The 57,671-nt window shown below is 39.2% G+C and carries 49 protein-coding genes and 2 tRNA genes (2 of these 51 running past the window's edge); 32 read left to right on the top strand and 19 right to left on the bottom strand.

What is annotated here, in order from left to right; all coding sequences use genetic code 11:
• From H7U17_RS13095 to H7U17_RS13080, 4 genes are all read left to right on the top strand, one after another.
• Positions 1-112, top strand: the final stretch of a protein-coding gene (locus H7U17_RS13095; protein ID WP_186757186.1) for a GNAT family N-acetyltransferase. 368 nt of this gene lie to the left of the window's left edge; the window shows 112 of its 480 coding nt (coding positions 369-480); its start codon lies off the left edge, out of view; the stop codon is at positions 110-112.
• A 389-nt stretch (positions 113-501) separates the two neighbouring features.
• A complete protein-coding gene (locus tag H7U17_RS13090; protein WP_186757185.1) occupies positions 502-1,905 on the top strand; it encodes a PQQ-dependent sugar dehydrogenase in 1,404 nt (467 codons plus the stop codon).
• 87 nt (positions 1,906-1,992) lie between these two features.
• Positions 1,993-2,724 (top strand): 23S rRNA pseudouridine(2604) synthase RluF, encoded by a 732-nt coding sequence (gene rluF, locus H7U17_RS13085; RefSeq protein ID WP_186757184.1) that lies wholly within the window; start codon positions 1,993-1,995, stop codon positions 2,722-2,724.
• A 28-nt stretch (positions 2,725-2,752) separates the two neighbouring features.
• Positions 2,753-3,319, top strand: coding sequence for a Crp/Fnr family transcriptional regulator (locus H7U17_RS13080; protein WP_186757183.1), 567 nt, complete (start codon positions 2,753-2,755; stop codon positions 3,317-3,319).
• A 19-nt stretch (positions 3,320-3,338) separates the two neighbouring features.
• Here H7U17_RS13080 and H7U17_RS13075 read toward each other — a convergent pair whose 3' ends face one another.
• Positions 3,339-3,719 (bottom strand): hypothetical protein, encoded by a 381-nt coding sequence (locus H7U17_RS13075; RefSeq protein ID WP_186757182.1) that lies wholly within the window; start codon positions 3,717-3,719, stop codon positions 3,339-3,341.
• 220 nt (positions 3,720-3,939) lie between these two features.
• On the opposite strand from H7U17_RS13075, the gene H7U17_RS13070 reads away from it, so the two are divergent.
• Positions 3,940-4,338: a DoxX family protein gene (locus H7U17_RS13070; protein ID WP_230981411.1), complete on the top strand. Its 399-nt coding sequence runs from the start codon at positions 3,940-3,942 to the stop codon at positions 4,336-4,338.
• Positions 4,339-4,370: 32 nt separating this feature from the next.
• Here H7U17_RS13070 and H7U17_RS13065 read toward each other — a convergent pair whose 3' ends face one another.
• Positions 4,371-5,450, bottom strand: coding sequence for a BamA/TamA family outer membrane protein (locus H7U17_RS13065; protein WP_186757180.1), 1,080 nt, complete (start codon positions 5,448-5,450; stop codon positions 4,371-4,373).
• Positions 5,451-5,678: 228 nt separating this feature from the next.
• Here H7U17_RS13065 and H7U17_RS13060 point away from each other — a divergent pair, with 228 nt between their 5' ends.
• Both H7U17_RS13060 and H7U17_RS13055 read left to right on the top strand, forming a co-directional pair.
• Positions 5,679-6,344, top strand: a complete 666-nt coding sequence (locus H7U17_RS13060) for a class I SAM-dependent methyltransferase (protein WP_186757179.1) — start codon at positions 5,679-5,681, stop codon at positions 6,342-6,344.
• A gap of 41 nt (positions 6,345-6,385) precedes the next feature.
• The gene (locus H7U17_RS13055; protein WP_186757178.1) at positions 6,386-7,156 is read left to right on the top strand and encodes a hypothetical protein; all 771 of its coding nucleotides are present in this window, start codon (positions 6,386-6,388) and stop codon (positions 7,154-7,156) included.
• A 36-nt stretch (positions 7,157-7,192) separates the two neighbouring features.
• Here the strand turns inward: H7U17_RS13055 and H7U17_RS13050 are convergent, their stop codons facing one another.
• Positions 7,193-7,675: a helix-turn-helix domain-containing protein gene (locus H7U17_RS13050; RefSeq protein WP_186757177.1), complete on the bottom strand. Its 483-nt coding sequence runs from the start codon at positions 7,673-7,675 to the stop codon at positions 7,193-7,195.
• A gap of 446 nt (positions 7,676-8,121) precedes the next feature.
• Here H7U17_RS13050 and nrfH point away from each other — a divergent pair, with 446 nt between their 5' ends.
• The 3 genes from nrfH (at position 8,122) to ccsA (ending at position 13,445) form a co-directional block, all read left to right on the top strand.
• Positions 8,122-8,772 carry a cytochrome c nitrite reductase small subunit gene (nrfH, locus tag H7U17_RS13045; RefSeq protein ID WP_186757176.1) on the top strand — a complete coding sequence of 217 codons (651 nt, stop codon included), beginning with the start codon at positions 8,122-8,124 and terminating at the stop codon, positions 8,770-8,772.
• Positions 8,773-8,776: 4 nt separating this feature from the next.
• A complete protein-coding gene (nrfA, locus tag H7U17_RS13040; RefSeq protein ID WP_186757175.1) occupies positions 8,777-10,270 on the top strand; it encodes an ammonia-forming cytochrome c nitrite reductase in 1,494 nt (497 codons plus the stop codon).
• Positions 10,271-10,334: 64 nt separating this feature from the next.
• Positions 10,335-13,445: a cytochrome c biogenesis protein gene (ccsA, locus tag H7U17_RS13035; protein WP_186757174.1), complete on the top strand. Its 3,111-nt coding sequence runs from the start codon at positions 10,335-10,337 to the stop codon at positions 13,443-13,445.
• Positions 13,446-13,504: 59 nt separating this feature from the next.
• On the opposite strand, the gene H7U17_RS13030 is transcribed toward ccsA, so the two are convergent.
• Positions 13,505-14,965, bottom strand: coding sequence for an amidohydrolase family protein (locus H7U17_RS13030; RefSeq protein ID WP_186757173.1), 1,461 nt, complete (start codon positions 14,963-14,965; stop codon positions 13,505-13,507).
• Positions 14,966-15,184: 219 nt separating this feature from the next.
• Between H7U17_RS13030 and H7U17_RS13025 the strand changes: the two genes are divergently transcribed.
• Entirely contained in the window at positions 15,185-15,625 is a 441-nt protein-coding gene (locus H7U17_RS13025) for a DM13 domain-containing protein (protein ID WP_186757172.1), read from the top strand.
• Positions 15,626-15,635: 10 nt separating this feature from the next.
• On the opposite strand, the gene H7U17_RS13020 is transcribed toward H7U17_RS13025, so the two are convergent.
• Positions 15,636-16,475, bottom strand: coding sequence for an alpha/beta hydrolase (locus H7U17_RS13020; protein ID WP_222439206.1), 840 nt, complete (start codon positions 16,473-16,475; stop codon positions 15,636-15,638).
• A 46-nt stretch (positions 16,476-16,521) separates the two neighbouring features.
• Positions 16,522-18,045, bottom strand: coding sequence for a M14 family metallopeptidase (locus H7U17_RS13015; protein ID WP_230981410.1), 1,524 nt, complete (start codon positions 18,043-18,045; stop codon positions 16,522-16,524).
• A gap of 189 nt (positions 18,046-18,234) precedes the next feature.
• Between H7U17_RS13015 and H7U17_RS13010 the strand changes: the two genes are divergently transcribed.
• The 4 genes from H7U17_RS13010 (at position 18,235) to H7U17_RS12995 (ending at position 25,439) form a co-directional block, all read left to right on the top strand.
• On the top strand, positions 18,235-19,248 hold the full coding sequence (locus H7U17_RS13010) for a dipeptide epimerase (RefSeq protein WP_186757171.1): 1,014 nt from the start codon (positions 18,235-18,237) through the stop codon (positions 19,246-19,248).
• A 35-nt stretch (positions 19,249-19,283) separates the two neighbouring features.
• Positions 19,284-20,342 carry an aminotransferase class I/II-fold pyridoxal phosphate-dependent enzyme gene (locus H7U17_RS13005; RefSeq protein WP_186757170.1) on the top strand — a complete coding sequence of 353 codons (1,059 nt, stop codon included), beginning with the start codon at positions 19,284-19,286 and terminating at the stop codon, positions 20,340-20,342.
• 427 nt (positions 20,343-20,769) lie between these two features.
• A complete protein-coding gene (locus tag H7U17_RS13000; protein ID WP_186757169.1) occupies positions 20,770-23,835 on the top strand; it encodes a SusC/RagA family TonB-linked outer membrane protein in 3,066 nt (1,021 codons plus the stop codon).
• Positions 23,836-23,837: 2 nt separating this feature from the next.
• Positions 23,838-25,439 (top strand): SusD/RagB family nutrient-binding outer membrane lipoprotein, encoded by a 1,602-nt coding sequence (locus H7U17_RS12995; RefSeq protein ID WP_186757168.1) that lies wholly within the window; start codon positions 23,838-23,840, stop codon positions 25,437-25,439.
• Positions 25,440-25,514: 75 nt separating this feature from the next.
• Here the strand turns inward: H7U17_RS12995 and H7U17_RS12990 are convergent, their stop codons facing one another.
• The gene (locus H7U17_RS12990) at positions 25,515-26,645 is read right to left on the bottom strand and encodes a DUF4221 family protein (RefSeq protein WP_186757167.1); all 1,131 of its coding nucleotides are present in this window, start codon (positions 26,643-26,645) and stop codon (positions 25,515-25,517) included.
• Between the two features lie 361 nt (positions 26,646-27,006).
• Entirely contained in the window at positions 27,007-27,549 is a 543-nt protein-coding gene (locus H7U17_RS12985; RefSeq protein ID WP_230981409.1) for an RNA methyltransferase, read from the bottom strand.
• 88 nt (positions 27,550-27,637) lie between these two features.
• Here H7U17_RS12985 and mutS point away from each other — a divergent pair, with 88 nt between their 5' ends.
• The 4 genes from mutS to H7U17_RS12965 all read left to right on the top strand — a co-directional run bounded on the left by mutS (position 27,638) and on the right by H7U17_RS12965 (position 31,980).
• Positions 27,638-30,247, top strand: coding sequence for a DNA mismatch repair protein MutS (mutS, locus tag H7U17_RS12980; RefSeq protein ID WP_186757166.1), 2,610 nt, complete (start codon positions 27,638-27,640; stop codon positions 30,245-30,247).
• A 148-nt stretch (positions 30,248-30,395) separates the two neighbouring features.
• Positions 30,396-30,468, top strand: a tRNA-Gly gene (locus H7U17_RS12975).
• 93 nt (positions 30,469-30,561) lie between these two features.
• A tRNA-Leu gene (locus H7U17_RS12970) sits at positions 30,562-30,645 on the top strand.
• Positions 30,646-31,176: 531 nt separating this feature from the next.
• Positions 31,177-31,980, top strand: a complete 804-nt coding sequence (locus H7U17_RS12965) for a hypothetical protein (protein WP_230981407.1) — start codon at positions 31,177-31,179, stop codon at positions 31,978-31,980.
• Positions 31,981-32,051: 71 nt separating this feature from the next.
• Here H7U17_RS12965 and H7U17_RS12960 read toward each other — a convergent pair whose 3' ends face one another.
• Entirely contained in the window at positions 32,052-32,381 is a 330-nt protein-coding gene (locus tag H7U17_RS12960; RefSeq protein ID WP_186757165.1) for an ExbD/TolR family protein, read from the bottom strand.
• Positions 32,382-32,747: 366 nt separating this feature from the next.
• Between H7U17_RS12960 and H7U17_RS12955 the strand changes: the two genes are divergently transcribed.
• From H7U17_RS12955 to H7U17_RS12935, 5 genes are all read left to right on the top strand, one after another.
• Positions 32,748-33,950, top strand: coding sequence for a CehA/McbA family metallohydrolase domain-containing protein (locus tag H7U17_RS12955; RefSeq protein WP_186757164.1), 1,203 nt, complete (start codon positions 32,748-32,750; stop codon positions 33,948-33,950).
• Between the two features lie 278 nt (positions 33,951-34,228).
• Positions 34,229-35,827, top strand: coding sequence for a sodium:solute symporter family transporter (locus H7U17_RS12950; RefSeq protein WP_186757163.1), 1,599 nt, complete (start codon positions 34,229-34,231; stop codon positions 35,825-35,827).
• Positions 35,828-35,829: 2 nt separating this feature from the next.
• Positions 35,830-36,891, top strand: coding sequence for a Gfo/Idh/MocA family protein (locus H7U17_RS12945; protein ID WP_186757162.1), 1,062 nt, complete (start codon positions 35,830-35,832; stop codon positions 36,889-36,891).
• A 26-nt stretch (positions 36,892-36,917) separates the two neighbouring features.
• Entirely contained in the window at positions 36,918-38,153 is a 1,236-nt protein-coding gene (locus H7U17_RS12940) for an enolase C-terminal domain-like protein (RefSeq protein WP_186757161.1), read from the top strand.
• A 17-nt stretch (positions 38,154-38,170) separates the two neighbouring features.
• Complete coding sequence (locus H7U17_RS12935) at positions 38,171-39,244, top strand: glycoside hydrolase family protein (RefSeq protein ID WP_186757160.1); 1,074 nt, start codon at positions 38,171-38,173, stop codon at positions 39,242-39,244.
• A gap of 71 nt (positions 39,245-39,315) precedes the next feature.
• On the opposite strand, the gene H7U17_RS12930 is transcribed toward H7U17_RS12935, so the two are convergent.
• The 9 genes from H7U17_RS12930 to H7U17_RS12890 form a co-directional block, all read right to left on the bottom strand.
• Positions 39,316-39,987: a DNA alkylation repair protein gene (locus H7U17_RS12930; protein ID WP_186757159.1), complete on the bottom strand. Its 672-nt coding sequence runs from the start codon at positions 39,985-39,987 to the stop codon at positions 39,316-39,318.
• Between the two features lie 19 nt (positions 39,988-40,006).
• The gene (locus H7U17_RS12925; RefSeq protein ID WP_186757158.1) at positions 40,007-40,507 is read right to left on the bottom strand and encodes an SRPBCC family protein; all 501 of its coding nucleotides are present in this window, start codon (positions 40,505-40,507) and stop codon (positions 40,007-40,009) included.
• A gap of 21 nt (positions 40,508-40,528) precedes the next feature.
• Positions 40,529-41,089, bottom strand: a complete 561-nt coding sequence (locus tag H7U17_RS12920; protein ID WP_186757157.1) for a YfiT family bacillithiol transferase — start codon at positions 41,087-41,089, stop codon at positions 40,529-40,531.
• A 128-nt stretch (positions 41,090-41,217) separates the two neighbouring features.
• Complete coding sequence (locus H7U17_RS12915; protein ID WP_186757156.1) at positions 41,218-41,730, bottom strand: hypothetical protein; 513 nt, start codon at positions 41,728-41,730, stop codon at positions 41,218-41,220.
• A 68-nt stretch (positions 41,731-41,798) separates the two neighbouring features.
• The gene (locus H7U17_RS12910) at positions 41,799-43,397 is read right to left on the bottom strand and encodes an arylsulfatase (protein WP_186757155.1); all 1,599 of its coding nucleotides are present in this window, start codon (positions 43,395-43,397) and stop codon (positions 41,799-41,801) included.
• Positions 43,398-43,472: 75 nt separating this feature from the next.
• A complete protein-coding gene (locus H7U17_RS12905) occupies positions 43,473-43,919 on the bottom strand; it encodes a hypothetical protein (protein WP_186757154.1) in 447 nt (148 codons plus the stop codon).
• Positions 43,920-44,173: 254 nt separating this feature from the next.
• Positions 44,174-44,482 (bottom strand): hypothetical protein, encoded by a 309-nt coding sequence (locus H7U17_RS12900; protein ID WP_186757153.1) that lies wholly within the window; start codon positions 44,480-44,482, stop codon positions 44,174-44,176.
• A complete protein-coding gene (locus H7U17_RS12895; protein WP_186757152.1) occupies positions 44,479-45,786 on the bottom strand; it encodes a PepSY-associated TM helix domain-containing protein in 1,308 nt (435 codons plus the stop codon). Before H7U17_RS12895 ends, H7U17_RS12900 begins: the two co-directional genes overlap by 4 nt.
• Positions 45,787-45,857: 71 nt before the next feature.
• Positions 45,858-48,266 (bottom strand): TonB-dependent receptor, encoded by a 2,409-nt coding sequence (locus H7U17_RS12890; RefSeq protein ID WP_230981406.1) that lies wholly within the window; start codon positions 48,264-48,266, stop codon positions 45,858-45,860.
• Positions 48,267-48,719: 453 nt separating this feature from the next.
• On the opposite strand from H7U17_RS12890, the gene H7U17_RS12885 reads away from it, so the two are divergent.
• Positions 48,720-50,099, top strand: coding sequence for a sulfatase-like hydrolase/transferase (locus H7U17_RS12885; RefSeq protein ID WP_230981404.1), 1,380 nt, complete (start codon positions 48,720-48,722; stop codon positions 50,097-50,099).
• Between the two features lie 48 nt (positions 50,100-50,147).
• Here H7U17_RS12885 and H7U17_RS12880 read toward each other — a convergent pair whose 3' ends face one another.
• Positions 50,148-50,915, bottom strand: coding sequence for an META domain-containing protein (locus tag H7U17_RS12880; protein WP_186757149.1), 768 nt, complete (start codon positions 50,913-50,915; stop codon positions 50,148-50,150).
• A gap of 143 nt (positions 50,916-51,058) precedes the next feature.
• On the opposite strand from H7U17_RS12880, the gene H7U17_RS12875 reads away from it, so the two are divergent.
• The 7 genes from H7U17_RS12875 to H7U17_RS12845 all read left to right on the top strand — a co-directional run.
• Positions 51,059-51,628 (top strand): Crp/Fnr family transcriptional regulator, encoded by a 570-nt coding sequence (locus tag H7U17_RS12875; RefSeq protein ID WP_186757148.1) that lies wholly within the window; start codon positions 51,059-51,061, stop codon positions 51,626-51,628.
• 61 nt (positions 51,629-51,689) lie between these two features.
• Complete coding sequence (locus H7U17_RS12870) at positions 51,690-52,115, top strand: SRPBCC domain-containing protein (protein WP_186757147.1); 426 nt, start codon at positions 51,690-51,692, stop codon at positions 52,113-52,115.
• Between the two features lie 31 nt (positions 52,116-52,146).
• Positions 52,147-52,611, top strand: a complete 465-nt coding sequence (locus H7U17_RS12865) for a YdeI/OmpD-associated family protein (RefSeq protein WP_186757146.1) — start codon at positions 52,147-52,149, stop codon at positions 52,609-52,611.
• A gap of 165 nt (positions 52,612-52,776) precedes the next feature.
• Positions 52,777-54,141: a TrpB-like pyridoxal phosphate-dependent enzyme gene (locus H7U17_RS12860; protein WP_186757145.1), complete on the top strand. Its 1,365-nt coding sequence runs from the start codon at positions 52,777-52,779 to the stop codon at positions 54,139-54,141.
• A 65-nt stretch (positions 54,142-54,206) separates the two neighbouring features.
• Positions 54,207-56,054 (top strand): sulfatase family protein, encoded by a 1,848-nt coding sequence (locus tag H7U17_RS12855; RefSeq protein WP_186757144.1) that lies wholly within the window; start codon positions 54,207-54,209, stop codon positions 56,052-56,054.
• A gap of 19 nt (positions 56,055-56,073) precedes the next feature.
• Positions 56,074-56,967 (top strand): LysR family transcriptional regulator, encoded by an 894-nt coding sequence (locus tag H7U17_RS12850; RefSeq protein WP_186757143.1) that lies wholly within the window; start codon positions 56,074-56,076, stop codon positions 56,965-56,967.
• 78 nt (positions 56,968-57,045) lie between these two features.
• Positions 57,046-57,671 carry the 5' portion of a YeiH family protein gene (locus H7U17_RS12845; protein ID WP_230981403.1) on the top strand. 358 nt of this gene lie beyond the right edge of the window, so only the first 626 of its 984 coding nucleotides appear in the window; the start codon lies at positions 57,046-57,048; its stop codon lies off the right edge, out of view.

Below are 57,671 nucleotides of genomic sequence, written 5' to 3'. Positions count from 1 at the left end.
GACATCCATTCCATTTTTTGAGAAAAAGGGATTTCACTATGTTAAGGAAAATAAAAAACATGTGAATGGATTGGAAATAGTTAATTACAGGATGAGTAAAGGTATTCATTGAGCTTCTTTATTAATTAGATTAATAAGTATTGTCAATTACTATTTTTAATCCTAAGTATAAAATTTTTATATGAAATTCTGTAATCGTGCCAGTTAAGATTAAATGAGGTTCTAAACGATTGTTTAAATTAAAACAACACCTGCTTCGGTCTTCAATCTTCAGTTCTACATTGCAGGTAGACAGGCTTCCGACCACTTCATCAAAGGATTTCAGGTTACTGGCATCATAGCGGATAATCAGAATTTATTATCATTGTCTGATGCTTTTTAGTCTTCAAGCATGATATAATTTTATGATCTTTCAGGAGGAATATGGGGAGTTAATTATCAGGAGGGGATTGATTTTCTAAATTATTTTTTATTTTACTAATAAACCCAATCCACCCTCAGATGAAATATTTAATAATTATTGCCATTTTTTCTTTTCAGTATGTAAGCTTTGGGCAATCTGGAAAGGAGAATTATTTAATTTATTGTTCTGGCTGTCACGGAGCCAGCATGAAGGGGACTAGTTCTACAACGAGTCTTTTGAAAGAAAATTGGACTGATGAATCTTCCAAAGAAAAACTTATAAAAACTATCAAAGAAGGAGTTCCTAATACGAAGATGCTTGCCTGGAATAATCAACTTAGCCCTTCAGATGTCAATGCTATTGCTGATTATATTATTGATTTTCAGGAAAATGAACATTTAAAATTAGAAGATCCAACTATTGAATACCTAAATTCAAGTGAATATAAATTGGAAGTAGTGGAATGGTGTTCTGAGGGGTTGGAAGTTCCTTGGGCGATAGAGTTTATAGATAGCCATAAAGCCTTGGTTTCTGAAAGAAATGGTAAACTGAAGTGGCTGATCGATGGGAAAGAAGATCCTTTGCCGATAGTAGGTCTTCCTAAACCTCATATAGGCAGTAGTACAGGTGGTTTTATGGATATCGCATTAGATCCTAATTATGATAAGAATGGTTGGGTTTATTTGGCATACAGTCAAACCAATGAGGATAATGAAGCAAAGGATGCCCTGGCATTGACTAAAATTATCCGTGGAAAAATCAAAGACCATCAATGGCAAAATGAAGAAACCTTATTTGAGGTAAGTGATGATTTAAAAGTAAGGAATGGCAATCGTTGGGGTTGTAGGTTTTTATTTGATAAAGAGGGTTATTTATTTTTTTCTATAGGAGATATGGCTAGGGCAGAGGATTCCCAAGACCCAAGTAAAGCCACCGGAAAAGTTTTTCGAATTTACCCTGATGGCAGCATTCCAGAAGATAACCCTTTTATAAATAAAGGGGGGGCACTTGCTGCTGTATATTCTTTGGGAAATAGAAATGTACAAGGTATAAGCATGCACCCAGAAACTGGTGAAATTTGGATGACCGAGCATGGACCAAAAGGGGGAGATGAATTGAATATACTAAAAAAAGGAGCTAATTATGGCTGGCCGGTAATTACTTATGGGGTAGATTATGACGGTTCCATTATTTCAGAGAAAACTCATCAAGAAGGCATGGAGCAGCCAATCACCTATTGGACTCCTTCCATAGCAGTGTGTCCAGCAGAATTTGTAGAGGGAGAATTATTTCCGGCTTGGAAAAACAATTTATTGGTGGGTGCCTTGGCATTCCAGGAAGTTAGAAGAATTGTAATTGACCAACATAATATAGTAAAGCAAGAATTACTCATTAAAGGAAAAGGAAGGGTGCGTGATCTTAAATTTGGTCCTGATGGGGCGCTTTATATTGTTACCAATGGACCGGATAAAATCCTCAGAGTGGTTCCGGTGCAAAATTAGTACTTGATAGCTTGTTTTTCCATTCAGCGCTTTATTTACCAATTCAATAGAAAGGTATAACTTTGAGTATTGCAAAGAGATTAATTGATGGAAAACCAAACGGTAAGGATAAATAAGTATTTAAGTGAGATAGGATATTGTTCCAGGAGGGCAGCGGATAAGCTATTGGAGCAGGGGAGGATTACCATTAATGGGAAGGTGCCGGAACTGGGGACCAAGATTACCCCTGGAGATGATGTGCGAGTGGATGGAGAATTGGTTTCCCCTCCCAAGGAAGATTTTATCTATTTAGCTTTTAATAAGCCTGTTGGCATTGTTTGCACCACGGATACCAAAAGGGAAAAGGATAATATCATTGATTATATCAATCATCCCAAAAGAATTTTTCCCATAGGTAGGTTGGACAAGCCCAGTGAGGGTTTGATTTTTTTGACCAATGATGGAGATATTGTCAATAAAATCCTGCGGGCAAAAAATAACCATGAAAAGGAATATGTTGTGACAGTGGATAAGCCGATTACGCCACGTTTTATCCAAAGAATGTCCAACGGCATCCCAATTTTGGGGACCATGACCAAAAAGTGCAAGGTGGAGCAAATTGGTAGGCACAAATTCAAGATTGTACTTACTCAAGGGCTTAACAGGCAAATCCGTAGGATGTGTGCATATCTGGATTATGAGGTAACCAAACTGAAGCGCATCAGGATCATGAATATAGGATTGGATGTCCCCGTGGGCAAGTGGCGGTATCTTACTGCAGAGGAATTGGCAGAAATCAATCAGTTGACAGCGGATTCTAGTAAGACTTTTGACGGATGATTTTTTCAGTCAATGAGGAATAAAAAATATGGAAAAAATCCGGACACTTTTTGAGCAACAGGTATCCATGAGCGATCATGATTGGGAATCCTTTTCATCCAAACTTGTTAAAGCAACATATACCTCAAAGGGGAAAATCCTAAACTTGGGCGAGGTGGAAAATTATTTATCCTTTATTGTTTCAGGAATCATTCGTTATTATGTCCCCGGAGAAGAGCAAGATCTTACTTTTGGCTTTTCATTCGAAAATGAATTTGCCAGTGCCTATGACTCCTTTTTGACGAGAAATCCAAGTAGTTATGTCTTGGAAGCTTTGGGGTCCGTGCAGCTTTGGAGGATATCCTATGAGGACCTTCAAACCGTGTATCAAGAATCAACTGTTGGTAATATTATTGGCAGGAATGCAGCTGAGGGGCTTTTCCTAAAAAAATCTAAAAGAGAACTGTCGTTATTGAAGGATAGTGCAGAAGAAAGATATTTGAAAATTTTTTCTGAAAGGCCAGAGGTGATTCGGGAAATTCCACTAAAATATATCGCGAGTTATATAGGGATTACTCCGCAAGCATTAAGCAGGATAAGAAAACGTATAAGTTGAATTTTGCTAATCTATAAAATTAGTCTTTCACTAAATTAAGACTTAGGGTACCATATTGACCGTTTGGTTCATTGGCGTTGATTTGGTATGTATATTGACCATTACTAAGTGGTGTCTCACCGACATAATCAATGGGCTGAATGGTGTAAGTATTACCCTCTATTTCAAGTTCGACAAATGCATATCGGTAAGCTTGTTCAAACACTTTGTATTCTGAAGTAGTCTGGGCATCCAGATCGTCAAACATTACTCCTCCTGTGGAGGTATTCACGTTGATGTTTTTATAATCATAGTTACTGATATTGGACAGTCTGATATAGACGGCATTGGGATTCATATCATCCCCAGAGCAAGCAATAGCAGTCAATAAAACTAAGAGAAAGAGCAATAACTTTTTCATTTCTTAAGCAATGTGATGATAGATTATAAACAATTTAGCCAGAATGGATAATTCCTACAAACCGTTTGAATTCCAAAATGCTATTATCAATTTTTATTAACCTAGGTTCATTGTGCTTTAATGGAAAAGGTTGAAAATTTGCCATGAATCAGTTTATAAGACTATGCTTCCATTTTATGTTTTATTAATCAGTTTTTTGTTGAGTGCTGGAATAATGTTTATGAAAAGAAAAAGCATTAACGGGGCTTTTGCAGGAAGAATAGCCCTATCTATTATGCTTGTCTTTACCGCAATGGGGCATTTTATGTTTTCTGTGGGGATGAGTAAAATGCTACCTGGATTTATTCCTGCTAAGGAAGCGGTAATTTACTTCACCGGTCTGATAGAAATTGCAACTGCTGTAGGTATTCATTTCAACCGGTTCCGAAAACTTACGGGAATACTATTGATTGTATTTTTTATAATGATCCTGCCAGCCAATATAAAAGCAAGTTTAGAAAACCTCAATTACCAAACAGGCAATTATGATGGTCCGGGATTATCTTATTTGTGGTTCAGAATTCCTTTCCAACTGTTACTGATAGCTTGGACTTTTTGGTTTGTAGTTAGAGGGAAATGAAAGTTTTTAGGATGGGATCTTTCAGCAAAGCATTAAAAAGCCTCGCCAATTCTAAAATAAATTCCCCAGTCATCCTTACCTACAGCTGCATCCAAACCAATATTGAATTTAACGTCCTTGAAGGCCCTGTATCGGTAACCTATGCCCCCTCCTGGATAGATATTCCAGTCAAAATCAGGATTGTCAGAACCATAAATGGTGGCCAGTCCTGCAAAGCCTACTAGGCCCATTTTCGGATGAAAATTATAGCGATATTCGCCCTGAAAGGCAATCAATCCATCGCCGCGATATTTGCCTTCGGAATAGCCCCTGATGTCTTTTCCTCCTAGGACTTCCTGCTGTTCAAAGACAATATCTCCCAAGCCGAAATTTCCAGCATACCTGGCCGCGAACACGTCTTCACCCTCTCTTGCCGAAAAATATTGGTTATATTCTGTTTTAATTTTGTTAGATGTGAAGTCATTGCCAAACCATTCAGGTAAGTTGACCCATTTTACCCTAACTTGATTTCCTTTATTGGGATAATAAACATCATTTCTGGTATCAATGGATATATTGTATTCCAGTGCATTGGTAGAGGTGGTTTCATTGGGTAGAACTTCATCTTCATACACGGTATAATAATGAGAGTAAGTATAGTTAAGTCCGAAAAAAATATTGTTAAGCAATCTGCGCTTTATCCCTGCAGTAACAATGGTGGTATTGGAATTATAATCATAAAAACTACCATTTTGAAAATCATCCATAAAGAACTGTGAAGTATGGTTGCCTGTCAAGCCAAAAAATATGATTCTCCATTTATCTTCTTTTAAGAAAAGCCTGTTGAATACAGAAACAAAATGGGATCCATTGGTGGTATACACGCCTGCAGCGCCTGAAAGAGATTTTGGCGAGATACTATCCTGCTTGTCCAGTTTGTACATCAGCATGGGAATAGCGCCAAACATAAATTTCAAATTTCTATTATAGCTAAAAAAAGGCATCACCTTGAATTGAGTTGCGTTTTCTTCCTTTAATAAGGATTTATTGAGGCTGTCTTTTTTTACTTCTTGGGCAAATAGTAGACTTGATGAAAAAATGAGTATCGTAATTATTAGTAAAGTTCTCTTCATTTGATGGACCATTAAGAATAATGAAATTGCTTCAATAATATATATAATTGTTTATATAAATAATAATTAAAGAGAGGGCTATTATCTGTAATATAAATTATAAGAGATTTCTTATGGTAATATTTTAACCCTTGACGGTAATCCTCAGACAAGCCTATTGCCTAATTCAGGTTTAAACTTAACGGTCCTTATGGGAGGCTTTTGTCTGGAATGCTTAATTTTAAGCCTATGAATCAAAATCTAACAGAAGACGAATGGAGGGCTATTGGTCAGCAGCTTGCCCATCCTAAAGGAGAAGAAGGACTGACTGTAGCTGAAAATATGCAAGCCTCTAATATCTTGATGGTTGAAAAAGCTGTGGAGATGCTTCATTTGGCTGGAGATGAAAAAGTATTGGAAATTGGACATGGGCCAGCTCAGCATGTTTATGAGTTGTTAGAAGTCATTGAAGGTTTGGAATATCATGGATTGGAGATTTCAGATTTGATGCATAAGCTGGCAAAAAAAGTGAATGAGCCTGAGGTAAAATCCGGAAAGGCGAAATTTCATTTGTATGAGGGAAGAAAACTACCTTTTGTTACGGCCAGCTTTGATAAGGTGATGACGGTAAATACAATTTACTTTTGGGAGGATCCCAAGGAAATGGCAAATGAGGTTTTTAGGGTACTGAGAGAAGGAGGTAATTTCAGTTTGGCCTTCGCGCAGAGAAGTTTTTTGGAAAAGCTACCTTTTACCAAATTCAACTTTAAGTTTTATGATGATGAAATGGTTGAGGAGCTGATGTATGATGCTGGATTTAAGATAATCGAACAGGTAGATGTAAGAGAGAAGTTAAAAAGTGACCCATTGGGAGAATTGGAAAGAGAATTTACGGTCATGCGCTTCATTAAGTGAGGATATTTAGCGAAATTAGGTAGAGCTAAAAAGGCTAGACTATGAAGCGGATGCATCTTTTTGAGTTTGAGGATTTGAGCTGGTTTCCGGACCTGATCAGAAACTATATGACAGATTTTTTAGCTTTTCTGGCCAATGTTACCAAAATGTACCATCCTATTTTACCAATTCTAGAAAAGGGCATTCATGCTAGTGGAGCTGGTCATTTTATAGATTTAGGATCAGGAAGTGGAGGAGGCTTGCTTTCTCTCAATAAGGAATTATTGAAAAAGATGCCTCATTTGAAAATTTGGATCAGCGATTATTATCCAAATTGGGAAGCCTTTGAGCGGGTAAAACAGCAAGCAACGAATATTGATTATGTCAAAAATCCTGTTGATGCCCGAAATGTGCCTGATGAGCTTAATGGATTACGGACCATGTTTTTAAGCTTTCACCATTTCAAGCCAACAGATGCCAAGGAGATTTTACAGGATGCCATTCATGCAAAAAGTCCGATTGCCATTTTCGAAGCGCAAGATAGGACATTAGTAAGTCTATTAGCGATGTTTTTTTCCCCTATTACGGTACTATTGACGGCACCATTTATTAAGCCATTTAGTTTGGGGCGCTTGTTTTTTACCTATTTGGTACCTATCATTCCATTAGCTGCTTGGTGGGATGGGATCGTATCCTCTCTTAGGACCTATTCCATACCTGAATTGATGGAACTAATCAATGATTTGGAAGGAGCAGATAAAATGACTTGGGAGATGGGTAAAGAGAAATCAGGCCCTGGTTTTGTTATTTACCTTTTGGGTATACCGAAATAGCCTTTTTAAAATTATGTAGATCTAATTGCTGCTTGCTCAAACAATGAGTGAGCTACTAGTTGTTTGGTGATTGGAGGAACCTAAATGAAAGAAGATTTTATTGGTTTTTAAAGCGGCTTTTATGCAATCATTTTTATAGAAATCATAAATATTGGTTTGATTGAAATTGTAAAATGACATATTCCTTTTAATCTTTCCTGGAACCATTCCGAAGGAGTCCTTAAAGCATTTACTGAAGTATGCAGGACTGTTGAACCCTACTAGATAAGCTACTTCTGAGATAATATATTTCTTCTCAGAAAGGTATTTATAGGCTTGAAGCAGTCTGATATAGCGAATAAACTTTCCAGCAGAAACATTCAGGTCATGTTTTAGCTTACGGTGGGTATGTTCCCTGCTATAGTGGAGATTTTCAGAAAGCTGACTTACAGAAAAATTAAATTCACCTAAGTTTTTTAAAACAACTTTGGCTGCTTCTTGAACAAATCGTTCATCTATTTTGGTTGAAGTGTCTTCCATTTTAAAAGTATTTTTGGAGCTATATCCATCAAAAATTAAACCTAATCTAAAGCTCTAAATAATATAGATATTTTATGGGTGAATAAAAAGGTATTAACTGTTCACTTTGAGTGCTTTATAAGCAGATTTATGCCTTGCATGACCTTTTAGAAACATGAACGACAAAATATCATCAATACATAGTCAGAATTTGTAAATAAATAGTTTAATTCATTTTAGAAATTCACTGGGGTTTGAGAATGTTCACTTAGTAATTAGTTAGATGTCCAGGTTTAGGGGTATTTATTTGAACAAGCATGTTTATTTATTATTAAATATTAAGGATCAGACTAAGATTTAATTATTTCGATAAATGATTGTGAAAAATATTTTTTAAATTGAATGTGTTGTTAATCAATAGATTATATTTTTCAATAAAAATCTTGAACCAATCGAAATGCTGACATATGGGAATTTGGCAGAGCACAAAAAGAATATTGTTTCGTTGGCACTTGATTCCGCCCCATAAATGGAGAAAACCAGCAATAGTCCTTGTGGCAGCTATTTTGGGGCTTGGAATATATTTGATAAAATTGAGCAATGCAGCTTCTTATTTATCTGATGATCCCCAAGCTTGTGTTAATTGCCATCTGATGACCCCGCAATACATCACTTGGGCAAATAGTTCTCATCGTGAAGTGGCACATTGTAATGACTGCCATGTACCTCATGATAATGTATTTAATAAGTATTTCTTTAAGGCTAAGGATGGACTATACCATGCCTCCATATTTACACTACGCAAAGAACCAGAAGTGATCAGGGCTTTGGCACCCTCCCAAGCAGTAATACAAAGTAATTGTATAAGGTGTCATGAAACACAGGTTACAGATATCAAGACAATGACGTTTGTAGCCCATCATAAAGAAAACCGTACTGACAGGACCTGCTGGGAATGTCACAGAGATGTACCACATGGAAAGGTTAAAAGTCTTTCATCGGTGGGCTATCAAATAGAGCCAATCAAAGCACATGCTCCAAGCGATCCGGAAATAATTCCCGCTTGGCTGAAGGCCTCCATGGAAGCGAAAAAAAATCAAGACGATCAAAATCAATAGGGCTATGAAAAATTGGATTCTTTTTACGTTGACCGCTGTCATTGTTTTTTTATTGGCAATGTTGGCTTACTCCATCATGGACAGGAAGACTGAAGCTAGATTTGCTTATGTCCCTAAGGTAGATATAAATGATATAGAACCGAGGGATTCTGTCTGGGGACTTAATTTTCCAAGGCAATATCAGTCTTATATGAAGACCAAGGACACCTCCTTTCATAGCATGTATAATACCAGTGGCCATATAGCAGTTCTTGAAGAGGATCCTGAGTTGGTAATTCTTTGGGCAGGCTATGGTTTCAGCAAGGAGTACAACCAACCGAAAGGACATGCACATGCAGTTGATGATATCAGGAAAATCCTGAGAACAGGAGCACCTATGGAGGCTGGAGAAGGTCCAATGCCCAGTACCTGTTGGACTTGTAAAAGTCCTGATGTACCCAGATTGATGAAAGAGCTTGGTGTAACCGAATATTATAGTGAAAAATGGTCTGATTTTGGTTCTGAGGTGATCAATCCAATTGGTTGTGCAGACTGTCATAATCCGGATAATATGAATCTCACCATAACTCGCCCCGCTTTGATAGAGGCATTTGAATCAATGGGAAAAGACATCGATGCTGCAAGTCACCAAGAAATGCGAAGTTTGGTCTGTGCCCAGTGTCATGTGGAATATTATTTTGTGAAAGATGCCCCTGGAAAAGAAGGAGCTCAATACCTGACTTTCCCATGGAGAGATGGTATGGATGAAAAGTCCGTGGAGGCTTATTATGACGAATCTGATTTTGCTGATTGGGTACATCCAATTAGTAAGACGCGGATGCTGAAAGCTCAGCATCCTGATTATGAATTGTTCACACTTGGTGTGCATGCCAAGAGAGGAGTTTCTTGTGCAGATTGTCATATGCCCTATAAGACGGAGGGTGGGCAGAAGTTTACAGATCACCATATTGGTTCGCCGCTTAGTAATGTAGAGAATTCTTGTTTTGTATGTCATCGGGAGAAAAAGGACGATCTGATTTCAGATGTCTTTGAGCGTCAACGCATCATCAAGGAAGGTTCCCAAAAGTTGATGAGATTGATAGCCATGGCCCATATTGAAGCGGGCAAAGCCTGGGAACTGGGTGCTACTCAGGAACAAATGGATAATATTCAGCTTGGGATCAGGCATGCACAATGGCGATGGGATTATGCGGTGGCTTCACACGGAGCTGCTTTCCACGCACCATTGGCGACCAGTAGCATTGTCACTTCAGCTACCGGTATTATAGAAGAAACTCGGATAGCCCTGGCCCGGTTGTTAGCTGATTTGGGACATAATAAACCTGTAGAAATGCCGGATTTTGAGGATACGGAAGCCTTGCAGGCATATGTGGGCTGGGATATAGAAAAGGATAAGGCTGCTAAGGAGAAATTTTTGGAGGAAGTGGTCCCGGTTTGGTTAAAAGAGGGCAAAGAGCGTGAGGAAGGATATACTGTTAAGATGGTTTCAGATAAATAAAGGATATGGCCAAAAGGAATCTCGAATGGTTTATTTTTAGTATGATTACCCAAATTAACATTGTATGAGATTAATAAAGTTTCTGGTATCCAGCAAGTTCATGCTCTTGCTCTTGATATTGTTTGCCCTGTCCTCAGCGGTGGCTACATTTATGGAAAATGACTTTGGTACTGCTGCGGCTTGGGAAATGATTTATGAATCTTTTTGGTTTGAAATGATCATGGTCCTATTGGCGATCAACTTTTTGGCTAATATTCGGAGATACCGACTTTTTACCAAGAAGAAATGGCCTATTGGCTTATTTCACATTGCCTTTGTTCTCATCATTATTGCTGCTGGAATTACCCGGTATTTTGGGGAGGAGGGAATTATTCATATTCGAGAAGGGAATGCCCAAAATATTTATTACAGTAATGAGTCTTACCTCCAATTGAGATCTGTTCATGATGGTGGCCATGAAAATTTTCAAAAGCCGATTACCCTTACTGCCAGCAGCAATTTGCCTATAAAGATAAAAGCACCTTTTGAGGAAGGGCTTCACCTGCAAATCAAGGAATTTATACCCCATGCCAAGGTAGATTTTAAATATGGGAGCCAGGATTATTTGGAGCTGGCTTTGACCACAGGAGGTGGAAGGGAAGACTTCACTTTACCGGTGGGCAAGGACTTACCGATGGGAAGCATAAGTTTGGGAACCAATCTAGATGCAGATCATCCCATTAATATTTTCAAGGAGGATAGTACTTGGATGATAAGCACCAAACAGCATCTTCAGGTGATGGAGATGAGTACCCAGGAAATAGGAGTTTTACATGCAGGAGAAATAAGGCCATTAAAATTGCGTGCCCTTTACCAATGGCCAGAAGGGGCTTTTTTAATCAAATCCATTCAGGAAAATAGTAAGCAGGTATTTGTAGAGGAAACTGATCCTGATATGGCGGAAAACCTTGCCGATGCAGTTTTGTTGGAGGTTTTGGATCATAAAGGGGAATTGATTGAATCTGCTTATGTTCAACTTGTAAAGATCAAGCCCAATTGGCATTCATTTGAATATAAGGGAAAGACTTTTCAGTTGACTTTTGGTCCTAAAGCCAAGCTCTTGCCATTTTATGTCTATCTAAAGGATTTTCAGATGGAACGCTACCCCGGGAGTCAAAGTCCCTCCAGCTATGCCAGTGAAGTGGTAGTTGAAGATGGAGAAAAGGCCTTTGATCAACGTATATATATGAACAATGTGTTGGATTATAAGGGCTATAGGTTTTATCAGGCTTCCTATGATATGGACGAAAAAGGTACTGTGCTCTCTATTAACCAGGACAGATTGGGAAGCACTCTTACTTATATAGGTTATTTTTTATTGGGTTTGGGTATGTTCTTTACGCTTTTCACTCTTAACAGCCGGTTTCAATATTTGAATCTTCGACTAAAAGAGATAAAAAAAATAACGGCAGTTCTGCTATTCTTCTTTTGTCTGAAGGGTGCCAGTGGACAGGGAAATTTACCCGGACAATGGATTATTCCTGGGGAAAGGGCCGAAAAATATGGTCAATTGGTTGTACAGGACTTGGATGGACGTATGAAACCCTTAAACACCTTGGCTCATGAGATTGTCAGGAAATTAAGTGGAAAATCAACCATTTCTATAGAGGAGCAAGGGCTGGAGCTGAGTCCTGAACAATTTCTCCTATCCGTACAAATGTATCCTGAGATGCTCAGTAAAATGCCCATTATCAAGGTAGATCCAGATAAAGGTGCTCAAATATTTGAGAAAATGGGTGTTGCTGAAGCTGAGAGAGTGAGCTTTATGGATTTTATAGATGAAGAGGGGCAATATAAACTTCAGTTGATGGTAGAGCAATCCAATATGCTTAAACCATCTGAGCGTAATGAGTCAGATAAGGAATTGCTGAAAGTGGATGAGCGATTCAATATTTTTTATGGATTATTGACAGGGGATTTTTTAAAACTTTTTCCTAATAGGGTGGATGAAAATAATACTTGGTTTACCCGTGAGAGCAATATCAATGGATTTCCAGAAGAAGATGCGCTTTTTGTTAAAAATATCACCAATATCTATTTGCAGGGATTACAAAATGGATTGAATACCGGGGATTGGTCCAAGGCAGAGGAATCACTAGGGTATATTGACCTGTTCCAGCAGAAGGCAGGAGCCGATGTCTATCCTGATGAGAAAAGGGTCAATGCGGAGCTCTTGTATACCAAACTGAATTTGGGGAATCGGCTTTTTGGTGTTTTTTGGCTGTTAGGTATCATCATGTTGGTTTTGGCAATTTGGCAAATGTTCAGCACCACCTCTCTTAATAAGGCTTTATGGAAAATCGGCTTACTGTTGACAGGGATTGGTTTTTTGGTTTTTACTTTTCATCTGGGATTGCGCTGGTATATCGCCCAACATCCACCATGGAGTGATGGCTTTGAAATGCTGGTTTTTGTAGGTTGGGGAGTTTTATTATTTGGCTTAGTGTTTTCAGGGAAATCCAAGTTTACTGTACCTCTGGGCCTGTTGTTCTCAGGGACCTTGTTGTTTGTGGCATTTTTGGAATGGCTCAATCCGGAAATCACGAACCTGATGCCTGTTTTACATTCCTATTGGCTCAAAATACATGTGGCTATCATTGTCAGTAGCTATGCGCCATTAGCTTTGGCAGCTATCATGGCATTGTTTTCTTTATTATTAATTGTCTTTAGGCCCAAAAAACCAGATAGTGCATGGAATAAAAGCATTTTGGAACTGGCCATTGTCAATGAGCTGGCCATTACCATTGGACTTTTTCTGCTTACCATTGGGACATTTTTGGGAGGAGTTTGGGCAAATGAAAGCTGGGGACGCTATTGGGCTTGGGACCCAAAGGAAACTTGGGCCTTGATTTCAATTTTGATTTATGCTGCTGTCTTGCATTTGAGGTTGGTGCCTGGCTTGAAAAATTTTATGGTATATCAACTGGCCAGTCTTTGGGCTTTTTCCTCCATCATTATGACCTCTTTTGGGGTGAATTATTATTTGTCTGGTTTGCATTCTTATGCTAAAGGCGATCCAGTGCCCATTCCTCATTGGGTATATTGGTGTGTAGCGATTCTGTTGTGCATTTCCATAGCTGCTAGTATTAGGTTTAAAGGCATGCCAACAAGTAGCAAGGCGATCTTGAAAGTTTGATTGAATTGAAGGAAATAAAAAAGACTAAACCGACTGGCTTAGTCCTTAATTTCTAGAATTTATTTCCTTTTTTGGTCAAGTTCTTTTTTCCTTTTTTGTGCTTGTTCCAAAATGGTATCCAAAGACATTCGGTCATAATATTGACCATCGTTGATTACAGCAAAGATGTCCTGGGTAGCGCTTATATTCTCCAATGGATTACTGTTCAAAATGACTAAATCAGCCTGCTTTCCTTTTTCGATACTGCCCATGCTTGATGATTTACCCATAAATTCAGCCGCATTTATAGTTGCCGCTTGAAGTGCCTGTAGTGGGCTAAGTCCAGCTTCTTCAAATAGGACCAACTCTTGGTGAAGCGCATAGGCTGGATAAACAAAAGTATTCAAGGCAGCTGCGTCACTTCCCGCTAAAATCGTCATACCAGCTTTTTGGATATAAGGAAGTTGCTTTGCGATCAATTGATAGCGGGTTTTGCTTGCTTCCCATTGTTTTGGTGTATAATCCTTTAACCTATCTATGCGCCATTGGTAGTTTGATGTAAAACGCTCAGTTAGGTAGCTTAAGAATTCATCATTGGAATGATTGTCTTGATCATAGTAGGCCAGTTGCTTTCCTCCAATCAATGTAGGCGTAACAGCCAATCCCAATTTTGCCAACTTTTGGTAATTCATAAATGCGGAATCCTGATCGAAACGTTCAGCATAGTAATTATTGGCTTCTCCTTTGGTCAAAGTCCCTTCCGCCACCTGTTTTGCAATTTTATTTTCGTTCGTTCCTAGCCTCAAAAAATAACTGGCATGTTCTACACTTGAAAGTCCTGCATTAGCCAGTTGTTCTATGCTAAGATCTAATGGAACATGTGCGGAAACCAAAAAACCCCTTTCATGAGCCTGCTTTACACTTTTTAGAAATAACTCTCCCGACAATGCGTTTTCGGTTACTTTGACCAGATCCACCTGATAGTTTTCCAGTTTATCCAGCATTTGCTTTAATTCCTCTTCATTGGCTATTTCCAGGTCTCCTTTCCAAAAGGAGTCAATACCTTCCAGTTTTCTTCCAGCAGTGAAGATCTGAGGAGCAAGAAATTTGTTCTGTTCAATATCTTCCCTCCATTGTAGCACTTGCTCACCAAGGTCACTGGCCATATCCCTCACTGTGGTAATTCCATGGGCAATAAAAACAGGGAAAAGGGCCATATTATCCTCGATCAAGTCTTGACCTTCAAAATGCACATGCATATCCCATAAGCCAGGGATAATATATTTGTCATTTGCGTTAACCTGGTTTTCTAAAGGAACTAGCCCTTTCAATTCTTGATCATCTGCGATTAGTTTAATCTTAGCACTATCAATAAGAATTGCTTTTCCCTCTTGGATACTTCCATCTTTGACATTGATGATTTTTGCTTGCCGGATCAGTTTTGTCTGAGGGGACAGTTTAATATCCAAGGGTTGAGAAGACCCGCAGGAGAGAATGCCAAGGAATAAAATTGTTAAAAATGAATTAATGATGTACTTCATTATAAAGTTATGTTTTAACAAATGATGGGGTTTATATATAATTTCCAAAATTAGTGACTAGGGCTTCAAATTTACTATACTCTCGAATTAATGATGGATTTTCTCGAAGTTAGGCATTCAAAAACTGATTTATATGGCCCAAGATGCAGTTAAAGCATCATTTTTAATCCATCCTCTGATTTTTTCGTATATTTAATTGATAGGACTAATCCTTTGATCATGAAATATCTAGCTTTATCGCTTTGTTTTATATTAGTTTTTGGGCTAGGCTGTAGCTCTGATGATGCTGATCCCAATATTCCGTCCATGATGACAGATGATAAGGATCCTGATGATCAAAATGATGGTGAATTAGGAGAGGTATTGTATCAAGGAGATTTTATGGATGATGCACATCCTACTTCTGGTATTGCTTCAGTTGATCAAACAGGAAGTGCATTGAGTTTTACCAATTTTAAAACGGACAACGGTCCTGTATTGGAGGTTTATTTGGCCACAGATAGAAAAGTGGATGATTTTGTGTCTTTGGGCGAACTGAAAGGAATAGAAGGTGACTTCACTTATGATATACCCAGTAACGTTGATTTAGAAACTCATAATTACGTACTGATTTGGTGTGTGGAGTTTTCCGTTAATTTTGGTTATGCTATTTTGGAATAGGGATGAGTTTTTATTTGATTTCAATAACCGGCTCTTGATTTAAATAACCTAGAGATTGTAAAAATTTATCCGTTTTGAGGATGGTATCTTTATAATTATCGAACTGACCATAATTAAAGAAGCCATGTCCCTCATCCTGATAGAGGTATAAATCACATTGAGAACCAATTCTTTCACTTACAGTTTGATAATATTCTGCTGTTTCCACTGGGATGAGTTTATCATCTGTACCAAGGAAGAAAATAGTAGGAGGAAGGCCTGCTTTTAAATTATGTAAGGGTGAATAATCTTTGTATTGCTCACCAATGCGTTCATAGCCATAGCCTCCAGGTCCATTGTCAATAACGGGATTGAAAAGCACCAAGGCATTGGGAATACAACTTATTTTATGATTATCATTCGGATCATTGAAATCTGGAATTACTGCTGTAGCAGCAGCCAAATGTCCACCTGCAGATCCTCCAGCTCCAATGATCTTGTCAGGATCAATATTAAAATCATCTGCATTTTTTCGAATATACCTAATAGCTGATTTGGCATCCATTAAAGATTCAAAAGGGCTAGTGCCGTGGACATTTCTTATCCTGTAGTCCACCAAAAAACAAACTAAGCCTCTTTTTGAGAAATATTGGGCATGGTGCTGAAACTGGCTTTTACTGCCACCCACCCAGCCACCGCCAAAGAAGAAAACCATGGCAGGTTTATTATTTGCTATTTCAGTCATGGGAGGATAGTAAACCTCCATATATAGATTGGTGGTGTCTGCTGTTTTGTATAAAAGGGTTTCCTGGGCGAAAGTCTGAGTAAACAATAATAGCAGAATATAGGTGCTTATGAATTTTATTTTCATGAGTTTAAAGGTGGCTTTGAAAATTTATGGTTAAATGAAGGTTGGCTCACCAAATATGCTGTTTAAAGCCTTTTGCTTCTGGTTTATTTAAGTTGATGAGGTAACCGTTAACTATAGCATACAATAGTTCATCATTTTTCTTTAAAAAGAAATTGGGATTACTGCCCATTTTGTAGCCACTGGGAATACTGTCCATTTCCCTAAGTACCAGTAGAGGTAGGTCATGAAATGGAGATTCAGCATTGTTTTTAACTTTTATGCCCAAGAAGCCTTCTTTTAATAGCTCGAATGCTTTTTCATGGTTAAGGTCACTGATATGTTCAATAGCCTCATCGGCCAGTTTTCCTTCAACATATTCTAGTCCGGAGGCATCCAGTTCTTTATATCCATAATATACTGATAGGTCTCCTACATCATCAATTTGTCCTCTCACAGCATAGCCATTGTCCATTTCCATGTTTTGCCTTTTGATACCCAGATCCAGCTGATATTTGTTTTTGCCATTATTGATAGTAACGTTCCTTAGTACCAAGTCCATCAATTTTCGGTCATTATCTGGAATCCGGAAATAATCTTCCACAGCATAATTATTATAGTCGCCATGGGCAATTTCATACAAGGCATTCAAGATAATCATAAAGTTGAGTTGTCTGATATATTGTTTTTCTGGATCATTAGGGTAACCGCCGGACTCAATAAGGATGGTACTGGTCCCCCATTTTTGGAAATTGTCCCCAAAGGCTCTTGGTTCAAAAGCATCATTATATTTGCCCACCTGTCCAGGTATTACTTCTTGAAGTATCCTATTCATACCTACGATTACTTGCATGGCACGGGCACGTACATCATTTACTTCAGTTTTGTAATTGTATGCCGGGGCCAAGACCGAGATGGTAGCAGGTTTTTCTGTTTGTTCCACATTATAATAAATCTGCTGATCGTGGAGGTTAAAGCCAAAGAAGGGTGCAAACTCTTCCCTTGCCGCTTTAAGGATGCTGGCTTCTGGGGACACTTCTTTGATGGCATCCCTATTGAGATCAATGCCATAGGCATTTCTTCTTGTGAAAACCTCCGCTCCATCAGGGTTGATCATAGGGATAAAACGAATTTTAAGGTTTTCCTTGATTACATTCCTGATAATATTAAAACTATCATTTTTTGCTTTTAAGAAGTTAAAAAGGTCAAATAAGGCCATGGTAGCCGTACTTTCATCACCATGCATTTGTGACCATAGCAGTACTTTGGTTTCTCCTTCACCATATTCCAGCTGTTTGATGCTACGGCCTTGGACGGATTTTCCCAATTCTTCAATTTTAAAAGTGCCCGAATGCTTTTCGATCAATGGTTGCAAATCCTTATGCTTAAATCTTCGGTGAGTGATTGCTGTTTCTTTGGAGGATTCATATGCAGCATTCAGCGTAGCGGGTTGTAGGTTTTGCAATATATTTTGCCGTTCACTACAGGAAGCAAGCATGAATAAAAGTAATAAGACAAAAGGAATATATTTTCTAATAGAGTAAATCATATGAATGAATGGATCAATGAATAGCTTGTTTGGGTTTTCTGACATGGTATTTTTTCAAATCAAAGATGAAATTACTTGATCTAGTTTGGTTTTTAGATCACTGAAATCAGTGAAATCCTAGCTAAATACCCTATAGTAGGTTCAGGAAAGTATAAATCACTTTTTATTGTCAATCAAAATACTAAACTTAATGCATATTTAATATGGATTTACTTTAATAAACCCCAATATATCATGAGGCTACAGGTTTTTATTAAACAGCTTCCCTTGAAGCATACCTTTACCATAGCACATCAAAGTAGGGATGTGCAGGAGACTCTTATAGTTAAATTAGAGGAGGGGAACCTGTTCGGTTTGGGGGAGTCCACGACAAATCCCTTTTATGGTATGACTGTTGAAAATATGAAAGCTGCTTTGGAAGAAGCGAGCCCAATAGTAGAAAAGGGAGAATGGGAAAGTCCTGAGCAACTATGGGAAATGTGTAAGGAGGTATTTGCAGAAAACCCTTTTGCCCAATGTGCTTTGGATTTAGCTGCTTGGGATCTTTTTACGAAGAAAAGGGGACAGAAGCTTTATGAATATCTCCAATTGGATCCAGCAAATATACCTACCACCAATTTTACAATCGGCATAGCAAGTACTGATAAGATGGTGGAAAAGATGAAAGAGCTGGCCTGGCCCATATATAAAATTAAGCTGGGCACCGATCACGATATGGAAATCATCAAGGAGTTGAGAAAGCATACCGATGCGGTATTTAGGATAGATGCCAATTGTGCCTGGACTGCCGATCAAGCCATCAGTTATTCTAAGGAACTGAAGCGTTTGAACGTGGAATTTATGGAGCAACCACTGGGCAAGGATGATCTTGAGGGAATGAAGGAGGTTTTTCAGCACAGCCATTTGCCGGTAATAGCTGATGAGAGTTGTATAGTAGAGTCCGATGTGTTGAAATGTCATGGTCTTTTTCATGGGATCAATGTGAAATTGGTCAAGGCTGGTGGAATAACTCCCGGTCTTAGAATGATCTATAAGGCCAAAGAATTGGGTATGAAAACTATGGTAGGTTGTATGACGGAATCTTCAGTGGGGATTTCAGCGATTGCCCATATCGCTCCATTATTGGATTATGTAGACATGGATGGGGCAATGCTTTTGTCTAAGGATATTGCCACAGGAGTTAGCATTGTGCCCGGAAAGGTCTCCTTTCCTGAGGGACCGGGTATTGGAGCAAAGCTTTTGGATTAAACTATTTTTAGGTAAACTGGTAATTTGGGACTTAAATGCAACACCATCCAATCTCACATAAAATAGGCCGTATTATTCCCTGGCAAGGGAAAGATTACCTCTATTTCAGTGGAACGGCTTATTTAGGAATGGGAAGTGTGCCTGAGTTTGAAGAGATGATCATGGCTGGGTTGATGCAGTATGGACCAAACCATGGGGCAAGTAGGTTCAGTAATGTCCAACTCCGAGTTTATCAAGAGCTTGAGGATTATTTTGCTCAAGAGGCAGATGCTCCGTTTGCATCATTATTAAGTAGTGGTTTTATGGCAGGGTATATTTGTCACAGCATATTGGGTGAAATATGTGATGAGTTATGGCCTGCTCCAGATGCTCACCCTGCTATATTACCCAATAACCTTGATGTAGATTCAAATTGCTCTTTTGGGGAGTTTGCCCAGAACTGCATTAAAAAAAGCCATACCTGTAAAGGAAAGACTATAGGTATTCTTTCCAACGCTGTGGATACTATAAAACCCGCCATTCATGATTTTCAGTGGGTGGAAGCATTGTCACCAGCCAATCAATATTACCTGCTTATAGATGATAGTCATGCTTTTGGGGTTTTTGGAAAAGGGATTTTTGGTACCTATTCTTTTTGGAAAGACCTTCCTGTACAGCTAATAGTGACAGGATCTTTGGGAAAAGCCTTGGCTACACCTGCGGGAATGATTCTTGGAGATGCGGCTTTTGTGGGGAAGGTGAAGAACGGGGCCATGTTTAGGGGAGCTTCTCCTGCTGCGCCAGGCAATTGCCAGGCATTTTTGCAAGCAGGTAGCTTATTTGCCCACCAGCAGAGATTGTTAAGAGGGAATATGGAATATGTTTTTGATAAGGTCAAAGATTTACCAGGACTGCGATTTGAGCAGGATTTTCCAGTTTTAACATTTGAGGGATCTGGTTTTGCTGAGCAACTCATGAAAGCAGGAATTCTTATTTCTTCATTTTCATATCCCCGGCCTGAAGATATTCCTGTAGATAGAGTGATCATTTCTGCTTACCATAGAATTGAAGATTTAGATTTTTTAGTTGATCAGTTATACCTTTTATTCAGGTAATCAAGGATGATTTTTTTCTGTTGGTTTACTTTTATTGAAGAAATCTTGTCAAGATAATTTACATCAGTGGAAATTATTGAAAAATATTTTGTCCAAATATAATTCAATGGAATAGGCGTTAATTCCCAAATTTTGATGGATTAGATATCTATATAATTGCAAATAGCTTACTGTTTTCCATGAATTTATTGTATCTTTTTTGTATATAAAAAACTGTAAATCAAATAGTTAAAATAATACTTTTATGATTTTAGGTAGTGGTAAAAATATTATAGTTTATTTAGGTCATTTGTTAAAAAATTAGATATGTATCTAGAAGGTTAACGAAATTTATAATGTATTATATGTTAAAAAAGTAATTATTTAAATTAGAAAGTGTTAAAAATACTTTATATTTATAATTAGCTTAATAAATTAAATAATCCCTATGAACAAAAATCTACAATCCCTGATGGTGTTTGTGATGCTGCTGTTCAGTCAGACAGTTTTAGCACAAACCAAGACGATTTCAGGAACAGTTACTGATGCTGGTGATGGAATGCCCATACCCGGAGTAAACGTTTTTCTGAAAGGTACTACGAACGGTACTTCCACCGATTTGGATGGAAAGTATACTTTAGCCAATGTTCCTGAAGATGGTGCGTTGGTATTTTCTTTTATTGGATATATTTCCCAAGAAGTTGCTGCCGCTGGAAAAAGCACGATCGATATCAAGCTTGCCCAGGACACAGAAGAATTGGGCGAAGTGGTGGTAACCGCTTTGGGTATTAGTAAAGAAAAGGAAAAGCTGGGCTACTCAGTGACGGAAGTGGGCAGTGAGAGCTTAAATAAAGCCCGTGAAACGAATGTGGCGAATTCACTTGCTGGTCGCGTAGCGGGTTTGGTGGTGAAAGGAACCAATAGTGGTCCAGGTGGTACAGCAAAGATCACCTTGAGAGGTTTACCAAGTATCAGTGGTACAGGGTCACCACTTTATGTGATCAATGGAGTACCCATGGATAATTCACAAAGAGGTTCTGCCGGTCAATGGGGCGGTAGTGACAATGGTGATGGTATTGGTAACCTAAGCCCGGATGATATTGAATCCATGACTGTTTTGAAAGGTCAGGCGGCTTCGGCACTATATGGTACCAGGGCTTCGAATGGTGTGATTATGATTACGACCAAGAAAGGCGCTAAAGGAGATGACTGGGCGTTGAATTACACCTTAAATTATATGGCTGAAAATCCTGTAGATTTTACGGATTTCCAACAAGTTTATGGTCAGGGTACTGGAGGTATCAAGCCGGGCAGTGCAGATGAAGCTAAGACTACCGGAAGGTTGGCTTGGGGTGCCATGATGGATGGCAGTTCGGTCATAGGTTTTGATGGTAATCAATATACCTATAGCCCAGCCTCTGAAAATTATATTGATTTTTACAGAACAGGTTCTAACCTTACCAACACTGTATCTGTTTCCAAAGGTTTTGCTGAAGGATCTTTTAGATTTTCCTATTCTAATTTGAATGCAAAGTCTATTGTTCCTAATAGTGATGTGAACAGGAATACCTTTAACCTCAACGTTGATCAGAATATTTCCGATAAGATCAATGTTTCTGCGATGATTAACTATATCGATCAGCGTTCAGAAAATATTCCTTTCTTGAGTGATGGACCTAAGAATCCTAATAACTTCTTATTCTTAGCCCCTAATATTGATCACAATATATTCGCTCCGGGATATGATGAAGCGACGGGTGCAGAGACTGTATTCAGTGATGATATTTATGTGACCAATCCTTATTTTATCACGAATCAAGGAGTTAATGATTTGACAAGAAGAAGGATGATTACTGCTATTTCTGCGAAATACAGTTTTACGGATAAAATCTATGCAATGCTTAGAATGGGGAATGATGTTTCTAATGATAAGGTATTTAGTGTAGATCCATATGGCATGGCTTATACCAATAATCTTCAAGGTGGACTCTCAAGCAGAGGCCAGTCTGAAAGATCAGAACTTAATGTAGATGCTATTTTTGGCGCTGAATTGGACTTGACCCAGGATATTAACTTGGATGCGATCATCGGTGCCAGTGTTAGAAATAACAAGTATGAAACTGTAGGAGTAGGAGGTAGTAGGTTTGTACTTCCTTATTTGTATTCTCCTTTTAACGTGGAGGCATTTTCCAGATCTTATGATTATGATGAAAGAGAAGTTCATTCAGGTTATTATTCATTGGGTTTTGGTTACAAAGATTTCTTGACATTGACTACCACCGGTAGATATGATATTTATAGTACCCTGTATCCAACTGATGATGCTGGAATATTTTCTCCATCAGTGACAGCTGCCTTCATTTTTGATCGCTTGCTGAATATTCCAGCGATGGATTTTGGTAAGTTAAGAGCATCCTATGCGGTAACCAGCGGTGAGCCTTATGAAGCTTATTTGACTAAATTCTATTATTCTTCTGCAAATGCTTACAATGGAGTACCTGCAGGCTCTTCTCCTTTGACTTTGCCTAACCAAAACTTAAAGCCATTTACAACCGATGAAATTGAAATTGGTTTGGATGTAAGTTTCTTTAAAGGAAGATTGGCCTTTGATGTGGCTTACTTTGATAAAACCACCCATGATGAGATCATGAATGCCAATTTAAGTATTACATCAGGCTTTAATGGTTATACCGTAGCGACAGGTTCTACCAATAATAAAGGACTTGAAGTATTGGTAACAGGTGTGCCAATTAGAAACAATGATTTCAGTTGGACAACTTCATTTAATATGACCAGCTTGGAAAACAAAGTGCTAAGTACGGATAATAATAACAATCCTGTGAATTTGGGCCAAAATAGGGCTACCCTGGGTAATGCGGTTACGGCTTATGTAGTGGGTGAGTCTGGTCCTCAAATCAGGGCTTATGATTATGCCTATGATAACGATGGAAATATCATGGTAGATGAAGCGGGACTTCCGATTAGAGGTGAATTGAAAAACTGGGGTACTGTATTGCCGACTTTCTATGGTGGTTGGAATAACGAATTCAGCTATAAGGGAATTAATTTGTCTTTCTTGATTGATTATAGCTATGGTAATAAAGTGCTTTCTGCTACCGAATTCTATTCTCATTTTAGAGGATTGCACAAAAATACACTTGTGGGAAGAGAAGGAGGCGTGACCAACGATGGTGTTACGGCCAGTGCCGAAGATTATTATAGGGCTTTGGTACAGAATGTTACAGCAACTAGTGTGGTTGATGGAGATTATATCAAGTTGAGACAATTTACACTTGGTTATTCTTTACCGTCCAGAATATTTGCCAATACTCCAGTATTGAAAGGTTTGGACATTTCCTTTGTGGCCAGAAACCTGGCGATTCTTATGCGAAAAGCGGATAATATAGATCCAGAAGCAAACTTCGGATCCAATATTAACTATACAGGTATAGAAGGTACCAGTTTGCCTAGCACTAGATCTTTCGGGTTTAACCTTAACTTTAAATTGAATTGATCATGAAAAGATATATATCCTTATTCTTAACAGGATTATTGCTGGCAGTCTCTGCCTGTGATGATAATTTTGAAGATATCAACACCGACCCCAACCGAGCGGACGGTAATTTGTTCGATCCCAACCTGATCCTGCCAACTGTATCCTATAATTATGGAAATATGATGACAGGTTATACAGGATCCATACTTTTCCAAAGTATGTGGGTACAGGTATTTGCCTCTACTACTACCGGTGGGGCCAATTATTATTCCAATGGTGATAAATACGTAGCCTCGGTGAATACCAATAGCTATATCCAGAATGTTTGGGCGAATGGTTATTCAGCCGCCTCTAGAATTTACCAAATGCAGTCTCTTGCTCAAGAAAAGGGCATGACCAATTTGGATGCTGTAGGACAAATTATGAAAGTCTTGACATTGTCCTTTGTGAGTGATATTTATGGTGATATTCCTTATTCTGAAGCTTTACAAGCTGAAGATGGGATAACTCAGCCAGTTTATGACGCTCAGGATGCCTTGTATATGAGGATGCTAGAGGACCTTGACGGTGCGTTGAGTACTTTGGGGTCTGGTACAGATGCTATTACCAATGATGTGATCTATGACGGAGATATTGCCAAATGGAAGAAATTTGGCTATTCCTTGATGCTCAAAATGGCCATGAGGTTAGTTGATGCAGATGCTACCACTGCGCAGACGTATGTGCAAAAAGCCATAGCGGGTGGGGTCTTTGCTTCTACTGCTGATGAAGCTGTTTTGGTGTCAGATCAGACCAATGGATATTCCAATACCAGTGCCAATGCCCTGAATACAGTAGATGATGTATACGAAGTACGTTGGTCCAAAAAACTGATTGATTTTATGAAGGCTGTGGATGACCCAAGGCTTCCGGTGATTGCAGAAGTGCCACCGGCTGGTTTGGCAGCCAATAGAAATGGTAATGTAGTCGGTGATAATGATCCTGCAGTACAAATAGGTTTGCCAAATGGTTATGACCTTAAAGGTGGAGATACGGATGTAGTCAATGAGCCTAACTATCCAGGAGCTACTGGTTCTGGGGATGATGTGGCTCCAATAGGTGCTTATTCTAGGCCTACTGCTATCTATAGAGACAGAGATGCGCCGGTATTTGTAATGACTTATGCAGAAGTGGAGCTTTTATTGGCTGATGCGGCTTTGAGGGGGTATAGTACCCCGATGACTGCTGCTGAGCATTATAGAGCAGGTGTGATCGCTGCGATGACCAGTATTGGTAAATTTGGTGGAGGAGTAGTGAGCGCTGCAGATGCAGTGAGTTTTGCTGATGCCAACCCGCTGGATATGAGCACTACTGAGAATGGATTGAAAATGGTCAATGAGCAGATCTGGGCTACTACTGGTGTGATGGTTAACTTTGTGGAATCTTGGAATAACTGGAAAAGATCAGGTTATCCTGAATTGACTCCAGTGACCTATACAGGTAGTTTCTCTCCAGGCCAAATTCCTAGAAGACAGCTTTACCCAGCTTCAGAAAGTACCACTAACCCTTCTAGCTTAGCTGATGCTATTGCCAGAATGGGTGGTGATTCTTGGACAACAAGAGTATGGTGGGATGCTCAATAGGCATTCGATTATAATGATTTGAATAAATGCAAAAGGAGGGTTTCGGCCCTCCTTTTTTTGCTTGATCTTTATTGGCTAAATTTCTTTTATCTCCATCACCACAAAGGCTAATTCGTCTTCTATATTGTGCTGAGAAAAAATTTGGCCATCTTTTACAAAGCTATTTGAGATATAAAAAGACTCCGGCAATTTATTTTCGGAAATTTGCTGAAAGTTTTCGTCAAAAACGGTGAGTACACCGGTCCATGTTGAGCCGTTCTTTCCGTGTGAAATTCTATAATATCGTTTGTGTTCCGGATCAGCAATAAATCTTTGAAAACTGACTTCATGTCCCATCTCTTGATATAGCTTATTAGATTCCTCCTGCGAATGGGCTGTATTTTTGCTGGGTTTCCGAAGGCTGTTGACAGTGAGTTTGCTTGAATAGGTATGGTGTGTTACAGAATCATTGTCGATATTATAAACAAATAGTTCGTTGATCGCACCATTGGATAGAAGGATTTTGTTTCCTTCTAGCAGGAAATAAAAAGATGGGCTCGTGCTTTGTGTGCCACCCTTAATTTTCATGGTAATGTAGAAATCTTTTATTGCATCTAATCCATCTACAGGGATTTTTGTCAATGTTTTGCTTTTCATGTCGATTATTGCCATTCCCCTTGGTCCCTCAAAAATCCGCTCGTAAAAGGAATAGTAGGTGTCTCCATTAGGTCCCATATAGCCGAAAGTGCTTATTTTTTCCTTTGGTTTCAAAGTATCCCCATTTAGGGTTTCATTGTTTAATTGGAGGCTTTTCAGTTTTTGGGCATTGCTGTCAAACACTTGTACAAGGCCATTGAAATTATTGATCATAAATTTATCCTGGTCAAAATGATCAATGCTGGATACATAACTAGTGGTGCCATTAGGACCTTCTGTTTCGAAAGGGATTTGCCTTTCCAGTTTGTGCTCTTTTAAATTGATGACATCGATGAGGTTTTGCTTGTAATTATAGTTGAAATAATACTTTAGATCATCACTAAAGTCTGTCCTAGCATTTTGGTTTTCAATTAAAATAATATCCTCTCCCGAATCGATAAAAAGGGTGTCTACCACTTCCAGTGTGAATTTCTTTCCGGCATTGTCAGACAAACTTGAAGTTTCCTCAGAGGTTTTTTCATAACAAGAAGCAATCAAAAAAGGCAAAGCTGCAAAAAATAGCTTTTTCATAAAATATAAGTATTTGGTTCAAAATTCCCTGTAAAACTAAAGCTTTTGGTGAAAAATGCAATTGATGGGCGGCCCATGTAGGAGTCAGAGACTCCACTTTATTATCTCCGAAGGCACAGCCATCGGAGAACGGGCTGAAGAATGCAATTCGATAAACAAAAATGGAATGGCAAATTCCTGAGAAGTTATGGGTCGGGATTTCAAATCCCGACCAGCAAGTGTATGGTTGCGACGAATAAGCAGTGTTTGTTCATTTACAGTGTTAAAATTTCTAACATCTGTGTTTATCATATCTACCTGCCTGACCGGCGAGGCAGGTCTGTGGTTGCTTCAAAAAATTCATTGGCTAACGAAGCCTAAATTAATTTCCTTGTAATACGCCCATTTTGGAAACAAAATCCCAGATGGTGATGCCCATGCTTACTGAGATATTTAAGGAATGTTTGGTGCCGAATTGGGGAATTTCCAAAACATGATCGCTGGCTTGTATGACCTCTTCTTCTACGCCGAAGACTTCATTGCCAAAGACCAGTGCATATTTTCCATCCTTGGTTGGCTGGAAATCCTGAAGCATGGTGCTTTTGTCTACTTGCTCCAAAGAACAGATTTGATAACCATTGGCCTTGAGTAAGTCAATGGCCTCCATGGTGCTGCTTGTATGCTCCCATTCTACAGAATCGGTTGCACCTAAGGCAGTTTTTTGAATGTCTCTATGAGGTGGTGTGCCAGTGATCCCACAGAGGTAAATTTTCTCTATGCGGAAAGCGTCAGAAGTTCTGAAGGCGGAACCTACATTGTTCAGGCTACGGATATTGTCCAGGACAATGACCAAAGGTATTTTGTCTGAGGCTTTGTATTCATCAACGGACAGCCTGTTGAGCTCATCCATGCTTAATTTTTTCATTCGGTTTTTGTTTCCCTTTTTGAATCGATTAATTTCAACCCTTGAATAATTTCCAAAAGTAACATTTAAGATTTAAATCCGGTAGAAGATGGCCAAAGCAAAGGCAAAAGCAGCGAAGGAAACTCCCTTGATGAAGCAATATAACAGTATCAAAGCCAAACACCCGGGGGCTTTATTGCTATTCCGCGTGGGTGATTTCTATGAGACATTTGGGGAAGATGCCGTCAAGGCCAGTAAGGTGCTGGATATTGTCTTGACCAAACGAGCCAATGGTGCAGCGAGTCATATAGAGTTGGCCGGGTTTCCACATCATTCCCTGGACAGTTATTTGCCCAAATTGGTAAGGGCTGGTAATCGGGTGGCCATTTGCGACCAATTGGAAGATCCAAAAGAGGTCAAGGGGATTGTGAAAAGGGGAGTTACCGAATTGGTGACGCCAGGGCTTTCCTTTAATGATAATGTACTGGATAAGCGCAGGAATAATTATTTGGCTTCCATCTATTTTGGCAAACAGCTTTTAGGTGTCGCCTTTTTGGACTTGTCCACTGGAGAGTTTATGTGTGCTGAGGGAAATAATTCCTATATAGAAAAACTCCTGCAAAGCTTTAATCCTTCAGAGGTCATTTATTCTAAAGCTGATAAAGCTAAGGCTGCAGAGTTGCTTAAGGATGAATATACTACCTTTCATTGTGAGGACTGGGTTTTCCAATATGATTACACCTATGAAAAGCTAACCAATCATTTTGAAACAGCTAATTTGAAAGGCTTTGGGATAGAAAACCAAGGCCATGGTATTATCGCGGCAGGAGCAGTACTGTATTATCTTGAAGAAACCGAACATAAGGAAGTCAAGCATATTGCTTCTATTTCCAGGATTGCGGAGGAGAAGTTTGTGTGGTTGGATAAGTTTACCATTCGTAACTTGGAATTGGTTTATCCGCAGCAAGATGGCGGGGTTCCCTTGATTCAGATTTTGGACCAAACGGTGACACCAATGGGATCTAGGATGATGAAGAAATGGATGGTGCTACCATTGAAGGAGAAGGCTCCGATAGAAGAAAGGTTGAAAGTAGTGGAGCATTTTTATACGGAACCTGAGCTGTGTGAGGAGATACTTTCCCATTTGAAACATATTGGGGACTTGGAAAGATTGATTTCCAAGGTGGCTGTGGGCAGGATCAACCCTCGTGAAATGAACCAACTGAAAAAGGCCCTAAAAAGTACATTGCCTATTAAGGACTTGCTTAAAGGCCAAGAGAACACATCCCTCAAGGCACTGGGTGACCAAATTAATGCTTGCGAATTTCTTTTGGAGAAGATAGAAAGGGAACTTAAGGAAGATGCGCCCATGCTGGCCCATCAAGGAAATATTATCTGTGATGGGGTGGATGCGGAATTGGATGAGTACCGTACCTTGGCTACTTCAGGAAAGGATTACCTGGTGCAGATTCAGCAAAGAGAGGTGCAGCGGACTGGTATCAGTAGTTTGAAAATTGCCTACAATAAGGTTTTCGGGTATTACCTGGAAGTATCCAATGCGCATAAGGATAAAGTACCGGCTGAGTGGATCAGAAAGCAGACTTTGGTAAATGCCGAAAGGTATATTACTGAAGAGTTAAAAGAATACGAAGATAAAATTCTCCATGCAGAAGAAAAGCTGATTGTCCTTGAGCATAAATATTTCAATCTTTTAGTACAAAGTGCCGGGGAGTATGTGACCCAAATACAGGAGAATGCCAGGATATTGGCCACGGTGGATTGCTTGGTGTCCTTTGCCCAAGTAGCTATCAGTAATAGTTATTGCAGGCCTAAGGTAGCGGATACAGATACCTTGGAGATCAAGGATGGTCGTCATCCAGTAATCGAAAAGCAACTTCCGATAGGGGAGGATTATGTTCCTAATGATATATATTTGGATAATAGCTCCCAGCAGGTCATTATTATCACAGGACCAAATATGGCTGGTAAATCGGCTTTGTTAAGGCAAACAGCCTTGATTGTATTGATGGCACAGATGGGAAGTTTTGTTCCTGCTTCATATGCCCGAATTGGGATCATTGACAAGGTCTTTACCAGGGTGGGGGCTTCTGATAACCTTTCTAAGGGGGAATCTACCTTTATGGTGGAAATGACAGAGACGGCTAGTATCCTGAATAACCTTTCTGATAGAAGTTTGGTATTGATGGATGAAATTGGCCGTGGTACATCTACTTATGATGGTATATCCATTGCCTGGTCCATTGTGGAGTTTTTGCATAACCATCCTAAGTTTAAGGCTAAGACACTATTTGCCACCCATTATCATGAATTGAACCAGTTGGCGGAAGATTTTCCCAAAGTGAAGAATTTTAATGTTTCAGTAAAAGAGGTGGCTGATAAGGTTATTTTTATGCGGAAGTTGAAAGAAGGTGGGAGTGAGCATAGTTTTGGTATTCATGTAGCCCAGATGGCTGGTATGCCTAATCCAGTGGTGCTAAGAGCCGCTGAGATCATGGGACATTTAGAGCAGGATAAGGATATGCATAAGCAGCAGGAAAAAATGAAGGATGTTCCTAAGAACAATTTCCAGTTGAGTTTGTTTGAGATCGATCCAAAGTTCAAGGAAGCGCAAGAGCTTTTGGATGCCATTGATATCAATACCATTTCTCCTGTAGAGGCGTTGTTGAAGCTCAATGAAATCAAGAAAAAACTGGAATAAAAATCTCCTTGAAAATCAGTAAAATACGGGTTTTTAAGAAAAAAAGAGGAAAAAATTTTAATGGAGTACTTGCGGTTTAGAAAAGTCTGCGTACATTTGCACTCACAATGACGGAGATAACACGGTCAAAGTCAAAGTTTCTAAACAAGCGAAAGTAGCTCAGCTGGTAGAGCACGACCTTGCCAAGGTCGGGGTCGCGAGTTCGAATCTCGTCTTTCGCTCTCAAGGGCCCTTGTAAGAAGGGCTTTCTTGTTTCTGAAACAGCTTGGGTTTTAAGAGCAAGAGAAAGAAAACTTCTATTCAAACTAGAAGAAGCCGGGATGGTGGAACTGGTAGACACGCAAGACTTAAAATCTTGTGGCCATTAGGCCGTGCGGGTTCGATTCCCGCTCCTGGTACAGAAGCCTCGTAGCAATGCGGGGCTTTTTGTATTTTAAGCTTGAGATTTTTAGAGGTTAGACTTGAGAAAATAGACCCGATAGACTTTTGTATATCTCTAGTAAAGGTTGACAATAGATAAATACAAATAAACTGAGATATGATTATCTGTCTATCTTAAATCTGTGTTGATCCTTTCCATCTGTGGTTAATATATCAATTTTGGAAGTTTTTGCCCTACAATTATTGCTTGTGATTTCTTTGTCAAATTGAGCGGAGTCGAGACCTTTAGCGATAGCATTATTAAGTCAATTTTTTACTCATAACTCCAGCAAACTTAGTCTAAAATTCATGGCTATGATTGTATTTTTTGTGTGAAATTAAAGGTTGAGTTATGTGTTCTACGTTTTAGTTAGATTGACCCGCTTTTATGGTGGTGGACAATGTTGGCCTTATTGTTGATGTTGACGGATACCTAATATATATTTACTATAATGTCCATTTGGATATTTAATTGTTTTATACACCGTCACCATCAAAACTATAATATTATGAAAAAGATACTTGGCGTATTTTTGGCAGTACTTGTGGTCTTTACTTCATGTACCAATAATGAGGGGCCTGAGATGCCTGTAGGAGAAGCTCCGGTTATGCCTCCTGAAGTGAGTATGGCTCCTGATATGAGCATGTTCAATGATCAAGGTTCGGAAGGAAACCGTGAAATACAAGTGGGAAACTGGGCTTTTGCGGCTATAAATGTTGGGGTGTATTCAGCCATTCTTTACCAGCGCCTTATTGTTCCAGTGACTGCATTTAAAGCCACTTTAGGGGCAGATGCTATGTATAATGAAGGAGAAGGCTTATGGGTTTGGGAAAAGGCTTTTGAGATAAGTGGAAAGAGTTCATATAGTATTAGACTAACAGCTGAAGTGGTTGAGGAGGATGTTTTTTGGATGGGCTATATCTCCGGAGAGGGGATAAGTGATTTTGTGTGGTTTACTGGAGAATCTAGTATAAATGGTCAAGAAGGGGGGTGGAAACTTTACGAAGGCCCTGAAAGTTCTAGTGTGTGGCTTTCCAATAGATGGGAAATTGATAGGGAAGCAGAGAGTGGCTTTACCAAGTTTACTGTAGAAAAAGAAGGAGAACACAAGGGGAGCTCCATCAGGTATGTTGTAAATACTGATGAGTATTTTGATAGAATGGTTACTATCGTCAATGCTGCTGAAGAAAATACGATTTATGTGGATTGGAGGAGTGAGGAGAAAAATGGAAGAGTAAAGAGCTTTGCCCATTTTGGAGGTGAATTGTTTCACTGCTGGGATGGTAGCTTGCAAAATGTAGATTGTGATTAAGTCTAATAGGATTTAATTGGAATAAAAAAGTGCCTAGTAGACTTTTGTTTGCTAGGCACTTTTCTTGATAGCTAATTTTTTTGAAGTGATTCAAATATTAGCTTTCGAAATGCCATTTCCCTCAAGGTAAACTGCATATCAGCGATAGTGCCCATTTTTACATTTTTACTGGCTTTAATTTTTATGATCTGATCTTTGTCTTTGCCTTTAAATTCCTTCTTTATGACTGAGGCTAGTTGTTTTGCTGGTGCAGCTTTTCCATTGATGTATAATTCATTCCTTTTGTAGTCAATACTGATGGAAGGTGTTTCCTCTTGGATTATATTTATTTGCTCATCAGGACCACATGCTGTGATAAAATAGGAAAGTATAATAATTAGAATAACTGGTTGATATTTCATGTTTTAGGGATTTATGTTTGTTAATTAACAATATATTAAGAAATTAGTTGATAAAAAACTATTGAATTAGTTTTGTTGACTTAAGAATAATATAATATTGATAATTCTTTATTTTGGTTTCGTAAATATTATATTTCAGCCTCTTTTGAAATTAAAAAGATATGATTATCCGTTATTACACCAGTAAACTTATTTCTCACAGCCTGTCCAGATTTATCGGGAGATTCCACAGATCTACCTGGCGGAAGACAGATTTTCACGGAATAAAATATCGTTTCTTTGGACTTTTGTGTTCTTACTGAAAGAATATCTTATTTACAAAAAGCTACTGGTGTCTTTGCGGATATACAGAAAAAAAATAAAACAATGAGATTTATACAGCCATTATTATTACTCCTTATTTTATCTGCTTGTAATTCCAGTAAGGAATATGTTGAAGAGAAAAACTGGTACAAAGGGAATTTGCATACCCATTCTTATTGGAGTGATGGAGATGATTATCCGGAGATGATCATGGATTGGTATAAATCCCATGGGTATGACTTTGCTGTATTGTCAGATCATAATGTGTTGGCGAGGCAGGAAAGGTGGAAACTGATTCCAAAATCACCTAAGCACGAAAAGGCATTTGATAAATATTTGGAGAAATATGGTGAAGATTGGGTGGAATATCGGGAGGATTCAACTGGCAGGGTGGAGGTCAGGTTAAAAAAACTGGAAGAGTATAGGGAATTATTTGAGGAAGATGAAGGGTTTCTGATTGTTGAATCTGAGGAGGTGACAGCAAGTTTTGAGAAAAAGCCACTCCATATGAATGTAACGAATATTCAATCGTTCATTGAGCCACAAGGAGGGAATTCTGTTTCTGAAGTTTTACAGAACAACCTTAACCAGGTAAAGGCGCAGCGAGAGGCAACTGGTGAACCAATGTTTTTGCATATTAATCACCCTAATTTTGGCTGGGCGATCTCACCTGAGGATATAATTCAGCTGGATGGTGAAAGGTTTTTTGAAGTATATAATGGACATCCCTATGTGAACAACTATGGGGATTCATTGAGGCCCAGTATGGAGGTGCTTTGGGATCAAGTTCAAGTGGCTTATCTGCAGGCTGGCAAGCCGCCATTATACGGATTGGCAGTAGATGATGCCCATCATTATCATGTTTTCAATGAGAAGAGCAGTAATCCTGGGCGTGGATGGGTGGTAGTGAGGTCTTCCGAGCTTAAGCCTGCTGCATTGGTTGAGGCTATGGAAGCAGGAAATTTTTATGCATCCACAGGGGTAAGTTTTAAAAGTCTTGACTTTGATGGAGAAACCTTGAGCTTGGAGGTAGCGGCTGAAAAAGGTATTGATTATACCATACAGTTTTTTGGTACAAAAACAGCCACACCGGAAAAATATGGGGTTTTGTTTAAGGAGGTTAAAGCTACCAAGGCACAGTATACTCTGAAAAAGGAGGATATGTATGTCAGGGCAAAAGTAATCTCTAACAAACCAAAGGAAAACCCATATAAACCTGGAGATACTGAAGTCGCTTGGACGCAACCAGTGGTTTTGCAAGAATAGACTTTACTAATGTCCTTTATTTTTAGGCAATTCGTTGATTTTGTTCATCAGCATTGATTTTTTTTAAAGGTGTAATCATATCTGGTATAATTAAAATACCAGATGTGATGCGCTAGATCCAGTGGATTAAACCTGCTTTTTGGTCATTAAATTGTAAAAGGTGATAATGACTTGATTATTTTTAGGTCTTTTGGACTAAAATATTTATTTTTCGGAGTGAAAATAATTACCATACTTTGGTTGACTTGTTTTCTCTTAATTTTAAAACCCATATTACATTGAATACAATATCTCCAATTGACTTAATTATCATCATAGCTTACCTCATCATAATTGTCGTGGTAGGCCTTTGGTTTAGCAGAAAAAGCAAGAAGAGCAGTTCTGGTTATTTTTTGGCTGGGAAATCACTCACGTGGTCTGTCATTGGAGCTTCCTTATTTGCTTCCAATATTTCGACCGTTCATTTGGTTGGACTGGCAGAGTCAGGATTTCGGGATGGCATTGTTTGGGGTAATTTCGAATGGTTTTCGGCTTTTGAGTTGATTATATTGGCCTTTTTGTTTGTTCCCTTTTTCCTTAGGACCAAGATCGCCACCTTGCCGGAATTCTTAGAAAAACGATATGATAGTCGCTCTAGGATGATCTTGGCCGTATTTAGTATTTTGGCTGCTTTGTTTATGCATATTGGCGTTAGTTTTTATGCAGGAGCGGTGGTTTTTGAGCATATTTTTGGCTTGAACATCATGGTTTCCATTCTGATCATAGCCCTAGCCACTGGTATTTATACGATTATCGGAGGACTTACTTCTGTGGTTATCACAGAAACTGTACAGACGGTAATATTGATCTTTGGTTCTTTGGCGATTACCCTATTGGCCATTTATAAGTTACCTGAAATGGGCATTGCCTCCTATGATGCTTTAAAGGATGCGGTAGATCCAGACCGACTAAAGGCCGTAAGCTTTGACAGTGCCAAGAAGGGCTTCACCTTTATGGATATGCTATTTGGGCATTTGGTTTTGGGTATTTGGTATTGGTGTACAGATCAGACGATAGTACAGCGTGTATTGGGAGCTAAATCTGAAAAGGAGGCCAAACTTGGGGCGTTATTTGCAGGTTTCTTAAAAATCCTCCCTGTTTTTATCATGGTGGTACCGGGTATATTGGCCTTTGCCCTTTTTCGAGAAGAAATTGGAGATGATACCAAGCAGGTTCTGCCTGTGATGATTATGAATCTTTTGCCGATTGGCTTGAAAGGTTTGATGGTGGCAGCCTTATTGGCAGCAGTGATGAGCAGTGTGGCGGCTGCACTGAATAGCTGTGCTACCTTGGTTGTTTTTGATGTTTTCTATAAGCTAAAGCCTGATCTATCAGATAAAGGCAAAGTAAGAATTGGACGTACCACTGGTGTAGTGGTATTGGTGATGGCGGTGATTTGGTCACCATTCTTGGGAGATTTAGGAGCGATTTTTGAACTGATCAACCAGATGTTCAGCATATTTGCTCCATCGATTGTGGCGGTATTTTTATGGGGAGTGATCTCCCGAAAAGGCACGGCCAATGCTGCCTTTTGGACTTTGCTACTTGGTAGTTCTTTAGCAGCCATATTCTTTATCATTGAAAAGTACGTTCCTATAGCTGGAGCAGCCAATTATATCTCCAGTGAAGCAGGGTTGGGACTCAACTGGTTAAGGCAGACTTATCTATATTTTGGCATTTCGACCTTAATCTATGTGATTGTATCGGTTCTGGATACTTCTAAACAAGATATTCCAGAGGAGTTTTACTTAAAGATGAATAAGCCATCCAAACTGGTTAATTACCTCAGTGTTGTGTTGGTATTGGTCATGTTAGCGCTTTACTATATGTTTTATTAATTATGCAGATAAATCAGTCAGTCAGTTTACCAAAGGAGCCATTGCCGATTGTCATTATAGGGGCAGGAGGGATTGTGAAAGATGCCCATTTGCCAGCCTATCAAATGGCAGGTTTTAAGGTTCTGGGTATTTTTGACCCTGATGTCCAAAAGGCGGAATCTCTAAAGCTTCAATTTTCAGGGCTGGAGAAGGTTTATCAGCGCCTTCCTGATTTGATAGCAGATGCCCAAAGCACTGAGGTAGTTTTTGATATAGCTGTTCCTGCCAGTAAGGTGATTGAAATATTAGAGCAACTACCTGATGGTGCTGCAGTCCTGATCCAAAAGCCAATGGGGGAGACATTGGAAGAGGCGAAAGCTATAAAGGCCATTTGTGATCGAAAAGGCCTTATAAGTGCTGTTAACTTTCAGCTTCGTTATGCTCCCTATGTTTTAGCGGCCAGGGATTTGATCGACCGGGGGCTTTTGGGAAGTATTTATGATATAGAGATCAAGGTAAATGTCTATACTCCTTGGCATCTTTGGGACTTCTTATTCGAACTGCCAAGGATGGAGATTTTATACCACAGTATTCATTACCTTGATTTGGTCCGGAGCTTTCTGGGTGATCCGAAGAAAGTATATGCCAGCACCATAAAACATCCAAAAATGCCCGAATTGGCATCTACACGTTCGAGTATAATCCTTGATTACGATGAGTATACACAGGCACGGGTCATGACCAATCATGGACATGAATTTGGGCTAAAGCATCAGGAATCGTACTTGAAGATTGAGGGTACCAAAGGAGCTATAAAAATCAGGATAGGACTTTCTTTGGATTATCCCAAAGGTATGCCACCGGTAATGGAATACGTGATTTTGGAAGATGGAAAAGGTTGGCAGGAATTGCCTTTGGAAGGAGGCTGGTTTCCGCATGCCTTTAGGGGCACTATGGCTGATCTTCAGCGATTTTACCAAGGCGAAATAGAAGAATTACCACACAGCACAGCAGATGCATTACAGACCATGAAACTGGTAGAAGCCGCCTATAAGTCCAGTGAAGAAGGTGGGGTAATATTTTAGAAGAAATTAAGAAATAATTAGCAAATATGAACTCAGTAGTAATTAAAAAGGGAATTGCAGAAGATGCACGTTTTGAGCTCAAAGATGGAGCAGGATCTGATGCAATTCATACCACGCCAATTTATGCTTATGCCGTATGTCGCTTGCGAACAGATGCAGGGCTTGAAGGAGTGGGTTTGGCCTTTACTTTAGGGGCTGGAAACGAAATGGTATGTAAGGCAATATCCTATTTGGTCAAGCATATTGAAGGGAAGGAAATCAATGAATTAATGGCTGACTTTGGCAAAACCTATAAGGCCATGGTTGATGATCCGAATTTCCGTTGGTTGGGACCACATAAGGGTGTTGTACATTTGGCAGTGGCTTCGGTGGTGAATGCTTGTTATGATCTTTGGGCAAAATCAAAGGGCTTACCATTATGGCAATTACTGATTGAACTTAGTCCAGAAGAAATCGTCAATACGCTTGATTTTTCTTACTGTGAAGAGGTTTTATCTAAGCAAGAAGCTATTGCTCTTCTTAATTCCAAGCAAATTGGAAAAATGGAGCGCAAAAAGATATTGGATTTAGGCTATCCAGGCTATGATACATCCATTGGCTGGTTTAATTATTCTGATGAAAAAGTGGCCGATAATATCAAAAAGGCCATGGATTTGGGTTTTACAGCCATGAAGTTAAAAGTGGGCTCAAAAGATGCTGCAAGGGATATTAGAAGGGCCCAAATGGTAAGGGAAATTGCTGGAGACAAGGCGACGATCATGTTTGATGCTAACCAGCAGTGGAACCTTCAGGAAGCTATTAGTATTTGTAAGGAACTTCTGCCTTTGAATCCCTATTGGGTAGAGGAGCCGACCCATCCTGATGATGTTCAGGCCCATGTGACTTTGGCCAAAGAAGTACCTGTTGATTTAGCCTTAGGCGAGCATGTGCCAAACAAGGTGATTTTCAAGAATTTCCTTCAATCAGGCTGTATGAGCTTTAATCAAGTTGATGCAGTTCGTGTGGGTGGGATATCGGAATTTATTCTGATCAGTTTACTTTCGAAAAAATTTGAGGTACCAGTGGTTCCACATGTTGGAGATATGGGGCAGATTCACCAACATTTGGTTTTATTTAACCATATCACCATGGACCACCCTGCCTTGCTTTTAGAGCATATTCCCCACTTAAAGCAATATTTCCAACATCCCGTGGAAATAATAGATGGACGATATAAGACGCCTCAAGAACCGGGGATTGGAGCTGAATTAATGGGCTACTAATCAAAAAACTATTCACCATGTTGAAATTTAATCAAATATTATTCTGGACATGTCTCTTAATCGTTAAGAGCTTGGGTATGGTATTCGCACAACAGAAGTCTAATAATTTGTCCTTTATTGCTGAAGGTCTAGAATGGAAGGGAGTAGCTGTCCAAGACGATGATTATTCTATTTGGGGTTGTTCACCGATCATGGGAGAAGATGGGAAGGTGCATATTTTTGCTGCCCGCTGGCCTGAGAAAAATGTTGATCCAGCATGGAGAAAGTCTTCCGAAATAGCCCACTATGTTTCAGATAATCCAGAAGGGCCATTTGTCTTTTCAGATATAGCTATACAGGGGACGGGAGCGGATACTTGGGACAAGTATGCTCCCCATAATCCAGAAATAGCTAAGGTTGGAGATAAATATGTATTGCTTTATATCGCTAATACAGATTATAACCGTCCTCCCCATCCTGCCAACCAGAGAATAGGCATGGCCACGTCTGATTCGCCTTATGGTCCTTGGGAAAAAGTCGGGGATGATGGTTTGATCATCGATGCCGATAATCCCGAAAAGTGGAATTATCAATCTAGAAATGGCGCTGTCAACCCCGTGTTTTTAGAGAAGGATGGTAAGTTCTTTATTTATTTCAAATCCATGGGAAAAATTGGCTTAAAATACGGTCTGGCAATTAGTGAAAAGTTAGAAGGTCCCTACGAAATAACACAAAAGCCAGTGACCTCCAATGAAGGAACCTTGGAAGACGGAACCGCTTTTATCTATAATGATTATGTGTATTTACTGACCACTGACAATCATGGTCACAATACTGGTATCAACGGCGGCGGGACACTTTGGAAATCAAAAGATGGAATTTCCTTTGATCTCAAAGACGCCAAAATAGGCTATAAGAGCATAGAGGATTATTATGGTGATTATCAGGAAAGTTTGGTAAGAAAAATTTATGGGGGATTGCCCAAATTAATGGAGCGGCCTAAAGTACTCATGATAGACGGAAAACCTGCTTATCTATATGGGCCAAGTGGTTGGAATTATTTTGGCGGAGATCGTACAGTATGCCATGTGTTGAAGATTAATTTGGATTAAGAGCTAAATACTTCATTAGTAAAATAAAAAGCTGGTTCATGCGAAAATGCAGACCAGTTTTTTTGTGCTCATCAATCTTTGATGAGTCGCAAGGCTTCTTTTTTACTGAGATTGGCCAGCTCAGTTTTCTGCACAAAGTCAATTACCCAGTCAGGGTCAGTTTTGCTGTATTGTCTCAATATCCAACCAATTGCCTTATTGATAAAAAAATCTTTTGATCCCAATAATGATTGGATGGTATGCACCAATAACTTCTTGTCTAAGTTTTTCTTATAATTGAGTTGAAAGAGTAAGGCTGAGCGCTGCAGCCATAAATGGTCACTGGCTAACCATTTATCCACATATTTTTTTCGGTTTTGGGGGAATTGTTCAAAATAGGCGCCAATTAATTTTACAGCAATGAAATCCACCGTGTCCCACCAGGATTTGTTTTTAACCATATATTCAAATAGGTCAATATCCTGAATTTCCAGTTTTTTGACGTATTTATAAGCTAATTCCTGGGCAAATAATTGGAAATCCCTTTCTGGTTTATTCCAAAGAATTTCCACCAGTTCAGGTAGCTTTTCTTTTGGGGGTAAATTGGATTTGATCAGGAATGGATGCTGTATTTTTCTTCTCAATGGAGTTTTGAGACCAAAAAAATCAAAATTATTTTTCATATAGGCTTTTTGACCCTTTGCTATAATAGCATTGGCATGTAGCCTGAATTCATCTTCAAGAGTTCTTATGTATGCGTCCATCAAATCTTTTTGTCAACAATCAATCCATAAAAGATTGCACATCTTTGTTCCTTAGATCAAGACCTCCCTGTAAAATGGAATTGAGGTTTACCAAATAAAAGGTCCAGCCAGTCTTGCAACCTACATGATAATTTTCTTTTGTGGTAGAATAATGGGGGATATCCTCCTGGTCTAATTTGACGATTGTCTTTCCATTGTCTTCGAGGATGTTGATACTGACTATTCCAGCTTCTCCAAAGCTGAATTTAAGGTGATCCTTGCCATTGATTTCTAAGATTTCGCCCTCTTCCATGACTGAATCGGGATAGCCATGCCACAACCATTTGTAGGTGTCAAGGATATGGATATGTTCTTTTTTGTCCCGGGTCTTTCCGGAAGCGTCTTTAAATTCTGCCGAACGGAGAAACCAACTTTCCAGACCTGCTGGAGTAGTCCATGCATTATAGATACTTTTTACATCACTCTTTATTGGAGTTTTTATGGTAAACCTACTCCAGTCAAATGTATTGTTTTCAGACATGGCTTTATGGAATTTTGGGTTTTAGATCGTACTTTTTTGAAAGCTACCTTGATGTGTTATGGCTTGCTTGATATGTGCCAAGTGATGTTCACAATGCCAGGCATACATGCCAATGGTTTCCTCGAGGTTAAATTCTTTTCTGTGTTCGGGGTGGTAGTAAGTCCTTTTAAGCTCTTTTTCTCCAAGACTTCGCAGTAAGCTTTCCCAGCGATGATGAAGTCCATCAATAAGCATTAGTGAGGCCGAAATATCCTTTTCATGGTAATCTGCCAGCTTTGCCCAGCGGTCCTCAAAATAAGGTTTAATGCTAGGCTCATCCTCTGTCAATGCCAATTTAAACCTGATGATGCTATTCATATGGCTATCGGCACAATGATGTACCAATTCTCTGATGTTCCATGAGCCAGGTCTATATTGCCATTCCATTTGCCCTTCTGTAAGTCCATTGGTGAGCTCCTGAATCTTTTTTGGGAAAGAGCCTATGGATGTTATCCATTTTTCAATTTGGGCCTCATCAATTACTCTTGGTCGCTTAAAAGTGCCAATGGGATACTTTAATTTTTGAACTTCAAGATCATCCATGATACTGTAATTTTAAGTGATGATTACAATTTATTATTTCACTGAATAGGAGAGGTCGCAAATTAGAAATTATTAGACTGGATTTTTTCATCTCACTGGTAATGGGCTTTTAGGAAGGGTTTGAATATTTAATCAGCTGATTTCTTCTTATAAATACCTTTGAATGCTATACTTTTTACTTCTTGGTTTTTATCCAATACTTCCCAAAGTTGAATAATATTGCCATCAGATCCAACGGTCCAAGTAATACGGTTGATTTGCCATGTTCCATCCGGACTTTGGCTTATTTCGCTTTGCAACACCATGCTGTTGGAACTGGCTTTACCTTTTAGTTTTAGGTTATTGCCTTGGTTATCCACCCATATTTGGTTCCAAGAGGAATCAGCGGGGTCAAAGAAATTATAGCTACTTCCTGTAACACCGCTTTTCCCCTTCCAGTTTTCACGGACCAAACAGCCTGCTTCTAATTTAACAATATGATTCTCTCCTATTTTCTTTCCATCTGTATCATAAACATTCCATTCCCCTAGCCAAAAATCAAATTGAAAATGGCTTTGCGTGCAGCAATTGCATTCAGCCTGAGCTTGAATATTCTGGTGAATGAACACCAAAAAGAGAAAAGTGCACACCAGCCTAAGCATAGTTTTCTGATTTTTAAACCATACATAATTTAAGGAAATTATGCTCCAATGGCAATATTATCAGTTGTTTAGTGCTTTGCTGTTTCAGCGGCTTTTTTAATTACATTGATTTGGGTTTTGCCTGAACCATATAGGCCATTTTGGAAATCTCCATCGCAAGCCTCAAGCATTAAATTTTTAAGTTCTTCAAGTTTTTCAGGCTTTTGCGAAGAAAGGTCATTTTCTTCCTTATAGTCCTCTGGTAAATAGTAAAGCTCAAAGATATTTTTTCTCAGGTAGGACCTGATTTTCCAACCATCTTCAGTGATCAAGGTCGGTCCTTCGAATGAAGAGTGTACGATATAGTCATGTTTTTTCTGCTCCCCAGTGCCTAATAGGGTGCTTAAAAATGAGATACCATCAGAACCGGTTTTACTTGCAAATCCAGTCAGTTCTGCAAGCGTAGGCAAAAAGTCATAATTGGTGACCAATAGATCAGAAGTACTTCCTGCCTTCACTTTACCCGGCCATCTCACGATCAAAGGAACCTCAATGCCACCCTGAAGGTTGCTTCTTTTCATTCCTGCACGGCCATTATTTCCATCAAAAATATCTCCGGCTAGTTCACTGTAATACTTGTTTTCTAAATTGTCGAAGCGTTTCCCTGTTTGCATATTCGTATACGGTTTCAGTACCCTGTCCTTCATGCTATAGTAAATTTCATGGCCATTATCGGAGGTGAAAATTACCAAGGTGTTTTCATCAATTCCATTTTTCACTAATTCATCCATGATCTGTCCGACATTATCGTCCAGCATTTTGACCATAGAGGCATATTCTTTTTCTATCTGGGTTAAATCCTCCAACTTAGCAATTTCAGGATGGACAGCAGGAATGGACACCGGCCCGTGGGGCAGCTGGGTGGGGAAGTAAAGGAAAAAAGGCTGGTCTTTCTTTTCCCGAATAAAGCTTAGGACTTTTTCCATAAACAGATTTTGGGAATATACTTCCTTTCCGTTCATGTCCCATCTTTCCCTATAAGCTTCTTCAGTTTCCATTTCAATGCTTTTTCCACCATTGATTAGCGTATTACCGGGAATTTCTACTAATTCCCCATCTTCAAATAGAAAGGGCGGATAGAAACCATGAGCGCGCACATGGTCCAAATATCCTAAATAGTGGTCCCAGCCATGGCGTTTCATCTGCATATGGGAAGCTGAGAAACCCCATTCCAACTTTCCAAACTGTGCAGTGGTATAGCCAGCATCTTGTGCCACTTGACCCAGAAATACTTGATCTTCGGGAATGGGACTGAGGGCTGAATTGATCATGGATTCTATTTCCTCATGCTGGTATTTTCCTGTACTGATCCCCTCATATAGTTTTGCGTTAGTAATTTCAAATCCATCTTCATGACAATCATGCAAGCCTGTGATTAAAGCAGCTCTTGCTGGTGCACAAAGCATACTTCCACTGGCATTGGTAAAACGCATTCCTTCCGCTGCCAATCGGTCGATATTGGGGGTGTTGATATATTGCTGGCCTTCATGGCTGAGTAATCCTTTTCCTAAATCATCAGCATATATCAGGATGATATTGGGCTTTGATGAGGAAGGTTCCTTTTCTTTACATGAGGTAGCAAAAATTAATGATGCAATAAATAAGATAACTTGGGTTTTGATATTCATAATATATAGGATAAATAAAGCCAATCTCTAAGGCTTGACTTTGATGGTGAATCTAATATTTGGTATTGGGCTTGCCTATCTAATTTTAATCTCTGAAACCATGGCTTTTGGATCCAATACCTTTCGTTTTTCCTCGGGATTGAGGGACAATTCTGAAATGGTTTTTGACTGGGAAGGTTTGTGAAGGAGGAATATAATGATCATTGTGCCAGCAAGTCCCAAGAATAGCCAATCTGCACTTATAAAATAGGCAACGATAGCGATGATTGCAGGGACTTCCAATAGGGCATATTTGACTACTAAAGCCGTAATATAATCCGTCAGTTTGTCCTTCAATGAATTATCTTGTTTGAGCTTACTCAATTGCTTTTTGAAATAGATGTTGCTGCCAAAAATGGAAGCTAATACAAGGCTTGGAATCAGAAATTTCAAAAACAAGTGGAAAGTCGCATCCATTTGTTCAGTTTTTTCGGTCAAAAAATAGGCTGCAGTAAAAAAAACGAACTGTGTAATTAGTAACATGCGATAAAGAATTGACATGTTTTTGAAATACTCTTTTGATGACTGGGCCTGAGTACGCATATGAATTCTATTGAGCTTTAAATCTATTGAAAATTAATATTAAGCATAAAATCATTAATTCACTATATGAATAATAGTCTACTGGGGAGATTGGATAATAGATGAATGATTTTGATCAATATTATATGGAAATATCCATGATCTTAGTAGGAATTAAGTTTTATTTCGGCAGCACCAAAAATGATATGGCAGGTTCAAAAGCTGAAGGCTAGGATACTGATGATGATGGCCAATATACTTATCCACTTGTTTTTGGCGAGAGCCGCCCATGTGCATGAGGCTGTAGCCAAAAGGTAGGTGAATGAATTGAATTGGTTGGCTTGCTGATATTCCGACCAAGATCCTTTTCCTGTATAATAATAGAAGTTATCGGAATCAATAAGACTTGGAGTACTCAACCACTCTGAAACTGAATATAGGAAAAACACCAAGGAAACCATTCCCAAAGCAAGGACTAAAGGAACCAGGTAATGTTGGTTGAATTGCTGTATCCTGTTTTTCATTTCTTGGTTGTTAATTTTTGGAGGAAGCTTTTTCCTAAGCCTTTTAAAATCAAAATCAGGAAGCCACCATATACCAAAGTGGTTACGATCAAGGAAGGGATACCAATGCCAAAATTAGTGCTTAAAATGGCTATGAATACCAAAAAGAAAAGCATACCTAAGGACCATTTTATTAATATGTGCTTGACAGGAGTAGGCTTGGAGGCTTTTTCTCGGTGTTTTTTTGTACGCTCAAGATAGATGATAAAACCACTTAAGGACAAATAGGCGGAGCATAAAGCAAGAAAGCAATACAATAATTTCAGAGGAAGCCCCGCAAAGTCTCCAAAATGGAAGGATTCCTGGACAAAGAATAGTTTTGCTCCGAAATCCTGATCACTGATATTATATTGGTGGAGCTTTGCATAATCTTCTTTGTCTAGGACCAGCTTATTGGACCTTCTTTCATAGGTTTGACCTTTAACATTTCCATATACATGAATCAAAGCCTCCCCATTGGTGGTAGGGCGGATATTCCAAGGTTGCATTTCAGGAAACTCTGCTTTGATCCTATCGAGTATTAAGTCATAATCTAGGGGATAGACGGTGTCTTCGGCTTTACTAAGGAGTTTTTCTTGTCTCACATAATTATTTGGCAAGTCCATATCAGCAACTTGCATCAGATATACCTGCAGACCAAGCCAAGCACCAGTGACGGCGATTACGAAGTTAAATACCAAGGTGGCCACACCAATCATTTTATGGATATCTCCTTGTGTGATGCGCGTGTTTTTTTTACGGATTTCACCAAAAGCATGCGTTTTCATGAATTTTCCGTAAATGAGGAAGCCTGTAATGGTAGAAATCAATAGGGCAATTCCTGCCAGTCCTATTATTTGTCTGCCAAATTCAGCTTCATAAAGCCTTACGTGGATATTCCTGAGGTAATAGCTGAATGTCTCAAAATAGTTTCTTTGACCTAGAATTTCTCCGGTGTAAGGATTGATATAAACCTCCCAAAACATGGGGTATAAGTCTTGGGCTTTTTTGGGTTTAAGGCGGATGTTCCAGGTGTCGACGTAAGCCTTCGGTAGCTCCACCTCAAAAAGATTTTTGTCCGGATTGGCGGCCAAAGCTTTATTCACTGCCTCGGTTAAAGATACGGTCTTGGATTGCTTTTCTACTTTGGTCAAATGCGGGTTGAGGACCCTGTCAATTTCCGGACGAAAAAGGGCTGCGGCACCAGTGATACATAGGAATGCAATCACCAAACCTGTATAAAGTCCTATCCAGTTATGAATCCGCCAAAGTAGTTTTGTATTCATATTTATAAACTCAAAAAACTTCCAGTGCTAAACTGGAAGTTTTGTGTTATAATTTTAGGTAGTGTATTAATTTAGAAGACATAGGAAATGGTGGTCATTACATTTCTAGGAGCACCTGGGAAGGCTCTTAGGTAGTCATATCCACCTACCCAATGTTTTTTATCCAGCACGTTGTTGATGTTCATCTGGATCTGGAATTTTTTCATTTTGTAATAGACCGCAGCATCTACTAATTGATAGGAAGGAAATACTGGCGGTTCTGCAGTTGATCCTAGCGAACCATATCTTTCCGTAACAAAGTTGGCGCCCAGACCAAAACCAAGTCCTTTAAAGGAACCTTCACTAATGATATACTTAGTCCAGATATTACCTGCATGCTTTGGTGCATTGGGTTTTTGCCTTCCGATAAGGTTTTCATCATCACTTTCCTCAATAGTCGCTTCATTGAAAGAATAGTTAGCTACCAAGCTCCAGTTGTCATTGATTTTCCCAGAAAGGTCCAATTCAAATCCTTGGGAAACATTTTTGCCTGTTTGTACCAAAAGATCTGGGTTTCCTGGTTCATTGGCATTGTACAAGGCTCCTTTTTCTGTAAGGTAATAAAGGGCCATCGAGGCACTTAATCTGCCTTCAAACCAATCGCTCTTTGCACCAATTTCTTTTAATTCACTGGTCAAAGGATCAAAAGGTCCTCCTGCAAGTGGGTTGTTGATAACGCTGGCTGTCTGAGGCTGATAACCTTGAACATAAGTACCATAAAGGTTGATATTAGGCTTAAGTTCATAAACCAAGCCCACTCTTGGAATCAAGGCGTTTTGGGTGACTTTTTCCTCATCTTCACTTTTATAATTCAGTACATCTGTATAGTATTCTTGTCTCAATCCCAAAAGTACTTGGAGTTTACCAATGGTCGCTTGTTCCTGAATATATATCCCATTGGAATAAAGCTGAGACTGAGCGAAAATATTAGTGCTGTACAAGTACTTACTGATATCCCTGATCTGGTTGGCAAATGGGTCTGTCAGATCAAAATGTGGTACTACAGGAATAGGGTTGCCATCTGCATCCAGTGCATATTGGTCTTTGTTGGCAATATTGAAGGAATTAGTAGCACCACTTCCATCAGCCAATAAATAGCCCCTTGCCTGTATTTGTGAACCTCCTGGATGAAGGACCTGCTGGAAGTAATCATAGCCCAATAATACTTTATGACTGACACTTCCTGTATTGAAATTATAGTTGAAGTAATTGTTGAAATTATTATTGCTCCAGCTTCTTTTTCTGATGGACATCCTCATCTCCACTTTTTCAGGATCTAAGCTTCCGTCACCGAGTGCAGCGTATTTATTATTGCTTCGGTGTTCCAATAGGTCCTCTTGATAATTAGACCTCATATAGATGGAATTAAAGCTTAAACCTTCAGTAAATTCATGGCGAAGAGATATGGTTGCGTTAACACTTTCTTCCTTCAAATAATCGTTTGCAGCATTCAAGGCCTTGGTGATAGGAACAGAATATAGATTCCCATCTCCAAATACTGCCTGTCCCCTGTCCAATCTACCGTCTGAGTTTTGGTATACGATGTCCAGATTAAGTCTGGTTTTATCAGATGGAAGGAAGGAAAAAGAAGGTGCTACCACCAGGTTTTTGTCATATTGAAGGTCACGGAAGTTTCCAGAGTTTTCATAACCCAAGTTGAGGCGGTAAAGCAAGGTCCTGTCTTCTGTCATTGGGCCGGTAAAGTCTCCCAAAACCCTGAAAGTATTGAAACTGCCAACTGTCGAAGTGATGGATTGTCTGGATTCTGTCAATGGCTTTTTGGTTACCCTGTTAATGGTACCTCCAGCAGATGCATTTCCAAAAAGTGCAGAGGCAGGGCCTTTGATGACTTCTACTCTCTCAATATGTGGAATTAATTGTTGTTTCCAAAAGCTAGTGAATGAACGCATGCCATTTACCAAATTGCCTGAAATATCCTGCCCCTTGATACGGTGGCCTCGGATGGTAATATCGTTATAGAAAGTAAATTGGTTGACCCCACTGATATTTTTGACGATATCATTTACCCTGAATGCGCCTTGGTCCAGTGCTAGTTCCTTGGTAACATAGCCAATGGATTGAGGGACATTTTTTATGGGTGTGGAAGATTTGGTGCCGATAAATGAATTGGTGTTTTTATAACTGGTTTCAGCTCTACCTAGGATTTCTACAGTTTGTAGTTCCAGTTGGCCTTCAGCCAGGCTTATTTCAATTTGGCTTGTTTTTCCCGAACTGATTTGGACTTGTTTGGTCACTGTTTCATATGCAAAAGAACTGAATTTAACAGTTTGAGTGCCTACAGGAACATTATCGAAATGAAATGTCCCTTCTTCATCAGTTAAAATACCCAAGTCCGTTCCTTCAATAAGGACATTGATAAATTCAATCTTTTTTCCCTTTTCATCTATAACTGTTCCTTCTAACTGGCCTGTTTGAGCCATTATAAAAGAGCTTAAACAAACAAATAGAGCGAAAAGTAATCCTTTTTTCATCTTAGATTCTATTTAGACTAATTCTTAATGAAGGCAAAAGTAAAGCTGAATTAATTGTCCAGCAAGCAATTTTTAGTTTTATTTAGATTTATTCTTATTAATGATAGTAGTGGGTTAATCTTAGAAATTGGCTTATTGAAATTTTATATTCTTTATTTTAGGACATTAGCACTTTTTATTTGTTAGATCTAAGTGAAATGCTTTCAATTTCTATTTAGAGGGACTTTACGAAAACGAAGTGTAATTAATTAAAAAGCTTATGAAATATAAGGAGTAGAAGCTGTAAAATCGTAGTGCTCATTTGATTACCAAGAAACTTGATTAAATTCGGGACAATAGACCCCACTTAATCAAAAATCACAGATGACGAAAGTAGTTTTACCAAAAGTTTTAATCTTATCAATGGCTATTTGTTTGGTTAATTTCCTTTGTTTCGCACAAAAGAAAAATACCCAAACAAGTCCCAATATTATCATTGTTTTGGCCGATGACCTTGGCTATAATGATGTGAGCTTTAATGGCTCGACAGAAATCCCAACACCAAATATTGATAGAATTGCCAATAATGGTGTCAAGTTCACTAATGGATATGTTAGTTACGCAGTATGTGGTCCCAGTAGGGCAGGCTTGATTACTGGCCGATATCAGGGGAGGTTTGGTTTTAGCCGCAATCCGCTTTTTGCCCCTAATGATCCCAGCCAGGGTCTCCCTCTTTCTGAAGAAACAATGGCCAAGACGCTGAGCAGAGGAGGATATAAAAGTTTAGCTTTGGGAAAGTGGCATTTAGGAGCACATGAAAGCCAAAGACCTTTGAAAAGGGGATTTACTGAATTTTATGGCTTCCTAACTGGAGGGCATTATTATTTCCCTGAAGATTTGACATTAAACGATATTTCAGAAATAGAAAGTCAATATGCTGCATATAGAACCAAGCTTTTGAAGAATGATACGAGGGTGGAGGAAAAGGAATACCTTACAGATGCACTATCCAGGGAGGCAGTAGATTTTATAGGCAGAAACAAGGACAATCCCTTCTTTATTTATTTGGCTTATAATGCTCCTCATACTCCACTTCAGGCTACCGAGAAGTATTTGAGTCGATTTGATCATATTACTGATAAGAAAAGAAAAACCTATGCGGCAATGGTTAGTGCTGTGGATGATGGCGTAGGGAGCGTCTTGGATAAATTGGAGGAATTGGAAATTAGTGATAATACCTTGGTATTTTTCTTGTCAGATAATGGTGGGCCAGAACCACATAATGCATCCGATAATGGGGCCTTGCGAGGCACTAAGGGATCACTTTGGGAAGGTGGTATCAGGGTTCCTTTTGCTGTTCAATGGCCTGGAACTATTCCTGCTGCGCAGGTCTATGACCATCCTATTATTAGCTTGGATATTTTTGCCACTGCGGCAGCACTAGCCAAGGTCAAGCCCAAAAATAAGTTGGATGGTGTGAACCTAATCCCTTACCTGACTGGAGAGGAAAATGGAGCACCTCACAAATCCTTACAATGGAGAATGTATGATAAAAAAGCTTACGCTATCCGTAAGGGTGATTATAAAATGGTCAATGTGGATGGTGAAAAGGAAATGCTATTCCATATTACCAATGATATAGGAGAGTCCAACCCTTTGGCAGAAGAGAAAAAAGCCATAAGCATGTTAAAATCTTTCAATAACTGGTTGAGTATGCTTATGGCCCCTGTTTTTCTAGGATTGAAGGATGATAAAAAATATAATGAACTTCATCCTGATCGATTTGACTTGGAGAAGTATTAAATAATAAAGGGGAAATGGCACAGACCGTTTCCCCTTATTTTTTTATTCTTAATCTATCTTTTTGAAGATCATTACTGTTTCATCATTGCTTAAGGTAAGGATGCCTTCTTCAATTTGATATTCATATTCCTGATCATTGATTTTAGAAGTGAAAATTCCTTCTTGCTCCATTTTTGGGCAGGCCATCATGGTGGAAAGAGCTTTTCCAAATTGGATTTTTTGATCTCCCAAGCTGAAAGAACCATTTATCCTGTTGCATCCGCCAAATCCGTAAAAGCGATTTTCTATTAGGTTGAATTCCATATTTGGTGGCTTAGCACCTTCAAATAGATTTTCTCCATTGATACTTTCCAATGCCCATATGTCATTAAGCCTATAGTCACCCTGATAGTCTCCACAGCCCTTATAGTCTTGATAATCATTTTCGGATGATAGTTTGGTTTGTATTCTTACCTTATAACCAAACGCTTTATCGGCCATTGTATCTTGGCATTTACCTTTGATGATCGTAACATATAGGCTGCCTTTTTCTGTTTCTGCTCTATAGCTGATTCCGTTCACATCCTGAATTCGGATAGGCTCAGGAACAGGAGTAATAATTTCATAACCTGAGAGGGTATTGAATACCATACCTTTGTCAAAATCAATTTTCAGAGACCAGAAGGGCTCGTTGCCAGAGGCTTTGAAATCAATATCGTAATCAATGTTTTGAGCCATGGTTTCTTGATTGTCTTCAGTTTTTGAAGGAATATTCTTCTTGGAACAGGCTACCATGCCCCAAAGGCAGAAAAAACTTAAATAAAGTACCTTTTTCATAATGCTAATTTTGTCTTTTTTACCATACGCAAATCTCGGTCCAAACGCTACGGCAATTTTGTTATTGATCCTCTAAAGAATGTTAAATAAATGAATGACATCTTGGTTTGCTTCTGCTAATTTTGAACAAATCACATTACTATATGACTGAACTTCAGCAATACCTAAAATCCTATTTTGAGATCAGCACCAAAGATATGGACCTACTCGCTGATCAATTTAAACTTGAAAAACTTTCCAAAGATGATCATTTTTTGGTTAAGGGGCAGTATTCAGCCAAATTGAGTTTTATCAAGGAGGGGCATTTAAGGATATTTGATTATGTTGAAGGAAAGGAAGTTACCCAATGGATCTCTTCCCCTGGAGATTTTATAACAGATTTGGGAACCTTGACTTTTGGGAAGCCGGCTAGGCGTAATATTCAGGCCTTGAATGATTGTGAATTATTTACTTTAAGCGAAGGTAGGTACAAGAGATTAGGAGAAATTATTCCTGCATGGCAAGAATTGGAGAAATTATTTATTGCTAAATGTTTTATGACCCTTGAAGACAGGGTATTTGGTTTTTTATCTATGACTGCAGAAGAGAGGTTTCAGCAGTTGTTCCAATATAAAAGGGAACTGTTTAATGAGGTTCCTCTTCAATATTTGGCTTCTATGATGGGAATGAGCCCGGAAACTTTAAGCAGGATTCGAAAAAAGATGCATTCTTGATTTATATCAAGAACGGAATGGACGACTTTGATGAACTTTGGGTATATCAAAAATTTAGAAAATGAAAATTACGACCCAAATTCAGATCAATGCACCAGCACAAAAAGTTTGGGAAATATTAATGGGTTTTGAAACTTACCCACAATGGAATCCCTTCGTAAAAAGCCTTGAGGGCGATATCAGAGAAGGTGGGCGCATAGAGATCAAATTACCTGGCATGACATTTAAACCTATAATCCAAGTTATCAGGCCAAACAAGGAATTTAGATGGTTGGGGCACTTGTGGATAAAAGGCCTTTTTGATGGGGAGCATTGCTTTCAATTGGAGCAGCTAGCTGATGGGAAAACGAGATTTATCCACAGTGAATATTTTAGTGGAATATTAGTTCCCTTTTTCAGAAAACAGCTGCTTGCAAAAACCAAATTTGGCTTTGAGGCGATGAATAAATCCCTGAAAAACCGGGTAGAAACCACTGTCAATATGTAAATTTATTGGAAGTTTTATAGCAAAGAGAATCATGGATGTGGCTTTAGTCAATAAAGAATATTTATTGGAGAAATTTCCTGGAAAGGGAGGCTGGACTTATGCTGTCATTCCGGAAATCAAGCCTGCTAAACATCAGCATTTCGGATGGGTCACTATTAAGGGCTCAATCGATGGTTTTGAATTGAAGCATTATAAACTCATGCCGATGGGGAATGGGAAGCTATTTCTTCCTGTAAAGGCTGCCATCAGAAAGAAAATCAAAAAGGAAGCAGGGGATATAGTAAGGGTTATTTTGTATCTGGATGAATCACCGTTGGAAATTCCGAAAGAATTAATGGACTGTTTTGGGAATGAGCACAAGCGGGCCTTGGAAAATTTTAGGAAGCTTTCAGATGGGGAGCAGAAGCGATATTTGGACAGGATTTATGCTGCCAAGCAGGAGGACACAAAAGCTGATAGGATTGCTCAGCTGATGGAGGAAATGTTAAGGGCTTAATTTGATGTCCAAAGGATATTTTGAGTGATTCTTTCTGACTTGCCAATGATTTGCTTATATATACAAAACGTATAGCAATTAGTGAATTTTTTGACAATAGTCTTTTCTTTTATTTCTATATTTAATCTTTTTGGAAAATTAATTCACAATAACCTAAATGATTGCATGAAAAACCGTAAAATACTGCTGAGTGAAAGTGAAATCCCAGATAAGTGGTATAATATCGTTGCTGATATGCCCAATAAGCCACTACCACCTCTGCATCCTGTGACCAAAGAGCCGATCGGCCCAGAAGCATTGGCAGACTTATTTCCTGAAGAACTCATCAAGCAAGAAGTTACTACTGAAAAGTGGGTGGATATTCCAGACGAGGTAAGAAATATATACTCTATTTGGCGGCCAACGCCAATGTACAGGGCCTATGGATTGGAAAAGGCACTGGATACACCTGCGAAAATTTACTATAAATATGAAGGGGTAAGTCCTTCAGGTTCTCACAAACCTAATACTGCTGTTCCTCAAGCTTACTATAATAAGCAAGCAGGCGTCAAAAGAATAACTACTGAGACTGGTGCTGGACAGTGGGGAAGTGCCTTAAGTTTTGCTTGTAAACACTTTGATATAGACTGTGAAGTGTACATGGTGAGGTTATCCTATGACCATAAGCCTTATAGAAAGATCATGATGAACACATGGGGGGCAAAGGTTTTTCCTTCTCCTTCTGAGGCTACAGAAGTAGGTAGAAAGATTTTGGAAAAAGATCCTAACACTTCCGGCTCATTGGGGATTGCCATTTCTGAGGCCATTGAACGTGCAGCTACTGATCCTGAAACTAAATATGCCTTGGGGAGTGTGTTAAACCATGTGAAGCTGCATCAAACAATTATTGGTTTGGAGGCGGTCAAGCAAATGGAAAAAGCAGGAGATATGCCGGATATTGTGATTGCGCCTTTTGGCGGTGGATCCAATTTTGCCGGGTTGGCCTTCCCTTTTTTAAGATTGAATTTGGAAGAGGGGAAAGATATACGCTGTATTGCCAGTGAGCCTACTTCTTGTCCAAAATTGACCAAAGGGGTGTTCAGGTATGACTTTGGGGATAATGTAGGAATGACGCCACTTTTACCCATGTACACCTTGGGCCATAATTTTGTGCCAGCGCCTATCCATGCCGGTGGACTTAGATATCACGGCGCAGGGGTAATCGTAAGTCAATTGCTGAGAGATCAATTGATAGAAGCGAGTGCCCATGACAATATTGAAGTATTTGAAGCAGGTGTAACTTTTGCCCAAGCTGAAGGGATTATTCCGGCTCCAGAAGCAACCCATGGAATAGCAACAGCCATTAAGGAAGCTAAAAAATGTAAGGAAGAAGGTACCTCCAAAACGATTCTTTTCAATCTCTGTGGCCATGGGAATTTTGATATGAAAGCCTATGAAGATTATTTTGCCGGAAAGATCGTCAAGCACGAATTAAGTGATGAGGATATCCAAAAATCCTTAGCTGAATTAGATACCCCTATGATCTCATAATTGACCTTTTGGAGCCTTATAGTCAAGGCTCCAAATTTTTATTTCCATCGCCAAAACAAATAACAATGTCAAAATTGATCACCCAACTTAGTCTATTATTCATGCTAAGTATTGTCCTTAGTAACGCTGCATTTGGACAGAAACATCCCAATATTGTTTGGATTACCTCCGAAGACAATTCAAAACATTATTTATCCTTATATGATGAAAATGGGATCAATACCCCGAATATTGCAGCTCTTGCTGAAACTGGATTGATTTATGATCATGCATTTTCCAATGGTCCAGTGTGTAGTGTGGCCAGGTCTACCCTTATTTCTGGTTGCTATGCGCCAAGGTTAGGAGCAGAATATCACCGAAAATTGCAAAAAGTACCTTTACCTAAAGGATTAAAAATGTTTCCCACCTACCTAAGAGAGGCGGGTTATTATACCACCAATAACGCTAAAGAAGATTATAACTTCATCAAAAATGAAGGAGTTTGGGATGATTCTTCGAAAAAAGCCAGTTATAAAAACCGGCAAAACGGACAGCCTTTTTTCCATGTGTATAATATTGCTTCTACTCATGAGGGGAGTTTACACTTTGGTGAAAAGGTGATGCAAAATGAGCCATTGAATGAATTGCCAAATTCCAAAGAACTGGATCCCCATCATCCTAGGACCAAATTGTTTGAATATACCAGAGCACGGTACCTTTCCAGAATTCAAGGAATGGACCAAAAGGTGGGTGAGTTGGTTGCTGAACTTGAGAAAGAGGGATTGCTCAATGATACCTTTATTTTTTACTATGGAGACCACGGTGGCGTTATGCCTGGTAGCAAGGGTTATCTATATGAGACTGGCCTGCATGTTCCCTTAGTTATCCACATTCCAGAAAACTTTAAGGATATGGTAACTTATCCACAAGGAAGTCGAGTGAAGGAGTTTGTGAGTTTTGTTGATTTCGGACCAACTGTATTACAGCTTGCAGGAGTTGATATCCCTAAGGAAATGGATGGTAGGCCATTTTTAGGATTGAAAAAGGCTTATAAAAAAGTCAAAGCCTACGGTTATGCTGATCGATTCGATGAAAAATATGATTTGGTGAGGTCTCTAAGGAAAGGTAAGTATAAGTATATCAGAAATTACCAGCCATTCAATTTTGATGGACTGATGAATAACTACCGATATAAGCAAATGGCCTATAAAGAATGGTGGGAGCTATATAAAAAGGGAGAATTAAATGAGACGCAAGCGGCCTTCTTTGAAGGAAAGCCTGTTGAAGCACTTTATGATTTGGAGAGTGACCCTTATGAAACCCATAACTTGGCCAATGACCCAATGTACAAAGAGGCTTTATTGGACCTTAGAAAGGATTTGCAAAAATGGATAAAAGGAATGCCAGATTTATCTTTCTATCCAGAGTTTTACTTGATCAAGAATGCCTTTGATAACCCAGTTGAATTTGGAAAGGAACATCAGTCCGATATCCAGGCCTATGTGGATATAGCTGATTTAAGTTTGGAGAAATTCGAAAATGTGGATAAGTCAATCAAAAAGGCATTGTCCGACAATGATCCTTGGAAAAGATATTGGGGGATTATTGTGGCCAGTAGCTTTGGAGAAGAAGCTCTTGGCTTGAGAGATACCATTGAAAATATGGCCTCCAATGATCCAGAAATGATCGTGAGGGTGCGGGCATTGGAATTCTTGGGACTAAATGGCTTTGCCAATCCTGTTGAGGAAATGACCAAGGCTTTATACCAATCAAAGGATGGTACCGAGGCACTATTGATCATGAATTCCATTGTTTTGATGGAGGATGGAAAAGGCCAATATGAATTTGATATTGACCCCAAAAGGATTTCTGATGAAGTAAAAAAGAATGAGGAAGCCAAAAGAAGGTTATTGTACTTGACCTCAGGTTCCTAAAAAGTCTTAACTTCACTTTATGTTTGATTTTAGACTTCAAGTGTTTCATACGGTGGCCAAGCGGCTTAATTTCACCAAGGCTGCGGAAGAATTGTATATTACCCAGCCAGCAGTGACGAAACATATCCGCCAGATTGAGGCACATTATAAAGTTAAGCTTTTTGATCGGCAGGGCAGTAAGATTTCACTTACTCCTGCCGGCCATTCCCTGTTTGAGTATGCAGAACAGATTTTTGCGATATACCGAAATTTAGAGTTTGAGATGAACAATTTTGCCCAGTCCCATCGGGGATTGTTGAGGATCGGGGCAAGTACTACAGTAGCACAGTATCTGCTTCCGCCAATTTTGGCTTCTTTTCATGATAAGTTTAAGGATATCAGGCTCAGTTTGACGACTGGTAATACCGAACAAATAGAGCGGCTGCTGCAAAATCAGGAAATTGATCTGGGTGTGATAGAGGGACATTCAAAACAGACCTTGTTCAAGTACACCGAATTTATCAAAGACGAACTTTTGTTGATAGCCAGAACTGGCCATCCAAAAGCTAAGAAGGGAATCATTTCAAAAGAAGAATTACTGGAGACATCTTTATTATTAAGAGAGCCTGGCTCAGGAACGCTTGAGGTAATTGCCCATGCGCTCAAGCCACTGGGGATAAAGCTTGGCCAACTCAAGAAAGAAATGCAATTAGGAAGCACGGAAAGTATCAAGCGTTATTTGATGAACTCCAATGCCATGGCTTTTTTATCAGTATTCACGGTGTTAAAGGAGCTTGAGAATAAGGAATTCTCGGTGATAGAAATGGATGAACTGAATATAGAACGTCATTTCTTTTTTATCCAGCCCCATGGACAAGGGGATTCCCTGTCAGATTTGTTTATGAAATTTGCCCTTCATTATAACCTCAGGTAATCAGTCATTGCTAAAAACAATTTCCATAAGTGACTGAATTGCTTCAACTTTGTTTCATCCCAATTATAGGTAATGAGGATGGAAAGAAGCAATCATATCGGCACTAAAATTATCGGATTCCAAAGATTTTTGGACCGGGCAATTAGCTTAAGGCAATTGCTGTTTGTTTTGGCTGGGATGATCTGTTTGTTTCCTTTTATATCGGCATCTTATGCTTTATTGTTGGGTTTGGTATTTTCCTTTTTTATCGGCAACCCGATTGGAGAAAGTGGGCAAAAGGTGACCGACTATCTATTGCAGCTGGCAGTGGTGGGGCTTGGTTTTAGCATAGAAGCACCAGAAGCCATCGCTACGGGAAAGCAAGCGTTTCCATTGATTTTTGCAGCAATCTTAAGTACGCTGGTTCTTGGGTTAATAATAGGAAAAGTCTTTAAATCAGGTCAGACATTATCTTTTTTGATTGCTGTAGGCACGGCCATTTGTGGAGGAAGTGCCATTGCCACAGTGAGCCCTGTTATCAAGGCCAAGCAGAGTGAGGTGACCATTGCTTTGGGTGCTGTATTTGTTTTAAATTCTCTGGCCTTGTTTATATTTCCCTTAATAGGAGACTTCTTAGGACTAAGTCCTCAACAGTTTGGAATTTGGTGTGCCATTGCCATTCATGATACCAGTTCAGTAGTTGGCGCAGCGAGCCAGTTTGGTGA

Source organism: Echinicola salinicaeni (assembly GCF_014280965.1).
GTDB classification, from domain to species: domain Bacteria; phylum Bacteroidota; class Bacteroidia; order Cytophagales; family Cyclobacteriaceae; genus Echinicola; species Echinicola salinicaeni.
This window is presented reverse-complemented; position numbering and strand designations above follow the sequence as displayed.

Bases quoted from the DNA above. Each gene is read 5' to 3' on its own strand.
- H7U17_RS13090 (WP_186757185.1), top strand. From the start codon at position 502: ATGAAATATTTAATAATTATTGCCATTTTTTCTTTTCAGTATGTAAGC.
- rluF (WP_186757184.1), top strand. From the start codon at position 1,993: ATGGAAAACCAAACGGTAAGGATAAATAAGTATTTAAGTGAGATAGGA.
- H7U17_RS13080 (WP_186757183.1), top strand. From the start codon at position 2,753: ATGGAAAAAATCCGGACACTTTTTGAGCAACAGGTATCCATGAGCGAT.
- H7U17_RS13075 (WP_186757182.1), bottom strand. From the start codon at position 3,719: ATGAAAAAGTTATTGCTCTTTCTCTTAGTTTTATTGACTGCTATTGCT.
- H7U17_RS13070 (WP_230981411.1), top strand. From the start codon at position 3,940: ATGAAAAGAAAAAGCATTAACGGGGCTTTTGCAGGAAGAATAGCCCTA.
- H7U17_RS13065 (WP_186757180.1), bottom strand. From the start codon at position 5,450: ATGAAGAGAACTTTACTAATAATTACGATACTCATTTTTTCATCAAGT.
- H7U17_RS13060 (WP_186757179.1), top strand. From the start codon at position 5,679: ATGAATCAAAATCTAACAGAAGACGAATGGAGGGCTATTGGTCAGCAG.
- H7U17_RS13055 (WP_186757178.1), top strand. From the start codon at position 6,386: ATGAAGCGGATGCATCTTTTTGAGTTTGAGGATTTGAGCTGGTTTCCG.
- H7U17_RS13050 (WP_186757177.1), bottom strand. From the start codon at position 7,675: ATGGAAGACACTTCAACCAAAATAGATGAACGATTTGTTCAAGAAGCA.
- nrfH (WP_186757176.1), top strand. From the start codon at position 8,122: ATGGGAATTTGGCAGAGCACAAAAAGAATATTGTTTCGTTGGCACTTG.
- nrfA (WP_186757175.1), top strand. From the start codon at position 8,777: ATGAAAAATTGGATTCTTTTTACGTTGACCGCTGTCATTGTTTTTTTA.
- ccsA (WP_186757174.1), top strand. From the start codon at position 10,335: ATGAGATTAATAAAGTTTCTGGTATCCAGCAAGTTCATGCTCTTGCTC.
- H7U17_RS13030 (WP_186757173.1), bottom strand. From the start codon at position 14,965: ATGAAGTACATCATTAATTCATTTTTAACAATTTTATTCCTTGGCATT.
- H7U17_RS13025 (WP_186757172.1), top strand. From the start codon at position 15,185: ATGAAATATCTAGCTTTATCGCTTTGTTTTATATTAGTTTTTGGGCTA.
- H7U17_RS13020 (WP_222439206.1), bottom strand. From the start codon at position 16,475: ATGAAAATAAAATTCATAAGCACCTATATTCTGCTATTATTGTTTACT.
- H7U17_RS13015 (WP_230981410.1), bottom strand. From the start codon at position 18,045: ATGTCAGAAAACCCAAACAAGCTATTCATTGATCCATTCATTCATATG.
- H7U17_RS13010 (WP_186757171.1), top strand. From the start codon at position 18,235: ATGAGGCTACAGGTTTTTATTAAACAGCTTCCCTTGAAGCATACCTTT.
- H7U17_RS13005 (WP_186757170.1), top strand. From the start codon at position 19,284: ATGCAACACCATCCAATCTCACATAAAATAGGCCGTATTATTCCCTGG.
- H7U17_RS13000 (WP_186757169.1), top strand. From the start codon at position 20,770: ATGAACAAAAATCTACAATCCCTGATGGTGTTTGTGATGCTGCTGTTC.
- H7U17_RS12995 (WP_186757168.1), top strand. From the start codon at position 23,838: ATGAAAAGATATATATCCTTATTCTTAACAGGATTATTGCTGGCAGTC.
- H7U17_RS12990 (WP_186757167.1), bottom strand. From the start codon at position 26,645: ATGAAAAAGCTATTTTTTGCAGCTTTGCCTTTTTTGATTGCTTCTTGT.
- H7U17_RS12985 (WP_230981409.1), bottom strand. From the start codon at position 27,549: ATGAAAAAATTAAGCATGGATGAGCTCAACAGGCTGTCCGTTGATGAA.
- mutS (WP_186757166.1), top strand. From the start codon at position 27,638: ATGGCCAAAGCAAAGGCAAAAGCAGCGAAGGAAACTCCCTTGATGAAG.
- H7U17_RS12965 (WP_230981407.1), top strand. From the start codon at position 31,177: ATGAAAAAGATACTTGGCGTATTTTTGGCAGTACTTGTGGTCTTTACT.
- H7U17_RS12960 (WP_186757165.1), bottom strand. From the start codon at position 32,381: ATGAAATATCAACCAGTTATTCTAATTATTATACTTTCCTATTTTATC.
- H7U17_RS12955 (WP_186757164.1), top strand. From the start codon at position 32,748: ATGAGATTTATACAGCCATTATTATTACTCCTTATTTTATCTGCTTGT.
- H7U17_RS12945 (WP_186757162.1), top strand. From the start codon at position 35,830: ATGCAGATAAATCAGTCAGTCAGTTTACCAAAGGAGCCATTGCCGATT.
- H7U17_RS12940 (WP_186757161.1), top strand. From the start codon at position 36,918: ATGAACTCAGTAGTAATTAAAAAGGGAATTGCAGAAGATGCACGTTTT.
- H7U17_RS12935 (WP_186757160.1), top strand. From the start codon at position 38,171: ATGTTGAAATTTAATCAAATATTATTCTGGACATGTCTCTTAATCGTT.
- H7U17_RS12930 (WP_186757159.1), bottom strand. From the start codon at position 39,987: ATGGACGCATACATAAGAACTCTTGAAGATGAATTCAGGCTACATGCC.
- H7U17_RS12925 (WP_186757158.1), bottom strand. From the start codon at position 40,507: ATGTCTGAAAACAATACATTTGACTGGAGTAGGTTTACCATAAAAACT.
- H7U17_RS12920 (WP_186757157.1), bottom strand. From the start codon at position 41,089: ATGGATGATCTTGAAGTTCAAAAATTAAAGTATCCCATTGGCACTTTT.
- H7U17_RS12915 (WP_186757156.1), bottom strand. From the start codon at position 41,730: ATGCTTAGGCTGGTGTGCACTTTTCTCTTTTTGGTGTTCATTCACCAG.
- H7U17_RS12910 (WP_186757155.1), bottom strand. From the start codon at position 43,397: ATGAATATCAAAACCCAAGTTATCTTATTTATTGCATCATTAATTTTT.
- H7U17_RS12905 (WP_186757154.1), bottom strand. From the start codon at position 43,919: ATGTTACTAATTACACAGTTCGTTTTTTTTACTGCAGCCTATTTTTTG.
- H7U17_RS12900 (WP_186757153.1), bottom strand. From the start codon at position 44,482: ATGAAAAACAGGATACAGCAATTCAACCAACATTACCTGGTTCCTTTA.
- H7U17_RS12895 (WP_186757152.1), bottom strand. From the start codon at position 45,786: ATGAATACAAAACTACTTTGGCGGATTCATAACTGGATAGGACTTTAT.
- H7U17_RS12890 (WP_230981406.1), bottom strand. From the start codon at position 48,266: ATGGCTCAAACAGGCCAGTTAGAAGGAACAGTTATAGATGAAAAGGGA.
- H7U17_RS12885 (WP_230981404.1), top strand. From the start codon at position 48,720: ATGGCTATTTGTTTGGTTAATTTCCTTTGTTTCGCACAAAAGAAAAAT.
- H7U17_RS12880 (WP_186757149.1), bottom strand. From the start codon at position 50,915: ATGAAAAAGGTACTTTATTTAAGTTTTTTCTGCCTTTGGGGCATGGTA.
- H7U17_RS12875 (WP_186757148.1), top strand. From the start codon at position 51,059: ATGACTGAACTTCAGCAATACCTAAAATCCTATTTTGAGATCAGCACC.
- H7U17_RS12870 (WP_186757147.1), top strand. From the start codon at position 51,690: ATGAAAATTACGACCCAAATTCAGATCAATGCACCAGCACAAAAAGTT.
- H7U17_RS12865 (WP_186757146.1), top strand. From the start codon at position 52,147: ATGGATGTGGCTTTAGTCAATAAAGAATATTTATTGGAGAAATTTCCT.
- H7U17_RS12860 (WP_186757145.1), top strand. From the start codon at position 52,777: ATGAAAAACCGTAAAATACTGCTGAGTGAAAGTGAAATCCCAGATAAG.
- H7U17_RS12855 (WP_186757144.1), top strand. From the start codon at position 54,207: ATGTCAAAATTGATCACCCAACTTAGTCTATTATTCATGCTAAGTATT.
- H7U17_RS12850 (WP_186757143.1), top strand. From the start codon at position 56,074: ATGTTTGATTTTAGACTTCAAGTGTTTCATACGGTGGCCAAGCGGCTT.